The sequence below is a fragment of the Streptococcus parasanguinis genome (assembly GCF_031582885.1).
In the GTDB taxonomy this organism is placed as follows: domain Bacteria; phylum Bacillota; class Bacilli; order Lactobacillales; family Streptococcaceae; genus Streptococcus; species Streptococcus parasanguinis_M.
Window position 1 is genome coordinate 1,989,975 of the sequence record NZ_CP133988.1, and the last position, 56,262, is coordinate 2,046,236.

The 56,262-nt window shown below is 42.7% G+C and carries 58 protein-coding genes, 11 tRNA genes, 3 rRNA genes and 1 other annotated feature (1 of these 73 cut by a window edge); of the genes, 10 read left to right on the forward strand and 62 right to left on the reverse strand.

The features are described 5' to 3' along the window. Positions 1 to 28: 28 nt before the first annotated feature. The 12 genes from RDV49_RS09595 to typA all read right to left on the reverse strand — a co-directional run bounded on the left by RDV49_RS09595 (position 29) and on the right by typA (position 11,901). Positions 29 to 856, reverse strand: a complete 828-nt coding sequence (locus tag RDV49_RS09595) for a DivIVA domain-containing protein (RefSeq protein WP_003005971.1) — start codon at positions 854 to 856, stop codon at positions 29 to 31. Between the two features lie 9 nt (positions 857 to 865). Continuing rightward, positions 866 to 1,657, reverse strand: a complete 792-nt coding sequence (locus RDV49_RS09600) for a YlmH family RNA-binding protein (protein WP_003005968.1) — start codon at positions 1,655 to 1,657, stop codon at positions 866 to 868. Between the two features lie 6 nt (positions 1,658 to 1,663). Continuing rightward, positions 1,664 to 1,927, reverse strand: coding sequence for a YggT family protein (locus RDV49_RS09605; RefSeq protein ID WP_003005966.1), 264 nt, complete (start codon positions 1,925 to 1,927; stop codon positions 1,664 to 1,666). A 1-nt stretch (position 1,928) separates the two neighbouring features. Then, positions 1,929 to 2,558, reverse strand: a complete 630-nt coding sequence (locus tag RDV49_RS09610) for a cell division protein SepF (protein ID WP_003005962.1) — start codon at positions 2,556 to 2,558, stop codon at positions 1,929 to 1,931. Between the two features lie 9 nt (positions 2,559 to 2,567). Then, positions 2,568 to 3,236: a YggS family pyridoxal phosphate-dependent enzyme gene (locus RDV49_RS09615; RefSeq protein WP_003005959.1), complete on the reverse strand. Its 669-nt coding sequence runs from the start codon at positions 3,234 to 3,236 to the stop codon at positions 2,568 to 2,570. A gap of 2 nt (positions 3,237 to 3,238) precedes the next feature. Further along, on the reverse strand, positions 3,239 to 4,504 hold the full coding sequence (gene ftsZ / locus RDV49_RS09620; protein ID WP_003005955.1) for a cell division protein FtsZ: 1,266 nt from the start codon (positions 4,502 to 4,504) through the stop codon (positions 3,239 to 3,241). 15 nt (positions 4,505 to 4,519) lie between these two features. Beyond that, positions 4,520 to 5,908, reverse strand: coding sequence for a cell division protein FtsA (gene ftsA, locus RDV49_RS09625; protein ID WP_003005953.1), 1,389 nt, complete (start codon positions 5,906 to 5,908; stop codon positions 4,520 to 4,522). Between the two features lie 142 nt (positions 5,909 to 6,050). Further along, positions 6,051 to 7,274: a cell division protein FtsQ/DivIB gene (locus tag RDV49_RS09630; protein WP_003005950.1), complete on the reverse strand. Its 1,224-nt coding sequence runs from the start codon at positions 7,272 to 7,274 to the stop codon at positions 6,051 to 6,053. Then, positions 7,258 to 8,340, reverse strand: a complete 1,083-nt coding sequence (locus RDV49_RS09635) for a UDP-N-acetylglucosamine--N-acetylmuramyl-(pentapeptide) pyrophosphoryl-undecaprenol N-acetylglucosamine transferase (protein ID WP_310744354.1) — start codon at positions 8,338 to 8,340, stop codon at positions 7,258 to 7,260. The genes RDV49_RS09630 and RDV49_RS09635 overlap by 17 nt, the downstream gene beginning before the upstream one ends. Position 8,341: 1 nt before the next feature. Continuing rightward, on the reverse strand, positions 8,342 to 9,691 hold the full coding sequence (murD, locus tag RDV49_RS09640) for a UDP-N-acetylmuramoyl-L-alanine--D-glutamate ligase (protein WP_003005944.1): 1,350 nt from the start codon (positions 9,689 to 9,691) through the stop codon (positions 8,342 to 8,344). Between the two features lie 90 nt (positions 9,692 to 9,781). Further along, a complete protein-coding gene (locus RDV49_RS09645) occupies positions 9,782 to 10,030 on the reverse strand; it encodes a DUF3165 family protein (protein WP_004219693.1) in 249 nt (82 codons plus the stop codon). A gap of 23 nt (positions 10,031 to 10,053) precedes the next feature. Then, positions 10,054 to 11,901, reverse strand: a complete 1,848-nt coding sequence (typA, locus tag RDV49_RS09650) for a translational GTPase TypA (RefSeq protein ID WP_003005937.1) — start codon at positions 11,899 to 11,901, stop codon at positions 10,054 to 10,056. Positions 11,902 to 12,079: 178 nt separating this feature from the next. Here typA and RDV49_RS09655 point away from each other — a divergent pair, with 178 nt between their 5' ends. After that, the gene (locus RDV49_RS09655; RefSeq protein ID WP_037607786.1) at positions 12,080 to 12,805 is read left to right on the forward strand and encodes a 16S rRNA pseudouridine(516) synthase; all 726 of its coding nucleotides are present in this window, start codon (positions 12,080 to 12,082) and stop codon (positions 12,803 to 12,805) included. A gap of 43 nt (positions 12,806 to 12,848) precedes the next feature. Here RDV49_RS09655 and RDV49_RS09660 read toward each other — a convergent pair whose 3' ends face one another. Beyond that, positions 12,849 to 13,232, reverse strand: coding sequence for a rhodanese-like domain-containing protein (locus tag RDV49_RS09660; protein WP_003005932.1), 384 nt, complete (start codon positions 13,230 to 13,232; stop codon positions 12,849 to 12,851). Next, positions 13,232 to 13,450, reverse strand: a complete 219-nt coding sequence (locus RDV49_RS09665; protein WP_003017930.1) for a YqgQ family protein — start codon at positions 13,448 to 13,450, stop codon at positions 13,232 to 13,234. The genes RDV49_RS09660 and RDV49_RS09665 overlap by 1 nt, the downstream gene beginning before the upstream one ends. Before the next feature lie 87 nt (positions 13,451 to 13,537). Between RDV49_RS09665 and RDV49_RS09670 the strand changes: the two genes are divergently transcribed. Beyond that, entirely contained in the window at positions 13,538 to 14,197 is a 660-nt protein-coding gene (locus RDV49_RS09670; protein ID WP_003005926.1) for a prepilin peptidase, read from the forward strand. Between the two features lie 7 nt (positions 14,198 to 14,204). Here the strand turns inward: RDV49_RS09670 and trpB are convergent, their stop codons facing one another. The 14 genes from trpB to asnA all read right to left on the reverse strand — a co-directional run bounded on the left by trpB (position 14,205) and on the right by asnA (position 26,960). Then, entirely contained in the window at positions 14,205 to 15,392 is a 1,188-nt protein-coding gene (trpB, locus tag RDV49_RS09675) for a tryptophan synthase subunit beta (RefSeq protein WP_003005924.1), read from the reverse strand. 121 nt (positions 15,393 to 15,513) lie between these two features. After that, positions 15,514 to 15,754, reverse strand: a binding site (T-box leader). A gap of 62 nt (positions 15,755 to 15,816) precedes the next feature. Further along, positions 15,817 to 16,344: a VanZ family protein gene (locus RDV49_RS09680; protein ID WP_003005921.1), complete on the reverse strand. Its 528-nt coding sequence runs from the start codon at positions 16,342 to 16,344 to the stop codon at positions 15,817 to 15,819. Beyond that, a complete protein-coding gene (gene rlmN / locus RDV49_RS09685; RefSeq protein ID WP_003005918.1) occupies positions 16,331 to 17,419 on the reverse strand; it encodes a dual-specificity RNA methyltransferase RlmN in 1,089 nt (362 codons plus the stop codon). The genes RDV49_RS09680 and rlmN overlap by 14 nt, the downstream gene beginning before the upstream one ends. Positions 17,420 to 17,425: 6 nt before the next feature. Further along, positions 17,426 to 18,001: a YutD family protein gene (locus RDV49_RS09690; protein WP_003005915.1), complete on the reverse strand. Its 576-nt coding sequence runs from the start codon at positions 17,999 to 18,001 to the stop codon at positions 17,426 to 17,428. A 145-nt stretch (positions 18,002 to 18,146) separates the two neighbouring features. Continuing rightward, positions 18,147 to 19,859, reverse strand: coding sequence for a cache domain-containing sensor histidine kinase (locus RDV49_RS09695; protein ID WP_003005913.1), 1,713 nt, complete (start codon positions 19,857 to 19,859; stop codon positions 18,147 to 18,149). Beyond that, a complete protein-coding gene (locus RDV49_RS09700; protein WP_003005910.1) occupies positions 19,856 to 20,590 on the reverse strand; it encodes a response regulator transcription factor in 735 nt (244 codons plus the stop codon). The genes RDV49_RS09695 and RDV49_RS09700 overlap by 4 nt, the downstream gene beginning before the upstream one ends. A gap of 58 nt (positions 20,591 to 20,648) precedes the next feature. Next, entirely contained in the window at positions 20,649 to 21,770 is a 1,122-nt protein-coding gene (gene msrB / locus RDV49_RS09705) for a peptide-methionine (R)-S-oxide reductase MsrB (protein WP_003005907.1), read from the reverse strand. Between the two features lie 11 nt (positions 21,771 to 21,781). Continuing rightward, positions 21,782 to 22,342, reverse strand: a complete 561-nt coding sequence (locus RDV49_RS09710) for a redoxin family protein (protein WP_037608329.1) — start codon at positions 22,340 to 22,342, stop codon at positions 21,782 to 21,784. 56 nt (positions 22,343 to 22,398) lie between these two features. After that, positions 22,399 to 22,737 (reverse strand): hypothetical protein, encoded by a 339-nt coding sequence (locus RDV49_RS09715; RefSeq protein ID WP_003005903.1) that lies wholly within the window; start codon positions 22,735 to 22,737, stop codon positions 22,399 to 22,401. Positions 22,738 to 22,763: 26 nt separating this feature from the next. After that, positions 22,764 to 23,474 (reverse strand): thiol-disulfide oxidoreductase-associated membrane protein CcdA2, encoded by a 711-nt coding sequence (gene ccdA2 / locus RDV49_RS09720; protein WP_003005901.1) that lies wholly within the window; start codon positions 23,472 to 23,474, stop codon positions 22,764 to 22,766. Between the two features lie 162 nt (positions 23,475 to 23,636). Beyond that, positions 23,637 to 24,719: a SepM family pheromone-processing serine protease gene (locus RDV49_RS09725; protein WP_003005896.1), complete on the reverse strand. Its 1,083-nt coding sequence runs from the start codon at positions 24,717 to 24,719 to the stop codon at positions 23,637 to 23,639. Beyond that, a complete protein-coding gene (gene coaD / locus RDV49_RS09730; protein WP_003005894.1) occupies positions 24,703 to 25,191 on the reverse strand; it encodes a pantetheine-phosphate adenylyltransferase in 489 nt (162 codons plus the stop codon). Before coaD ends, RDV49_RS09725 begins: the two co-directional genes overlap by 17 nt. Next, positions 25,181 to 25,720, reverse strand: a complete 540-nt coding sequence (gene rsmD, locus RDV49_RS09735; protein ID WP_037607783.1) for a 16S rRNA (guanine(966)-N(2))-methyltransferase RsmD — start codon at positions 25,718 to 25,720, stop codon at positions 25,181 to 25,183. The genes coaD and rsmD overlap by 11 nt, the downstream gene beginning before the upstream one ends. A gap of 247 nt (positions 25,721 to 25,967) precedes the next feature. Next, positions 25,968 to 26,960: an aspartate--ammonia ligase gene (gene asnA / locus RDV49_RS09740; RefSeq protein WP_003005888.1), complete on the reverse strand. Its 993-nt coding sequence runs from the start codon at positions 26,958 to 26,960 to the stop codon at positions 25,968 to 25,970. 160 nt (positions 26,961 to 27,120) lie between these two features. Here asnA and RDV49_RS09745 point away from each other — a divergent pair, with 160 nt between their 5' ends. From RDV49_RS09745 to RDV49_RS09760, 4 genes are read left to right on the forward strand one after another with little or no spacing between them, the layout of a single operon-like run. Beyond that, a complete protein-coding gene (locus RDV49_RS09745) occupies positions 27,121 to 27,798 on the forward strand; it encodes a helix-turn-helix domain-containing protein (protein ID WP_037607780.1) in 678 nt (225 codons plus the stop codon). Between the two features lie 2 nt (positions 27,799 to 27,800). Further along, the gene (locus RDV49_RS09750) at positions 27,801 to 29,213 is read left to right on the forward strand and encodes a Y-family DNA polymerase (protein ID WP_003005881.1); all 1,413 of its coding nucleotides are present in this window, start codon (positions 27,801 to 27,803) and stop codon (positions 29,211 to 29,213) included. Next, positions 29,210 to 29,581, forward strand: a complete 372-nt coding sequence (locus tag RDV49_RS09755; protein WP_003005879.1) for a hypothetical protein — start codon at positions 29,210 to 29,212, stop codon at positions 29,579 to 29,581. The genes RDV49_RS09750 and RDV49_RS09755 overlap by 4 nt, the downstream gene beginning before the upstream one ends. Further along, positions 29,562 to 29,888, forward strand: coding sequence for a DUF5960 family protein (locus RDV49_RS09760; protein WP_003005875.1), 327 nt, complete (start codon positions 29,562 to 29,564; stop codon positions 29,886 to 29,888). Before RDV49_RS09755 ends, RDV49_RS09760 begins: the two co-directional genes overlap by 20 nt. A gap of 52 nt (positions 29,889 to 29,940) precedes the next feature. Here RDV49_RS09760 and RDV49_RS09765 read toward each other — a convergent pair whose 3' ends face one another. From RDV49_RS09765 to RDV49_RS09810, 10 genes are all read right to left on the reverse strand, one after another. Further along, the gene (locus RDV49_RS09765; RefSeq protein WP_003005873.1) at positions 29,941 to 30,657 is read right to left on the reverse strand and encodes a YebC/PmpR family DNA-binding transcriptional regulator; all 717 of its coding nucleotides are present in this window, start codon (positions 30,655 to 30,657) and stop codon (positions 29,941 to 29,943) included. A 120-nt stretch (positions 30,658 to 30,777) separates the two neighbouring features. Next, complete coding sequence (locus RDV49_RS09770; RefSeq protein ID WP_003005870.1) at positions 30,778 to 31,875, reverse strand: nucleotidyltransferase; 1,098 nt, start codon at positions 31,873 to 31,875, stop codon at positions 30,778 to 30,780. A 6-nt stretch (positions 31,876 to 31,881) separates the two neighbouring features. Then, positions 31,882 to 32,622, reverse strand: coding sequence for a class I SAM-dependent DNA methyltransferase (locus tag RDV49_RS09775; RefSeq protein WP_310744368.1), 741 nt, complete (start codon positions 32,620 to 32,622; stop codon positions 31,882 to 31,884). A gap of 323 nt (positions 32,623 to 32,945) precedes the next feature. After that, entirely contained in the window at positions 32,946 to 33,299 is a 354-nt protein-coding gene (gene rsfS / locus RDV49_RS09780) for a ribosome silencing factor (RefSeq protein ID WP_003005865.1), read from the reverse strand. Positions 33,300 to 33,313: 14 nt separating this feature from the next. Beyond that, complete coding sequence (locus tag RDV49_RS09785) at positions 33,314 to 33,814, reverse strand: cysteine hydrolase family protein (protein WP_003005863.1); 501 nt, start codon at positions 33,812 to 33,814, stop codon at positions 33,314 to 33,316. Next, positions 33,815 to 34,411 carry a bis(5'-nucleosyl)-tetraphosphatase (symmetrical) YqeK gene (yqeK, locus tag RDV49_RS09790; protein WP_003005860.1) on the reverse strand — a complete coding sequence of 199 codons (597 nt, stop codon included), beginning with the start codon at positions 34,409 to 34,411 and terminating at the stop codon, positions 33,815 to 33,817. Continuing rightward, the gene (locus RDV49_RS09795; protein WP_003005857.1) at positions 34,408 to 35,040 is read right to left on the reverse strand and encodes a nicotinate-nucleotide adenylyltransferase; all 633 of its coding nucleotides are present in this window, start codon (positions 35,038 to 35,040) and stop codon (positions 34,408 to 34,410) included. The genes yqeK and RDV49_RS09795 overlap by 4 nt, the downstream gene beginning before the upstream one ends. Before the next feature lie 21 nt (positions 35,041 to 35,061). Next, positions 35,062 to 35,373 carry a ribosome assembly RNA-binding protein YhbY gene (gene yhbY / locus RDV49_RS09800; protein WP_003005853.1) on the reverse strand — a complete coding sequence of 104 codons (312 nt, stop codon included), beginning with the start codon at positions 35,371 to 35,373 and terminating at the stop codon, positions 35,062 to 35,064. Positions 35,374 to 35,595: 222 nt separating this feature from the next. Continuing rightward, a complete protein-coding gene (gene yqeH / locus RDV49_RS09805; RefSeq protein ID WP_003005850.1) occupies positions 35,596 to 36,702 on the reverse strand; it encodes a ribosome biogenesis GTPase YqeH in 1,107 nt (368 codons plus the stop codon). Positions 36,703 to 36,704: 2 nt separating this feature from the next. Further along, entirely contained in the window at positions 36,705 to 37,232 is a 528-nt protein-coding gene (locus RDV49_RS09810; protein ID WP_118095844.1) for a YqeG family HAD IIIA-type phosphatase, read from the reverse strand. Positions 37,233 to 37,414: 182 nt separating this feature from the next. Here RDV49_RS09810 and RDV49_RS09815 point away from each other — a divergent pair, with 182 nt between their 5' ends. Together RDV49_RS09815 and RDV49_RS09820 are read left to right on the forward strand one after the other, a co-directional pair. Next, positions 37,415 to 38,029 (forward strand): TVP38/TMEM64 family protein, encoded by a 615-nt coding sequence (locus RDV49_RS09815; protein WP_003005843.1) that lies wholly within the window; start codon positions 37,415 to 37,417, stop codon positions 38,027 to 38,029. 218 nt (positions 38,030 to 38,247) lie between these two features. Next, positions 38,248 to 38,640 (forward strand): (deoxy)nucleoside triphosphate pyrophosphohydrolase, encoded by a 393-nt coding sequence (locus RDV49_RS09820; RefSeq protein WP_118228464.1) that lies wholly within the window; start codon positions 38,248 to 38,250, stop codon positions 38,638 to 38,640. Positions 38,641 to 38,652: 12 nt separating this feature from the next. On the opposite strand, the gene RDV49_RS09825 is transcribed toward RDV49_RS09820, so the two are convergent. The 10 genes from RDV49_RS09825 to rlmD all read right to left on the reverse strand — a co-directional run bounded on the left by RDV49_RS09825 (position 38,653) and on the right by rlmD (position 50,345). Beyond that, positions 38,653 to 41,517 carry a DEAD/DEAH box helicase gene (locus tag RDV49_RS09825; protein WP_118228465.1) on the reverse strand — a complete coding sequence of 955 codons (2,865 nt, stop codon included), beginning with the start codon at positions 41,515 to 41,517 and terminating at the stop codon, positions 38,653 to 38,655. A gap of 76 nt (positions 41,518 to 41,593) precedes the next feature. Next, complete coding sequence (locus tag RDV49_RS09830; RefSeq protein ID WP_037607776.1) at positions 41,594 to 44,245, reverse strand: valine--tRNA ligase; 2,652 nt, start codon at positions 44,243 to 44,245, stop codon at positions 41,594 to 41,596. Positions 44,246 to 44,256: 11 nt separating this feature from the next. Further along, positions 44,257 to 45,252: a lantibiotic ABC transporter permease gene (locus RDV49_RS09835; protein WP_310744355.1), complete on the reverse strand. Its 996-nt coding sequence runs from the start codon at positions 45,250 to 45,252 to the stop codon at positions 44,257 to 44,259. A gap of 61 nt (positions 45,253 to 45,313) precedes the next feature. Further along, positions 45,314 to 45,880, reverse strand: a complete 567-nt coding sequence (locus RDV49_RS09840) for a GNAT family N-acetyltransferase (RefSeq protein ID WP_003005822.1) — start codon at positions 45,878 to 45,880, stop codon at positions 45,314 to 45,316. Positions 45,881 to 46,161: 281 nt separating this feature from the next. After that, entirely contained in the window at positions 46,162 to 46,509 is a 348-nt protein-coding gene (locus RDV49_RS09845) for a helix-hairpin-helix domain-containing protein (protein ID WP_003005820.1), read from the reverse strand. Between the two features lie 179 nt (positions 46,510 to 46,688). Further along, positions 46,689 to 46,943 carry a DUF1912 family protein gene (locus RDV49_RS09850; RefSeq protein ID WP_003005817.1) on the reverse strand — a complete coding sequence of 85 codons (255 nt, stop codon included), beginning with the start codon at positions 46,941 to 46,943 and terminating at the stop codon, positions 46,689 to 46,691. A 2-nt stretch (positions 46,944 to 46,945) separates the two neighbouring features. Beyond that, complete coding sequence (locus RDV49_RS09855; protein ID WP_003005813.1) at positions 46,946 to 48,292, reverse strand: DUF438 domain-containing protein; 1,347 nt, start codon at positions 48,290 to 48,292, stop codon at positions 46,946 to 46,948. Next, a complete protein-coding gene (locus RDV49_RS09860; protein WP_003005810.1) occupies positions 48,292 to 48,525 on the reverse strand; it encodes a DUF1858 domain-containing protein in 234 nt (77 codons plus the stop codon). The genes RDV49_RS09855 and RDV49_RS09860 overlap by 1 nt, the downstream gene beginning before the upstream one ends. Positions 48,526 to 48,538: 13 nt before the next feature. Next, positions 48,539 to 48,982 carry a cytidine deaminase family protein gene (locus tag RDV49_RS09865; protein ID WP_003005807.1) on the reverse strand — a complete coding sequence of 148 codons (444 nt, stop codon included), beginning with the start codon at positions 48,980 to 48,982 and terminating at the stop codon, positions 48,539 to 48,541. Between the two features lie 10 nt (positions 48,983 to 48,992). Continuing rightward, positions 48,993 to 50,345, reverse strand: a complete 1,353-nt coding sequence (rlmD, locus tag RDV49_RS09870; RefSeq protein WP_003005804.1) for a 23S rRNA (uracil(1939)-C(5))-methyltransferase RlmD — start codon at positions 50,343 to 50,345, stop codon at positions 48,993 to 48,995. Positions 50,346 to 50,382: 37 nt separating this feature from the next. On the opposite strand from rlmD, the gene recX reads away from it, so the two are divergent. Further along, on the forward strand, positions 50,383 to 51,165 hold the full coding sequence (gene recX, locus RDV49_RS09875; protein WP_049498316.1) for a recombination regulator RecX: 783 nt from the start codon (positions 50,383 to 50,385) through the stop codon (positions 51,163 to 51,165). Between the two features lie 109 nt (positions 51,166 to 51,274). Next, a complete protein-coding gene (gene ntdP, locus RDV49_RS09880; protein ID WP_003005798.1) occupies positions 51,275 to 51,808 on the forward strand; it encodes a nucleoside tri-diphosphate phosphatase in 534 nt (177 codons plus the stop codon). Positions 51,809 to 51,903: 95 nt separating this feature from the next. Here the strand turns inward: ntdP and RDV49_RS09885 are convergent. The 14 genes from RDV49_RS09885 to RDV49_RS09950 all read right to left on the reverse strand — a co-directional run. After that, a tRNA-Pro gene (locus tag RDV49_RS09885) sits at positions 51,904 to 51,977 on the reverse strand. Between the two features lie 19 nt (positions 51,978 to 51,996). Beyond that, positions 51,997 to 52,070, reverse strand: a tRNA-Arg gene (locus tag RDV49_RS09890). Between the two features lie 36 nt (positions 52,071 to 52,106). Beyond that, positions 52,107 to 52,180, reverse strand: a tRNA-Arg gene (locus RDV49_RS09895). Between the two features lie 19 nt (positions 52,181 to 52,199). Continuing rightward, a tRNA-Leu gene (locus tag RDV49_RS09900) sits at positions 52,200 to 52,285 on the reverse strand. Positions 52,286 to 52,292: 7 nt separating this feature from the next. Then, positions 52,293 to 52,364 (reverse strand) — tRNA-Gly (locus RDV49_RS09905). A 23-nt stretch (positions 52,365 to 52,387) separates the two neighbouring features. Further along, positions 52,388 to 52,460 (reverse strand) — tRNA-Thr (locus tag RDV49_RS09910). 17 nt (positions 52,461 to 52,477) lie between these two features. Continuing rightward, positions 52,478 to 52,559, reverse strand: a tRNA-Leu gene (locus RDV49_RS09915). 6 nt (positions 52,560 to 52,565) lie between these two features. Beyond that, a tRNA-Lys gene (locus tag RDV49_RS09920) sits at positions 52,566 to 52,638 on the reverse strand. 24 nt (positions 52,639 to 52,662) lie between these two features. Then, a tRNA-Asp gene (locus RDV49_RS09925) sits at positions 52,663 to 52,735 on the reverse strand. Between the two features lie 2 nt (positions 52,736 to 52,737). Continuing rightward, positions 52,738 to 52,810, reverse strand: a tRNA-Val gene (locus tag RDV49_RS09930). Positions 52,811 to 52,844: 34 nt separating this feature from the next. After that, positions 52,845 to 52,960 (reverse strand): 5S ribosomal RNA (gene rrf, locus RDV49_RS09935). Positions 52,961 to 53,039: 79 nt separating this feature from the next. Next, positions 53,040 to 55,941: ribosomal RNA gene (locus tag RDV49_RS09940) — 23S ribosomal RNA — on the reverse strand. A gap of 123 nt (positions 55,942 to 56,064) precedes the next feature. Further along, positions 56,065 to 56,137, reverse strand: a tRNA-Ala gene (locus tag RDV49_RS09945). Between the two features lie 53 nt (positions 56,138 to 56,190). After that, positions 56,191 to 56,262: ribosomal RNA gene (locus tag RDV49_RS09950) — 16S ribosomal RNA — on the reverse strand (it continues 1,476 nt past the right edge of the window). Together the 16S, 23S and 5S rRNA genes with 11 tRNA genes alongside form the textbook arrangement of a ribosomal RNA operon.

A 56,262-nucleotide genomic window follows, 5' to 3' on the forward strand; every position in this document is an offset into this window, starting at 1 on the left:
TATCATTAATGGACCTGTTTTTACAAAATTATAAAATATTGACAGATTCACGATTTGCATCATCTTCTGGTTGAACAGTTTCTTCAACCGCAACGACTTCCTCATTTTCATGACGAGCGTGTTCTGCTTCTTCTAAAGCGGATTGAACTTTTTCATTCAAACCTTCAAACGCTTGTGTTGCACCTAATTCTAAATTAGCAGCTTCGATGCGTTTTTGTAATTCTTCGATTTCAGCTGGAGAGAATTGACGAGTCAAATCAATGTTATCATCTTCTGCATGATGATGGTGAACAGATTCACCCAAAGCTTTCTCCACAATTTCACGGAAAGCTTCATCACTTGTTTGAATGTACATAGCTGTTGGACGAAGAATTTCATCCCATTCAGGTGTATCGATAATGCTCAATTGGCTTTCGATGGTTGATTTCAAACGTTGATGGAAGACGCGTGTCTTGTTCTTCAATTCCTCTGTTTCAACGGCAACCTTCTTGGCATTATCCGTTGCATGACGAAGGATTTCATTTGCTTTTTGTTTTGCTTCATCTACTAAGTGTTGTGCATCTTGTTCAGCTTGACGAACAATATTTTCAGAACGTTCGTTAGCTGCTTGTTTCACACGTTCAGCAGTATCTTGTGCAATCAAAACAGATTGACTCAATGAATCTTTCATTTCATCAAAATAGTTTAAGCGTTCTTCAAGAGCTTGAATTTTTGCTTCTTGATCATGATTTAAACGAACAAGATCTTCATAATCGCGAACAACGATATCTAGAAATTCTTCTACTTCGTTCGCATCATACCCTCTAAATTTAACGCCAAAAGTTTTATCTTTAATTTCTAAAGCAGTAAGAGCCATAACTCCTCCTCATTTTTTACTTAAGAGTACTTCAACAGTTACTTTATATTTTCCACTCTTTGAAATACCATTTTCAGAAACAATTTTAAGACGCCCAAAGCGTCGAACACTGACTAAATCATTCAGACCTACAGCATAGCTAACATTGGAAGTCGTCGCATAGTTAACTTTCACTAGACCAGAACTAATCAACTGACTAGCTTGTGAGCGCGAAAGCTTGAAGGTCCCAGCAATCACCTTGTCTAACCGATAACTCGACACGAGAATATCTCGCTGCTGGCTTTCTTCCTCTACGATCATTTGTTCAGAGAGAGGAACTTCCCTCAGCTTAACAGGTACCCGAGAAATTTTCTGGATGTGATCCATGAAATAGGCAACAAAGCGCTGTTCAACAAACACTTGGATCTTTCCTTCACTCGTCAGAATATCTCCAAAGGACTTGCGCTCCACACCTAATTGGTGAACAATGGTCCCCAGTACCTGGGAATGGGTCAAGTGATGAAATTTTGAAGCATAGACCATTTCCAATAAGGCCAGATCAAAGTCACTTGGATCCAATTGGTAATAATCCGGAGCAACAATAACCTTGGCATACTCCATTTTCTGCTCATCACTGGAAGCAAAGACCTGTAATTGGTAGCTTGCCGCGACATTTCGTAAAATAGTGACCTGATGAGGGTTTAAAAAACCTGTCACCTCAACAGAATAGCGTTCCACCACTCTTTCAGACAATTCAATACAACGATCAATGAATTCGTGATCTTCGCGATTGAAATGTTGGTAAATCTCTGTCTGTCCCATCGTATTCTATCCAATCAAAAATAGGAACAAGCGGGCTAATAACTGATTCATCAAGTTCAAGACCAAAAGTGCTACTAGAACTGTAAAATCCAAGCCCCCAAACTGCAATGGTAACTTTCTAAAAAGGCTCAAAAATGGTTCAACTAGGCGGTGAACCATTTGTCCAAGAGTACTCTGAGGTGCCCCAGGGAACCAAGATAGTAAGGCATAGATGACAAGAATGATGGAATAGATTTGAATGATATTTGATAAGTATTGAAAGATAACCATCTTAACGATTACGTTTCATATCATAGTCAAATTCTGTCACTTCCACATCATTTGGAAGGCGGATATCTTCAATGTTAACGACTACATTAATTGGAGTCAACAAGTACATGGTACTTGCAACACGACGAAGATTTCCTGCTAAAACATAACGAGCCCCATCCAAATAATCTAAACAACGACGTGCTTGTACTTCAGTCATATATTGGAAGTCAATCAAGATACTCTCATTAGATAGTAATAGATCAACAATTTCAGTCGCTTCCTCGTATTTGCGGGGATAGCGTACATCAATGGTAATCTTTTCATCTGTATTCGCACGATTAGCAGCCAATTCACGTTGACGTTCATGCAAGCGAGTAATATTTTCAGATGTATTTTTCGTTGTTGAAACAGGTTCCTTCACTGCCGCTGTAGACACTGGAGTCGTAACAGGTGCGACAGGAGTCGGTTTTGGTTTTACTGGTTCTCTTTGACTAATCTGTGGACGTGGAGAAGTCACTTGAGGAGTCGGCTGTGGCTGTGGAACTGGTTGTGTTTCCGCCCCAGCTGCTTTTGCCTCGCGAACTTCTACTTCTTCACCGTCTTCTGTGAAGTAGTCAATAAAGTTGTTAAATTTATCTTTTAATGACATAGTTCTTTCCTATTTAAAAAATGATGTCCCAATTCTTACATAAGTCGCTCCGTTCGCAATGGCTACTTCAAAGTCACGACTCATACCCATACTTAGTTCTGAAAAAGGCATATTTTTTAATTGTTTCTTTTCTAGTTGTTTCTGAAGTTGGTGAGTTTTTGAAAAAATATCCTGCAACTCTTCTTGACTAGCCTCAAAAGGAGCCATCGTCATTAAACCAACAATTTCAATTTTGTCCAGCTGTGCGATTTCCGCTAAAACATCATCCAGTTCATCGGGTGCAAATCCATGCTTACTTTCTTCACCAGAAATGTTCACTTGGAGGAAACACTTGATTGGGTGTTCTGCTCGCTTTTGAATTTCTTGAGCCAGCTTCACCGAATCCAAGGCATGAAAGTAATCGACGAGATTGATCACGTCTTTTACTTTCCGCCGTTGGAGGCTCCCAATCAAGTGCCAAGTGAGGTCATACCCGTTTAGAGCTTGATACTTTTCTAGAAATTTATCGACACGATTTTCACCGATATGTTGGATACCTGTTTTTACCAGTGCTTCTGTTGTAGCAACATCCACATACTTGGTGACAGCTATCACATTAACTTGATCTTGACGGTTAGCTTTGTTTCTTGCTGTTTCTACTTGTTGCCGAACAAGATCAGCATTCTCTACCAGATTCATGATTAACGATTCCGGAAGAATGGTGGTGTTTCTAATTCATCATCATCTGAAGATGAATCTACGTAACGATCAACTTGATGTGTTGATGTTGGTTCAGTTTGGCGAACGATATTCTCACGACGAATATCCCAATCACCAAAGGCTGAGCCACGGTTTGGTTCTACCGCTGGACGACTTGGAGTTGTTGGCAATTCAACATCTTGTTTCAAATCAAATTCACGGTCAAATGGTGCAGCTTGTGGGCGTTGTTCACGTGGTCCTGTTTTATAAGGACGTTGTGAGGAAGCAATTCCGCTAACACGTTCTACCTTGTCTTGACGGACACCAGTTGCAACAACCGTCACGCGGATCTCATCTTTAAGAGATTCATCAATAGATGTACCCAACCAGATGTTTACTCCGTGACCTGCAGCTTGGTTCACAATTTCTGAAGCTTCTTCAGCTTCGATCAATGTCATATCCAAACCACCTGTTACGTTGACGATCACGTCTTCTGCACCATCAATTGTAGTTTCAAGAAGTGGAGAGTAAATAGCTTTACGAGCCGCTTCGATAACGCGTTCTTCACCGCTACCAACACCAATACCCATGAGGGCATTCCCTTTGTTTTCCATAACAGTCTTCACGTCGGCAAAGTCAAGGTTGATCAATCCAGGACTTGTGATCAAGTCGGTGATCCCTTGAACACCTTGACGAAGAACGTTATCTGCTTCACTCAAAGCTTCAAGAAGCGGTGTCTTCTTGTCTACAATTTCAAGCAAGTTGTTATTAGAAATAATCAACAATGTATCTACATGTTCGCGAAGTTCGTTGATCCCTTCAATAGCGAAGTTGCCACGTTTTGAACCTTCAAACCCGAATGGACGAGTTACAACTGCTACTGTCAAAGCACCTACAGCTTTGGCAATACGAGCGATGACTGGTGCAGCACCTGTACCAGATCCTCCACCCATCCCTGCAGTGATGAAGACCATGTCTGCACCTTGCAAAGCTTCTGTTAACACTTCTTCGCTTTCTTCAGCTGCCTTACGACCAACTTCAGGTTGACCTCCAGCACCCAATCCACGAGTCAATTTTGGACCCAATTGGATAACTGTTTCAGCTTTTGCACTTGAAAGTGCTTGAACATCTGTATTAGCTGCGATGAATTCTACACCGGCAACGCCTTCGTCAATCATACGATTGATGGCGTTACCGCCACCGCCACCGACACCGATTACTTTAATTACTGCACCTTGTGCCGCTGCTGTGTCAAATGAAAATGTCATAAATACTTACACTCCTTAATCAAACATATTACCGATCAAATTTTTCATTCGGTCTGTGAATGTAGTTTTTGGTTCTTGTTTGCTATCATTGCTTGCTGCTGGAATTTCTTGAGCATCTACTGGAGATTCAATCTTCTCAGCATTGTATGCAGGTACTACCGGTTGTGCTGGAGCAGCAGGTTGTGGTTGTACTTGTGGTTGCACTGGACGATCAAATTGAATCGGTTGTTGACGCAAGACTTCGTCTCCATGAACCGCAGCTTGAGCAATAATATCCACATCTGTCAAATTGCCTGCATATTCAGACAAGCTAATCACATGGGCAAAAGCTGGATTGCGAATTCCAATTTGATTTGGAACAAACAATTTCACATTTACACCAAAGACTTCTTGAGCCAATTCTTCAACACCAGGAAGGATCGCACCTCCACCGATAATCACAATACCACCAGGAAGATCCAACAAATGTCTTCTCTCAAGGTCTTGTTTGATTTGCTCAAAGATGTGTTTGATACGTGCTGAAATGATTTCAGCTAAGTACTTCTCAGTCACTTCAACTGGCTCTACTTCACCGATGACTTCTACATGGAAGACTTCGTTTCCAGCAGATGGTACATAGGCTTCACCATAGTTGAACTTCAAGCCTTCCGCCAATTTTTGAGAAGTTTTCAATACTTTAGAAATATCTTTGGTAACATAATCGCCACCTTCTTGATAGATATTTGTAAATTGAAGTTCTTGGCTACGAACAGATGCCACCGTTGTTTGGCCACCACCCATATCGATCACTGTAGCTCCGAATTCACGTTCGCCTTCATTCAAGACTGTTTTGATCATCGCAAGCGGTGAAATGATGATGTTTTCAACTTGTAAGCCTGCACGTTCAACGGTTTTACGCAAATTGTGCAAGATTGTACGAGGTCCTGTATAAAGAAGGCCACGCATTTCAAGTCGGATCCCCATCATTCCGCGTGGATCGCGGATTCCTTGGAAACCATCAACTGTGAATTCCTCAGGAATGAAGGTGATTACTTCACGATCCGGTGTCATACTTTTTGTGAGTGCAGATTTGACAACATTTTCAACATCTGCATCTGTGATTTCTTTTGAATCACTTGTGACTGGAATCATTCCTTGAGTTGCTTCGATTTGTAGTAAATTTGCAGGCAACCCAACATTGACTAGATTGATTGAAATCCCTGCTTTTTCTTCAGCTTGGCTGATTGCATTTTTAATTGCATTTGAAGCAGCTTCGATATCTACTATAATTCCATCTTTGACGCCAGCACTTTTTGCATTGCTGACTCCAATTACATTCATTTCTCCATTGACATGTTCTGCCACCAATACTTTTATTGAACTAGTACCGATATCTAAACCTGTAAAAAAGCCGTCTCTAGCCATTACACCAGTCCTCTCTCTTTATTTGTTTTCACTTTACATCTATTTATAGCCCTTTTAGTTGGAACTATCCAAACTTCATTATATCACAAAGAAGCCTAAAATGGACATTTTTTCTTCAATTATTTGAGATAATTTATGGGCTTTACTCATTCCCAGAAGAATTCTCCCCTTCTGGATTCTGTTCTTGATTCTGTTCTTGGCTTGCTTCCTCAGAATGTTCATTCTGATTTTCTGTACTTTCAGCCTTTTCTTTCTCAGCTTGCTCTTTGGCATCTGCGATGGATTGTTCACTATAACTGAAGACTCCAGCCTCCATATCGATAGTCGAATCATCGTCTAATTTCTTACTGATCGCCTTATAGTAAGGAAGCTTGCGGGTAATTTGGGAAACAGGCACCAAGATTTTATTATCGTTTTTCATGGTGATGGTCACCAGATCCTTGGTGACCTTGCTCGGTGTCAGATCAACCGAAACAATTTTATCCGTAATGGAAGAAGAAATAGACTTCATTTCTTGGACAAATTGTCTAACTAATTCTCGATCTGAGAATTTTAAACTAATATAGGAGGACGGCAATTCCGAAGCTGGAGTTACTGTCTCAACGACTTCTCCATTTTCCAATACTGGATAGTGGTCTTCTCCGGTCACATAATAGGCAACCACTTTGTGTTCCACGATATTGACTTTAAAGGTCACCGGGAATTGATAATGCATGTGAACCTCTTTGATCCATGGACTAGCCGTTTTCATATTTTGTTCATAGACCGATTTATGAAGGAAAGTCGTCAGAGTATAATCTTCTTCTTTGATGCGACTTTTTTCATACAAGAGTTGCTGGTCAACCGCCTTGTTCCCTGAAAATTCAATCACTTTCTGTGTGGACAAGGGACTTAAAAAATAGATGGAGAGAAGGGCGACAAGCGAGCTGATTCCGATAACCGGAAGGGCACGATAGATATGGCGTTTTGCCACTGTCGGTTCCTTCTTTGGCTTTTTCGTCTTTAAGCCTTTAAAGAATGAAGGCTTTTTCTCTTGTTTCTCTGAAGGATCTAGCTCCTCTTTAGCCGGATCAACTTCTTCTCCTTCTGAACTTTCTCCATCCGCATCTGGATCCTCTTCGGCCTCAGATTCATCTTCCTCTTCAGACTCTTCTATTTCTTCAGATTCTTCCTCTGAGACGGAAGCTGTCTCTTTTTCTGAAAGGTCTTCGTCTTCTTTTGCTTCTTCGCTTTCAGTTTCCTCTGTTTCAGCTTCTTCCGCTTTTTCAAGCGCTTTTTTTTCTAAATATTCTTTGTTTCTTTTTTGCCAGGCTGACAATTCTGTAATTTTGTCATCCGTTGGCGTTTTTTTATTGTCGTCCGTCATCTTTTCCCTTACTGATATCTTTTTGAAGCAGGCCATAAAAATCGTCTAGTGAAAGGAGTTCTGTCGATTTTTCCATTGCTTGGTGGTAGACTTGGCTTTGCTTCAACATTTCTTGAATGGTTTCATTAAAGGTTTCGAGGGTCAATTGATCTTCCTGCAATTGCTCTGCATAACCTTTATCCACAAAATATTGGGCATTTTCAATCTGATCGCCACGGCTAGCTTCTTTTCCTAGCGGTACGATCAGGTGGAGTTTGTTCATGGCCAAGAGTTCAAACAAGGTATTGGCCCCACCTCTAGTCACCACTAAATCAGCCTTCTGGAGCATTGGCAAATACTGATCGGTTACATAATCCACTCGATACAAACCACCCTCAGCCTGATTCAATGTTGAATCGCCCGTCAAATTGATGATATTGTAGTGCTGCAAGAGCTCTGCTTGATGCTCTGTCACAAATTCATTAAAGACACGCGCACCAGCAGATCCTCCGACAAAGAGAAGGATCGGCAAATCTTTTCGGAAACCTTTTGTTTTTTCGTCTAATTCTTCAGAAGTTGTCGGAATATGATCTGTAACCTTGGTTACCGCACCGATATGCGCACTCTTTGTTAAACCATGAGCTTGCTCAAAAGTCGTGTACATCTTGGTAGCGAATTTATAAGCAATTTTATTGGCCAATCCCATCGAGAGATCGGACTCATGGATATAGACAGGAACACGCGTGAGTCGGGCCGCAATCACTGGTGGCACAGAGACAAATCCCCCTTTTGAGAAGAGAACTTGTGGGCGCACACGGAGCAGGATCGCTATGGATTGGAGTGTTCCCCAAGCTACCTTGAAAACATCCATCATATTTTGGAAAGAGAAATAGCGACGCAATTTCCCCGTTGCAATCGAATGGAATCGTACCTCTAATCCAGACTTTTTGATCTCTTGGTATTCGATTCCTTTTTTGTCCCCAATATAATGAACTTCCCATCCATCTTCGATAAATTTTGGAATCAAGAGGAGATTAAGGGTCACATGTCCCACGGTTCCCCCACCAGTAAACATTATTTTTTTCATCTTATTTCAACCCTTTTACTGTAGCAAGGAATTCATCCCCACGCACTTCAAAATTCGGATACATATCCCAGCTGGCATTGGCAGGACTTAAGAGCACAACATCTCCAGGACTAGCTAAGTCGAAAGCTTTCTTTGCAGCATCTGCCACATCTGTCGCATCGACATATGAAACACCCGCTTTATCTGCTGCACGTTTCACTCGAGGAGCTGATTCCCCGAGAATCACCATTTCCTTTAGACCTGCAATGTGAGGTACCAATTCATCAAATTCATTGCCACGATCGAGCCCCCCTGCAATCAAGATAACCTTGCTGTTATCAAAACCAGAAAGAGCTTTTTGTGTCGCTAAAATATTGGTCGATTTACTGTCATTGTAGAATTTGACACCTTGAATCTCATCTACATATTGTAGACGGTGTTTAACGCCCCCAAAGGCTGACAAGGTTTCTTTAATGACCTCATTCTCTACTCCCCGGACTTTTGCAACAGCAATCGTTGCCAAGGCATTTTCTACATTGTGGCTTCCTGGAACACCCAGTTCATCGGCACGCATGACAGCTTCTCCCTTAAACTTGAGAAGTCCATCTTCCAAATAAGCACCGTCCACTTTTTCGATTGTAGAAAATGGAAGGACCCTTGCCTTGGTTTTTGTAGCCAGTTCCTTAGCCAGGTCTTGGTTGAAGTTTAATACAATGACATCTTTTTCTGTCATATTCTTTTGAAGATTCCATTTGGCAGCTACATAATTTTCAAAAGAACCATGGTAGTCGATATGGGTTGGCATGAGGTTGGTAATCACTGCAATCTCTGGATGGAAGGCTTCAATTCCCATCAATTGGAAAGAAGACAATTCCATGACCAAAACATCCTTTTCTGTTGCTGTTTGTGCAACTTGACTAGCTGGAAAACCGATATTCCCAGACAATAGACCACCTTGGCCGGCAGCCGTCAAGACTTCCCCGATCATGGTTGTCGTCGTCGTTTTTCCGTTTGATCCTGTAATCCCAATAATTGGCGCATCCGAAATCAGATAGGCCAATTCCACTTCAGTGAGGACTGGAATGCCTTTTTCAAGCGCTTTTTCAACCATTGGATTAGAATAAGGGATTCCTGGATTTTTGACCATGACTGCAAAGTCTTCATCCAACAATTCCAGAGGGTGACCTCCTGTCACAACTTTAATCCCTTCTTCCAGTAAACTTTGTGCTGCTGGATTTTCTTCAAAAGGTTTGCCATCATTGACGGTCACAATCGCTCCTAAGCGATCCAACAAACGGGCAGCTGACTCGCCTGACTTCGCCAAACCTAATACAAGAACCTTTTTATTTTCAAATTGTTTCACAAATTTCATGATTTCTTCGCTCCATTTTTATCACTCTCTATTTTACCTTTTTTTAGCAAAATTAAAAAGCCCAAAGGGCTTTAAAAATCACGTCAGCGTTTATTTTTTCTGTTTGGTCGTCATTTTGGAAATATCCACCAAAGCCAGGTAGCCAACAAAGGCGAGAAAGGCACCGACAAAAAACTCAGACGGTAGTTGGAATATCTGAAAAATGGCCAGACAAGTCAGTACGATAATGGAGACGATCAAGACCACCATTGTGACACTGTTTAAGGTACCACGAATACTTTTGGGGGTCATAAAAAGGTAAAAAAGGAGAATCAAAATCCCTAAGATAAAATAGACCATTTTGTTTCTCCTTTCTCTCCATATTATTCAGCAGCTGCTGATTTTTTCTTTTTATTTGCTTTTTCGCGTTCTGCTTTGTTCAAGATTTGTTTCCGCAAACGGATAGATTCCGGTGTTACTTCCATGTACTCATCGTCGTTCAAGAACTCAAGAGATTCTTCCAAGGTCAAGATACGAGGAGTCTTGATAACCGCTGTTTGGTCCTTAGTAGCGGAACGAACGTTGGTCATTTGTTTTGCTTTCGTAATGTTTACGGTCAAGTCGTTCTCACGAGAGTTTTCACCAATGATCATTCCTTCGTAAACTTCTGTACCTGGATTGACAAAGATCGTACCACGTTCTTCGATAGACATAATAGAGTAAGTGGTTGCTTTTCCGTTATCGATTGAAACAAGAGCACCACGGTGACGTCCACCGATTTCTCCTGGAATCACTGGCAAGTATTGATCAAAGGTGTGGTTCATGATTCCGTAACCACGTGTCATTGACAAGAACTCTGTTGAGTATCCAATCAACCCACGCGCTGGAACAAGGAAGACCAAACGAGTTTGACCGTTACCAGTTGAGATCATATCCAACATTTCACCCTTACGTTCAGAAAGGCTTTGGATAACAGATCCTTGGTATTCTTCTGGTGTGTCGATTTGCACGCGCTCAAATGGTTCACATTGGACACCATCAATTTCCTTGATAATAACTTCTGGACGAGATACTTGCAATTCGTATCCTTCACGACGCATGGTTTCGATCAAGATAGACAAGTGCAATTCCCCACGTCCTGAAACTGTCCATTTATCAGGTGAGTCAGTTGGGTCAACACGAAGAGAGACGTCTGTTTGCAATTCCGCTTGCAAGCGTTCTTCGACTTTACGTGAGGTTACCCATTTCCCTTCGCGACCAGCAAATGGTGAGTTGTTGACCAAGAAGGTCATTTGAAGCGTTGGCTCATCGATGTGAAGGATTGGAAGAGCTTCAACTGCGTCTGTCGGTGTGATGGTTTCTCCAACGAAGATATCTTCCATACCAGAGATAGCAATCAAGTCACCCGCTTTAGCCTCTTGAATTTCACGACGTTCTAAACCAAAGAAACCAAAGAGTTTGGTAACACGGAAGTTCTTAGTCGTTCCATCCAATTTAGAAAGGGTTACTTGGTCCCCAACTTTTACAGTACCACGGAAGACACGTCCGATACCGATACGTCCAACGAAGTCGTTGTAATCAAGCAGGGATACTTGGAATTGAAGAGGCTCATCTGAGTTATCAACTGGAGCTGGGATGTGATCAATGATGGTATCAAAGATCGGTGCCATTGTGTGCTCTTGATCAGCTGGATCATCTGAAAGTGAAGAGGTTCCGTTGATCGCTGATGCATAAACAACTGGGAATTCCAATTGGTCATCATCCGCACCTAATTCGATGAACAGTTCAAGAACTTCGTCTACAACTTCTTCTGGACGAGCAGATGGTTTATCGATTTTATTGACAACAACGATCGGAACAAGATCTTGTTCCAAGGCTTTTTTCAATACGAAACGCGTCTGAGGCATGGTTCCTTCGTAGGCATCTACGACCAGTACAACCCCATCGACCATTTTCATGATCCGTTCCACTTCTCCACCAAAGTCCGCGTGTCCTGGTGTGTCCATGATATTGATTCGAGTTCCGTTATAAGCAACGGCTGTATTTTTAGCAAGGATCGTGATCCCACGTTCTTTTTCAAGATCGTTTGAGTCCATTGCACGTTCTTGCAATTCTTTACGTTCATCCAAGGTGTGCGATTGTTTCAACAATTCGTCTACCAAGGTTGTTTTACCATGGTCAACGTGGGCAATGATCGCAACGTTACGAATATCTTCTCTTAATTTTGTCATGATTTCCTCTATAAAATTTTAAATAATATTTCTAACTGAACAATTATACCACAGTCCTATCTAAAAAACACAGTTCAGCTAGTTGTAAATGTTTTCATCCTCATTTCTTTTCTCCGACTCGATTTCCTTTTCTTTTCATGATACACTGATGATAAGAATTTCAGAAAAAGAGCCTTCCATGAGATTAGATCAATTGATGGCAAACCATCAGTACACTCGCAAAGACATCAAACAACTTCTGGCCCGAAGGCAAATCTTGGTCGATCACCTACCAGCTCAAAAGCTATCCCAAAACATCGACCCTGGACTCCAACAGATTCAAATCGGGGAACGAATCATTCAAGAACCGCGTCACCACTACTACATGCTCCATAAACCAATCGGGGCTGTGACCGCTAAAAGAGACGCCCACCATCCAACGGTGATCGATCTAGTGGACCCTCAGCAAGAGTACCCAGATCTCTATCCGCTTGGTCGCCTCGATCGCGATACCAGTGGTTTGCTCCTCCTCACAGATAATGGTCCCTTAGGCTTTCAACTGCTCCATCCTCAATACCATGTGGAGAAGGTCTATGAGGTAGAAGTCAATGGCCCGCTTTATGCAGCCCACATCGAGCAATTTCAGAATGGGATTTCATTCACGGACGGCCCTATCTGTAAGCCTGCCTCCTTGACCATTCTAGAAAGTACCCCCAGCTACAGCAAGGCCCAGGTCCGAATCTCAGAAGGAAAATACCACCAAGTGAAAAAGATGTTTTTGGCCATCGGAGTCAAAGTAATGACCTTAAAACGCTTGTCTTTTGGTCCCTTCACCTTGGATCCTCAGTTAGCACCTGGCGAAAGCCGGCCTTTGAATGAGGTAGAGCTCACATGGGTCAAAGATTTCCTTGAAAAAACAAGATAAAAAAGCTCTAACCACACATTTGCTGCAGTTAGAGCTCTTTTTATTAAGCGTCTTTTTTCACTTTCCCATTCCAAGAATCAAGACCATAAGACAAGACATAAATGTCTGTATAACCTTTTTTCTTGAGAAAGAGAGCCGCATTGGTTACTCGAGAACTACGGCTATTCTCATAGAGCAAAATTGGTTTGTCTTTGCGCAAGGCTGCAAGACTCAATTTCAACTGAGTAGAAGGAATGTTGCGTGCTCCTAAAATATGCTTGGCATGAAACTCAGCTGGCTCTCGCAAGTCAATCAACTGCCCTTGACGAATCAGCTCTTCAAAAGTAGCATTATCCACAAATTTAGCAGCTTTACGGATGCGGAAATAATTAAACGCCATCCATCCAAATGCTCCTAAAATAGCCAACCAAACAATGATATTTCCCATCACTCTACCTCACTCTTTTTCAAAAATTCTAATTCTTGCTTGTGTTCTCTTCTTAAAACGGTATCGGCTTCTAAATAATCGAGCCGCTCCATCAGGCCTGCATCATAAAGACGTTGAAGCTCAATTTTCATCAATTCGATGTCATAGAGGCGCTTCCCTACGTAAATGATGATTCCAAAACGTTTTAAAAATTGTTGAACATCATACAGGTTTTTCATGTTCATTATTGTATCAAATTTAGAAAGGCTTTACAAGATTTTCAAGCAAATGATGAAATTTTCCGCTTGCTTTACGAATAAATAAGTATGATCAACTTTTATTTTTTTACCATCGGTACTTGTATCGCCTCTTTTTTGGGACTAGTTGTCGACCGTTTCCCAAACCAATTCATTCTCGCTCCTCGCAGTCATTGTGATCACTGCCAGCACATCCTTGGAGTTTGGGACCTCATCCCCATTATCTCGCAACTACTGCATCGCTTTCGCTGTCGCTATTGTCATCAGCCCTACCCATTTTGGTACTGCCTTTTTGAGGTCTGGAGTGGCCTGCTCTTTTTAGCCTGCGCCAATGGTTACCTTTCCCTGCCTCAACTTCTAACACTACTGGGAGCTGCCGTTTTAGCCATCTATGACCTTCGCTTTATGGAATACCCCTTGGTCATCTGGTGCTGTCTCCATGCCCTAGTCCTCTTTTTATCCGGTAGTAATCTCCTCATGCTGGTCTTTTTACTCCTTGCAATCGGAGCTCACTTTTTCTTTATCGGAATGGGAGCAGGAGATTTTCTCTTACTAGCTACCTTTTCGCTAAGCTTTTCTTCTACCCAGATCCTCATTCTCATTCAGATCGCATCCATCTTAGGCATTCTCTTCTTTGCTCTCAAAAAAGAAAGAGACCGGATTCCCTTTGTTCCCTGTCTCTTTCTCAGTTATCACGCTTTACTGCTTTATACGATGTTTTGCAGATAAGTTCTTCTTATTTTGCAGCCTTCGCTTCTAGATAATCGGCGATGGCAGCCACATCCTTGTCCCCACGTCCGGAAACATTGATGATGATGATCTTGTCTTTATCCAATTGTGGAGCACGTTTGACTGCTTCTGCAATCGCGTGTGAGCTTTCAATAGCTGGGAGGATCCCTTCTGTCTTACTGAGAAGAAGAAGAGCTTCTACTGCTTCATCATCTGTCGCTGCTACATATTCGACACGACCAGAATCTTTAAAGAAAGCATGCTCTGGACCAACCCCTGGGTAGTCCAAACCAGCAGAGATCGAGTACACTGGCGCTACTTTTCCATCTTCGCCAAAGACTGCATAGGTCTTCATACCATCAACCACTCCGATAGTCCCTTTGGTCATGGTCGCTGCGTGTTGATCGGTGTCCAAGCCATGTCCAGCTGCTTCTACCCCAACCAAGCCGACTTCCTCTTCTGCAACATACTCAGAAAAGGCACCGATGGCATTAGAGCCACCACCGACACAGGCAATCACATAATCCGGCAAACGGCCTTCTTTTTCCAAGATTTGACGTTTAGATTCTTCACTAATCACTTTTTGGAATTCATGCACAATGGTTGGGTAAGGGTGAGGGCCAACAGCAGAACCCAAAACGTAAAAGGCATCCAGATCCGCCATCCATGCTCCAAAGGCAGCATCAACGGCGTCTTTCAAGGTCTTAGTCCCGGTTTCAACCGCATGGACGGTTGCCCCCATCATTTCCATGCGGAAGACATTGAGACGTTGACGTTCAACGTCTTCTGCTCCCATGTAAACATCACAGGCCATACCGAACTTAGCTGCCGCAGCTGCTGTAGCTACACCGTGTTGACCAGCCCCTGTTTCAGCAATCACGCGCGTTTTGCCCATGCGTTTGGCCAAGAGGATTTGCCCCAAAACGTTATTCAATTTATGCGAACCTAGGTGATTCAAGTCTTCGCGCTTCAAATAAATTTTTGCCCCACCTAAATGTTCTGTCAAACTTTCCGCAAAGTAGAGCGGTGTTTCCCGACCAGAATAATCTTTCAAATAATGTTTGTATTCTGCAATAAATTCTGGATCATTTTTATACTGTTCAAAGGTTTCCTCTAATTGATTGAGCAAGTTTTGAATCGGTTCTGGTACGAAAGATCCACCAAATTGTCCGAAATAGCCTTTTGTTTCTGTCATGATTGTGTCCTCTTTTCCATATCTTTAATCCTGTTTATGATCTTTTTCTCTCGCAGGCCCTTTGAGCTGCAGTCTCACTGGGTTCCTTTGAGATACAAAAAACCTCACACAGAAAAATCTGTGTGAGGACGATTCGATACCGCGGTGCCACCTCAATTGTAGGAAGATATTCTTTCTCCTACATCTCTGACCTGTCTAACAACAGGGTGCACGATAAGGTGTGCTCACCGAATTTTTATTGTTTCAAATTCATTATCATAAACGCATCAGCCCATTTCAAGATTCACCACTGCTTGTTCGCAATCACCACAAGCTCCCTGGAAGTGAGAAAAATCTCTACTTTTCTGATGTCTTGAAGTTATTATAGCTCCCGCTTCTGACTTTGTCAACAAAAATTTTAAAAAGCGGCTGAAATGTTCGGATTTTACATTTTCCCATTTTTTGCTAGCAACCGTGCTCTGAAATACTGAAAGCCTAAATAAGCCAGATAAGCTCCTAAGGTATTGGTCCACAAATCATCTAGCTCGAAGACACGATTGGCATCAAACAAGAGATCTAACAGAACTTGACTGCATTCAATCCACAAACTCATCGCAAAGCCGAAGCACAAGACCCGTTTGCGACTCCTTAACCAGGGCCATAGCCAGAGAAGTTGAAAGACCAGCGGGCTTAATAAAAAGATATTGGCTATGTTTTGGAGAATGACCTTAATGAGTTGGAGGGCACTGGTGATCTGACCAAGATTCATCACCGAATTAAAAGGAACCAGCAGGACGACGATGCGACCGAAATGTTGAATACCCGGTGTTTCCATACCTGGCTCTGGCTGTTGGGGCAAAAAACACATCAGACACAAGAGGATAAAATAGAAGAAGCTGCCACTCCGTAACAGCCTTCTTCCTCTTTTTGTTAGCTCTGTATGATCCATCAGCCCTCGTTTAAGGTTGCGCATGTTCAACAATCGCTTTCTCCCGATCCCGTTTCATGGTATTTGAACGCAATTGCCCACAGGCAGCATCAATATCTGTACCGTGCTCTTGACGCACTACACAGTTAACACCTTGTTTTTTCAAGGTATCATAGAAGGCCATAACCCGTTCTTTTGGACTCCGGCTGTATTGGTCATGCTCACTGACAGGATTGTAAGGAATCAAGTTAACATAAGACAATTTCTTGATATTCTTGAGCAATTCTGCCAACTCTAAGGCTTGCTCGACCCCATCATTGACTTCATTGAGCATGATGTACTCAAAGGTCACCCGACGGTTCGTAGTCTCAATATAGTATTCAATCGCCGCAAACAATTTTTCAATTGGAAAGGCCCGGTTGATCTTCATGATGCTAGAGCGCAAGTCATTGTTTGGAGCATGAAGAGACACTGCCAAATTGACCTGCACACCTTCATTTGCAAAGTCACGAATTTTATGAGCCAAACCAGAAGTTGACACGGTAATATGACGAGCACCAATCGCTAATCCCTTGTCATCATTGACTGTCCGGATAAATTTCAAGACATTGTTATAGTTGTCAAATGGTTCTCCGATCCCCATGACAACGATATGGCTGACCCGTTCATCTTGGCCACGTTCGTCAAAGTATTTTTGGACCAACATGATTTGAGACACGATTTCTCCATTGTTCAAATCGCGTTGTTTTTTAATCAAACCAGAAGCACAGAAGGTACAACCGATATTGCATCCTACCTGAGTTGTTACACAGACAGATAAACCATAGTGCTGACGCATCAAGACGGTTTCAATCAACATGCCGTCTGGCAATTCAAAAAGATACTTAACCGTTCCATCTGCTGACTCTTGCACGATGCGTTGCTTGAGTGGGTTGACAACAAACTGATCATTCAACTTCGCAATTAAGTCCTTAGAAAGGTTGGTCATTTCTTCGAAAGACTGGACACGTTTACGATAGAGCCATTCCCAGATTTGGGCTGCACGGAATTTCTTTTCGCCGTTTTCTTCCGCCCAATCAATCATATCTTGGCGTGTTAAACTATAAATGGATGGTTTCATTCTTTCTTACTCCTCTTTTTGACGAATCACAAAATGACGTTTGTTGTTCGTCTTCGTTGTTTTTTTAGTTTCAGCAGACGGTCTTGTTTTTTTCGAGTTATTCGTTGACTGTCCCTTGTCGCGTTCTCGTTTTTGGAAACGATCTTTTTGTTTGCGATTGCGCGAACGCTTCTTAGGCTCTCTTTCTTCTGATTGAGCTTTTTTGACCGGTGATTTCTTATCAAAGGAAGCACGATGGGGCTCCTTATTTTCAAGGACAAAATAAGCACAACCATAGCTACAATATTCTAACAAATAATCGTCTAAGCGACTTAATTTATCCATCGTTGCAACATCGCGCTCTTCCTTATAAAAGCCACGCAAGCGCAACTGCTCATTGCTCCAATCACCAACAATGTAATCAAACTTGGTTAAAATCTCAGAAAATCTCTGACCAAAAACAGTCGCATCAAATGCTTCTTTTTCATTTTTTAACAACTCAAAGGAGAGGTTTTCTGAAAGGATCTGGTCTCCTACCTGACGAAACACAGGTCCAGGAAATTTATTGTAATTATATAATTCAGGGTCAATCTCTTTTCGCATAGTGTTCCTTCATCAAAATCTATTTACTGTAACACTTTATTTTATCATAAATTTGATGACTTGCGTCAGATTTGACTAGAAAAGAGTTGAAATTCCTTTGAGAGCTTCCAAAAGGAAAAAGAGACAAAGAAGGCAATCTTTGTCTCTATACATGTTCATCAGATGATGAAAGTGGCAAATAAAGAGTGATTTTCGTATAGCTATTGGCCTTAGAATCAATCTCCATATGATAGGCTTCGCCAAATTGAAGATGCAATCGTTGGTCCACATTTTTCAAGCCAACACCTCCTAAACGAAGAAGGGTTTGGACTGTTGATTCTGATCGGTCAAACCCTCGTCCATTGTCAAAAATCGATACGCAGGCGTAGTCTCCACTGACTTCAGTTGTCACTCGAATGAGACCTGGCCGATCGATCTCTTTAATGCCATGGTAAATCGCATTTTCCACTAAGGGTTGAAGCACTAATTTGGGGATCTGATAGTCGCCCAACCGTTCATCTTCTAGAATTTCATAATTGAGCTTTTCACCATAACGTTGCTTTTGAATGAAAAGATACTGCCGGACATGGTCGATTTCATCTCTCAGTAGGATTTGCTCCTGGCCTTGGTTGAGAGCCAGTCGAAAATATTGAGCCAGAGACTTGGTGATGTCGACCACGCGCCGACTATCATTAAACTCTGCCATCCAGACAATCGTATCCAAGGTATTGTAGAGGAAATGCGGATTTATCTGAGCCGAAAGTGCCCGCAACTCGTACCGCCGCGCGTTTTGCTCCTCTTCCTTAACCTGTTGCATGAGGTTATCGATTTGGTCCAACATAGCATTAAAAGCTTGAGCGAGGTCCACTAATTCTGGAGATCCTTTGGCTACAGCCCTCACGTGAGCTTCTCCTGCTCCAATCCTCAAAATGATAGTCTGAAGGTCTCGTAAGGGTTTGATCCACAAACGAAGAACAAAACCAATCCCTATTAAACACATGATCAAAGCTAGTAATCCAAGACCAATGAAAGAGTACAGGAGTTGTGACTGAAGCATCTGAAGTCCTTCAAGTGAAGCCACTCCAATCAAGGTCCAATCGCTATCTGGAATTGGAACCTGATAGATAAAATTCTGCCCTCCTTTTGCATAACCATCTTTCACAGCAATATAGGGCTGCATGGCCTGCATTTCTTGGCTGGAGGAATAGACCGCCTTTTTAGGATGGTAGACAAACTCATGCTTTTGATTAATGATAAAACTAAAGCCTTGTTTCCCCAGTTGAAGGTGATCCAAATAAGCCTGAAGGCTATCGTAGCCAATATCCAAGCGTACTACTCCGAGATTTTGGCCAGTCTGATCGACCACTTCTTGGGTAATAGAAACCACCCATTTTTCTTTTTCCGAGGTCAAGGATTCCTTTCGAGCTGGCGTCAAGACCGGCATGGCTCTTTCCTTAATCGCCTCTTGATACCAGCTTTCATTCATCATATCTGAAGAAGTCTGCATGCTGATTTTGGAATCTGTCGCTACCAGACGTCCATCCTTGGTCACCAAGACCGCTGAGACCAAGTCCGGATCCGTTTCAATCATCGTTCGCATCAGGTGTTGAACCGTTTCTTGATTCTCACTCTTGTCTTGTGCAAATTGGCGAACAGCCTGCTCTTTGCTAAGAACCGTGGTGGTCTGCTTTAATTTTTTTAGATAGGAGGTGATGAACTGACTGCTTTGATCGATACTATTTCTTGTCGTCCGCTCTGTTTGCTGGCGGATTGTCCCTGAACTCGTTTGATAGTAAAGGCTACCGATAAGACCAAAAAGTAAGAGAATGAAGAGAAAAAAGTAGAGGACCAGCTGAATCAGCAAGGGATATCGTTTCATTCATGCTCTCCTTTTTTGTACTGCCTTGGTGTCACCCCAACAACCTGCTTAAAGCGTTGAGAAAAATAGTTCATATCTTCAAAACCCACCTGATCGGCGATCTCATAAATCTTTAAATCCGTCGTGAGAAGCAAGAGTTGAGCCTTCTTCATTCGCTCTTGAATGAGGTAGTCTTGGAAGGGGAGTCCCAATTTTTTCTTGATCAATACACTTAGATAAGAGGCACTAAAACCAAGTTGATAGGCCAAATCCTTTAGGGTTAACTGGGAATCTGCTAAACGAGCATGAATGGCTTCTTCCAAGTCTGTCGAATAACCATGACTGACCAAATCTTCGACTTGCGCCTTTTTTCGCTCTTGATCGAGTTTTCCCTTCACCTTTGCTAACATCTCTTCAATATCATCTTTTGAAAAAGGCTTCAGCAAATAATCATCTGCACCTAACTTGATGGCTTTTCTCGCAAACTCAAAGTCATCATAACCTGTCAAAAAAATGATATGACAAGACGGAGACTGCTCTTTGACGAGATGGGCCAGATCCAAGCCGTTCATTTGTGGCATATTGATATCAGTTAGAAGGATATCGGCTGGTTGATCTTGAAACTTCTCCCAGGCCTCACGGCCATTTTCTGCCTGGTTGATGACGATCATTCCAAACTGTTCATAATCTACTAAGGAAGTCAGACCCTGCCGGATAAGCTCTTCATCTTCCACAATCATGATCGCATACATGTCTTTCACCTACTTGTCTTTGCTATGCTTATTATAGCAAACTATAGATCGAATTGTCTCAGACATAGTCCAATAAATAACCGTAGCCCTTTTCTTTCATTTCTGCTTTGGGAATGAAGGTAATAGACAAACTATTGATGCAATAGCGAAGGCCACCTTTTTCCTTAGGACCATCGGTAAAAACATGGCCCAGATGAGAATTTCCTACACGGCTCCGAACTTCTGTCCGAGTCATATTGAAACTCTTATCCTCCTTATAGATGGCCACATCAGGACTAATAGGCCGACTGAAACTTGGCCAACCACAACCCGAATCAAATTTATCCTTAGAGGAAAAGAGAGGTTCACCGGTCACGACATCTACATAAATACCGGCATCAAACTGATCCCAGTAACGATTGGAGAAGGCCCGTTCGGTATCATTTTTTTGTGTCACCGCATACTCTTCAGGAGATAACTTCTTTTTGATCTCCTCATCGCTTGGCTTGGAGTAGCGACTAGCATCTATAACAGGATAAGATGCCTGATTGACATCGATATGGCAGTACCCATTCGGATGTTTCTTTAGATAATCCTGGTGGTAGTCCTCAGCCTTGATGAAATTGGTCAGTGGCTCTTTTTCCACTGCTAACGGTTTGTCGTATTTTTTTGCTTCTTCTTCAAAGACTTGGTTAATAGTTGGAAGGTCTTCTTGAGAGACATAATAGACACCTGTTCGGTATTGTGTTCCTTGATCATTTCCTTGTCGATTCTTCGACGTTGGGTCGATAATCCGGAAATAATGCAGGAGCAATTCTTTCAGAGATACCTTCTTGACATTGTAGGTGATGTGAACTGTTTCGGCATGCCCTGTTTGAGGGACTAATTCATACTTGGTCGTTTCTCCCTTTCCATTGGCATATCCTGATACGGCATCAATCACACCTGGAACACGGGAGAAATATTCCTCTACGCCCCAGAAGCAACCACCAGCCAAATAAATTTCACGCTGATCCTTTGGATCAACCGTTTCCTTTGTTTCCTTTTTGGCTACTGGAGTCTGACTCATGGACGCTTTTTTGATCATCTCAGTGCTTGTTTCTGATTGATCCATTCCGTTTGATCCCTTACTAAAGAAAAAGAAACCAATAGATAATAAGCCAATGAGAAGGATAGCAAACACTTTCCACTTTGTTTCCATTGTCTATCTCCTTACTGCATGTTCTCTAGGGTCTTGAGGATATCCTCTTTATTCATATAGCCAATATGACTCTTTGCTAAAGTCCCATCGCTATTGATAAAGAGCGCCGATGGATATGAACGAATCCCATACTCTTTTAGCAGTTCCCCTTTACTATCCAGTAAGACCGGGAAATCCTTGTAATCCAAAGACTGGTACCAATTTTTGAAATCTGCTGCTGATTTTTCGCCATTAAAGGTTGGAGCTACAACGGATAAGACCACATAATCCTTACCTGACTCTTCTTTTGCCAACTCATTGGTATCCTCTAATGTCGACAGGCAAATAGAGCACCAGGAAGCCCAAAATTTGAGGTAAACTTTCTTTCCTTTGTAATCGGATAAGCGGTAGGTCTTGCCATCCACTCCTTGCAGGCTAAACTCCTTCACTTTCTTTCCAGATGGTTGCCTATCCCCAGCTTTGGCTGTTTGTTGGCTCATATCTTTGGTGGAAGTAGCCATTCCTTGGCTTGAACAAGCGCCCAGAAGTCCAGCACATACGAACCCAGTAGCTACTAAAGCTAATTTTTTCATCATTATCACCTCTTTAAACAAGGAGAAAGTCATCCTCAGATGACCTCTCCCTTCTTTTATTCCTTGTCTGATTTCATATCCGATGATGCACTCTTTTCGTCTTTCATTTCTGAATCGCTAGATTTCATCTCATCTTTTTTCATATCGTCCTTCATTTCAGAACTGCTGTCAGACATCATAGATGAATCTTTCATGTCTTCTTTTTTCATTTTATCATCGGACATGGACGAATCCTTCATGTCATCCTTCTTCATGTCATCCTTCTTCATATCGTCCTTCTTCATCATACTACTATCGTCCGTTTTTTTCATGTCTGAATCTGATTTCTGTCCAGAACAAGCTGCTAAAGTGACAATGCTAAGTGTAGCAATAGAAAGTGTAAGAAATTTTTTCATGATTTTTCTCCTTTAATCCTTTAAGATTAGTGAAACAGGGATGCGAGGCTATTAAGATTTCCTAGCATCAGCAAGATACCCATCAAGATGATGAGGGCACCACCAATTTTTTTCAAGGTTCCCATGTGGGGCTTGAGTTTAGCAAAATGTTGTAGAACCCAGCTAGAAGCCAGTGCCAAGACTAAGAAGGGGAGCGCCAAGCCTAATGTATAGACCAGCATCAGGAGAGCGCCTTGTAAAGCACCATTTCCTCCAGAAGCGGCAATGGCTAGAACCGAACTCAAAACTGGTCCGACACAAGGGGTCCAACCAAAACTGAAGGTGACCCCTATCAGAAAAGCATTGAAGAATTCATTGCGCTCCCGATTCTTTTTGAGTTGGATGGTCTTTTGCTTTTGGAGTTGTCTCAGATTGATCACTTCCATTTGGTGAATCCCTAATAGGATCACAATCCCTCCTAGCAGATAGCGAAACCATGGAGCATAAAGCACCTGGCCAAGGGCCCCTGCACCGTATCCTAGAATTAGGAAAACAGTTGATAGACCTGCGATAAAACAAAGAGTCTTCACCAAGCCGTACCAAGAAATATCTCTTCCAAAAATCCGAACAGTTTTCACACGTTCAGAATCCAATAGAATCCCTACATAGACTGGCATCAGTGGCAAAATACATGGGGAGAAAAAGGATAGAACTCCCGCTAAGAATACTGAAATGGAAAACAAACTGGTTTGAATCATTTCACTACCTCCCTTTCTTTCTGATACCAGTATAAAGAAAAAATCCCTCTAAAAATAGAGAGATTGATAAGCAAAAACTTGAATTTGATTAGAAGGTGAATCTTCCTATCTGCCAACTCGACCTCGTACTTTCAAGTACGAGACTGATCTAACAAGATACTTCTAATTCTTTTTCAAATAATCGATGGCATCCTGCAAGGTTTTGACGGGTACAATTTTCATCTTCGAATGAATTTGTTTCGCTGCTTCTTTAGCTGTTTCATAGTTTGATTTGGCCTTGGGATTGGCTTTCTTTTCTTCTTTGGAAACAGGGTTATTAGGGGCAAAGAAAATTTCTGCTCCTTCTTTATCGGCTGCGACGACTTTCTTGTCAATCCCACCGATATCGCCAACCGTTCCATCTTGGTTAATGGTTCCTGTCCCTGCAATATGGCGTCCCTGACGAAGATCTGGATCAGCCACTTGGGTGTAGATAGCTAGGCTAAACATCATGCCGGCACTTGGTCCACCAATCCCTTGAGTCGCAAATTGGACAGGAACATCGCCTTTGGCTTCAGTCCGGTCGATCAGGCTAATTCCGATTCCGTTTTTCCCGTTGGACAATTTGATGATCTTCCCATCTGCTGTCTTGGTTTGTCCATCCTCAATATAGGTCACTGAAACGGGATCGCCAATTTTTTGAGAACCAACATAATCAATCAATTCTTTGGAACTCTTAAAGGTCTTGCCATTCACACCGGTGACGGTATCCGCAATGTTCAAGATTCCCTTAAAGGTCGAATCATCTGCCACTTGCATGACATAAACACCAAGAAAGTCCATCTGGGTTTCTTTTCCAGCTGTCTTTAACCCTTGGTAGATAGCCATATTTTGCGAGGTTTCCATATAGAATTGGTTAATCCGCGTAAATTCTTGGCTCGAACTACCACCTGTCATATCCTTGGCAGAGTAGATATCTGTAAAAGGTGTCGCCCAAGCATAGATCAAATCAGCCGGGGTCGCTTCTTTCACTGCCACGGTTACAAAGTCATAGGATCCTGACTTGGTATCCGCTTTTCCATCGACTGTCATGACCGATCGAATGTCTTCTGCCGTTCCTGGCATCTCAATATAATAGGGAAGGCGAATCACAAAGGCAGCTAGCAAGAGGAGCAAGAAAAGAACGCCTGCAATCGGCCATCGGTATTCTTTCAATCGTCCTTTTTTCTTTTTTGTAGGCAAGCTTGGTTTATTCGCTTGTGTCATCTTTGATTTCCTCCATTACACTCTCTGGGACATAAGGTGAGATATCCTGCTGAAAAGCCAGCAACTCTCGAATACGGGTTGAACTAATGGCCTGGTAAGGAGGCTGGGCGTAGAGATAAACCGTCTCCAATTCAGGCGCCAACTGGTGGTTAAAATAATCCATATTGGCTTCGTATACCAGATCCTGTGCATTGCGCAAGCCCCGGATCAAGGTAATGACCCCAAGATTGCGCGCCACTGTCACAGCCAACTCTTGAGTTGACGTCACAATTTCAACATTTTCCAAATGAGCCAAGGCCCCTTCTACCATGCGCACGCGCTGCTCAATAGAAAAGAGTCCGACTTTTTCCGAATTATAAAAAATTCCTACATAGACACGGTCAAACAAGCGACTAGCTCGCTCGATCAATTGCACATGCCCAATGGTAATCGGATCAAACGATCCTGTAAACAATCCACTTCTATCTGACATATACTGTTACCTTACTAATTCCATAGATTTTTTCTTTCCAGATTCCCACTTGTCCGATTTCCTCAGGAAGTTCTACGTGTTTATCAGTTTCGCACACAATCATGATGTCCTCTGACAAGAGTTGGCGCTCGCACAAGGTTTCGATATCGCGGACAATCTCTTCCTTGGCATAAGGAGGGTCCAAGAACACCAAGTCAAAGGTGCCTGTTAAAAGCCCTAAGGCCTGCTTGGCCTCCATTTTTAGCAGTTGAAACCGTTCCTTTTCCTTGGTCATGGCAATATTGGCTGCTACAATCTCCTGTGCTCTGCGGTCTCTTTCCACTAAAACGGCCTCTGACATGCCTCGAGAAACGGCTTCGATAGAGAGCCCACCGCTTCCTGCATAGAGATCCAGCACTCTTCCACCATCAAAGTAAGGACCAATCATATTGAACATGGCCCCTCTGACCTTATCAGAAGTTGGCCTGGTTGTTTTTCCTTCAAGTGTTTTGAGGGGACGTCCCCCATAGGTTCCAGATACTATTTTCATAGGGACCATTATACCAAAAAAAATCAGAAAATTGCGATTTGATATGGTCAAGCGACAATTAAAAGAGGCTGGGACAAAAGTCCTAGCCTCTCAATTATTTTTGGATTGTCGAGCAAGACGCAGTGGTTGAGTGGGCTCTACTACGCTGATTTCATCAGCTTTTACAGCCCTACTCAACTGTGCGGAGGTGGGACGACGAAATCGAATTCTAACGAATTACCGATTTCTGTCCCACTCTCTTTCTTCCTTATAGAATATTTTCATATTCATCGCGGACAGATTGAGGCCAGACACTGGTTTGGACTTCACCGATATGTTTCTTACGAAGCAAGAACATAGCCAAACGAGATTGCCCGATCCCTCCACCAATCGTGAGTGGGAAAAGACCATTTAATAAAGCTTTGTGCCACTCTAATTGGAGACGATCCTCGTCCCCTGTAATCGCAACTTGACGGCGAAGCGTATCTTCATCGACACGGATCCCCATTGAAGACAACTCAAAGGCTGAACCTAGAACGTCATTCCAGACGAGGATATCACCATTCAAGCCCTTGTAGCCATTTTCAGACTCTGTTGTCCAGTCATCGTAGTCAGGTGCACGGCCATCGTGTGGTTTGCCATCTGCAAGCTCTCCACCAATCCCGATCAAGAAAACGGCTCCGAATTCTTTGGCAATGGCATTTTCACGCTCTTTTGGAGTTAAATCTGGATAGCGTTCCACCAACTCTTCTGTGTGAACGAAGGTAATTTGTTTTGGAAGAACTGACTCAATGTCATAGCGCGCTTCTACTGCTAGTTCTGTTAAACGAATCGCCTTGTAGATTTTTTCAACCGTTTCTTTGAGGTAGGCGATATTGCGTTGACCATTTGGGATGACTTTTTCCCAGTCCCATTGGTCTACATAAACAGAGTGGATAGCGTCTAGCGAATCTTCATCTGGACGAAGAGCCTTCATATGGACAAAGAGACCTTCTCCTTCGCCAAAACCAAAACGTGCCAAGGTATGGCGTTTCCATTTTGCGAGTGAATGCACGACTTCATAAGTCTCATCAGGAATTTGAAGGACCTTTACAGATACCGGATGTTCAATCCCAGAAAGGTTATCCTGCATCCCGTCTCCTACCTTACTCAAAATTGGCCCTTGGACTTCAATGATATCCAATTTATCTTTTAAATACTGCGTAAACGTCGTTTTAACAAACGAAATTTCTTTTTGTTGATGTATAAAACTTTTTTTCATATAATTCCTCGTTGTTAGAAGTTGTAAAACTGATTATACTCTTTTTTCATTCAAATTCCAAGCCTTTCCGTCACCTTATAACTGAATTTTTCTCTTGCAAAAGGATTTTATTTTTGATAAACTATACGTAACTTTTAAAACGTTACATAGGAGAACTGACATGTTTGATGCAAAAAAACTAAAAGAAAGACGCCTGGAAAAAGGCTTGACCCAAGCAGATGTCTACGAGGATCTCAAGATTTCTCGCAAGACATACTCCAGTTGGGAGAATGGCTTAGCGGAGCCACACGAAAAAAATCTCAGGAGGTTGGCCAAGCGCCTCTCCGTTAAAGAGGACTACTTTATTAACAAAGACTCCGCACTCTACACCTACCCTTTATTAACCCCACCTCATCAAAAGAAAGTCGACCAGTTGGCCAGCCAGTTATTCGAACAGCAGCAAAAAGTTGTTTCCTTGACAGCTTATAAGGTTCTTTCGGTTGAGCTTGCAGCTGGTTTGGGACACACCTTTTATGACAACGAAACGGACTATGAAACTGTCTATTTTGACCAAGAGATCCAGCACGATTTCGCTTCTTGGGTATCAGGTGATTCGATGGAACCTCTCTATCCCAACGGCTCTGTTGCCCTCATGAAGCAGACTGGCTTTGACTATGATGGGGCTGTCTACGCCCTCATCTGGAATGGAAAAACCTACATCAAGAAAGTCTATCGGGAAGCGGAAGGTTTGCGCTTAGAATCCATCAACCCTGATTACGACGATTTATTTGCTCCCTATGAAGACGAGCCCAAAATCGTCGGCATTGTGGTCGGGCATTTTCTTCCACTAGAGGTTTAAATATGCTATTTGATTATTCACGTGAGCCTCATTCTGATATTGCTTTTGTGGATATGAAAAGTTTTTATGCCAGTTGTGAATGTGTCCGTCTAGGGCTCAATCCCTTGACGACTTCTCTTTGCGTCATGAGTCGGAGCGACAATTCAGCTGGCCTAATTTTGGCGAGCTCTCCCGTTTTCAAACAAGTCTTTGGCAAGAAAAATGTCAGCCGTAGCTACGACCTACCTTTTGACCTCAAAACCAGAAAATTTAATAGCTACGTCGCTAAAAAACAAGGATTGCCAACAGATCCAGCCTTTATTGCATCCATTGAATCCTGGGCCAAGAGGACCCTAATTGTGCCTCCACGGATGAATGCCTACATTCAGGTCAATATGGAGATTCAAAAAGTCTTTCAGGAATTTGCAGCACCAGATGATATTTTCCCTTACTCGATTGACGAAGGCTTTATCGATCTGACTTCTTCCTTAAATTATTTTATTCCAGATCCCTCCCTCTCTCGAAAGGAAAAACTGGATCTCCTTTCTGCCAGAATCCAAAAAAGGATCTGGCAGGAAACTGGAATCTACTCTACCATCGGCCTCAGCAATGCCAATCCCCTTCTTGCCAAGCTAGCCTTGGACAATGAAGCTAAGCATTGCCGAAATATGCGCTCCAATTGGTCTTATGAAGATGTAGAAAGTAAGGTCTGGAAACTGCCCCAGCTCACTGATTTTTGGGGCATTGGACGTCGCACTGAAAAACGATTGCAAAAGATCGGGATCACGTCTATTGCCGAACTGGCTCAAGCTCACCCCGATCTCTTAAAGAAAGAATTTGGAGTCATGGGCCTTCAACTGTGGTTCCATGCTCATGGCATTGATGAAAGCAATGTCCACAAGCCTTATCATCCGAAGTCACGAGGTATTGGTAACTCTCAAATCTTGCCCTATGACTACCATCTACAACCTGATATTGAACTGGTGTTTCGGGAGATGGCTGAACAGGTGGCTATTCGCTTGCGACGGAAAAAAAAGAAGACCCAACTGGTCTCCATTCATGCCTCCTACTCCAAAATCGAGGGGCTTCCGTCCATTCACTGCCAGCAAAAGATTGAGCCTACCCAATCCACCAAGGTTTTATCCGATACGGTTCTGCGGCTCTTTCGCTCCAAGTACGAAGGAGGCGCCATTCGGCAGATTGGTGTTTTTTATGGAGAACTTGTCGAGGAGTCTCTTCAACTCCTTTCTCTCTTCGATGACCCAGTAGCCTTGGAAAAAGAGGAGAAACTCCAGCAGACCATTGACCGCATTCGGGACCAATTTGGCTTTACCTCTCTTCAGAAAGGCTCCTCATTACTAGAAAACTCACGCGCCATTGCACGCAGTAAACTAACAGGCGGACATTCCGCAGGAGGCTTAGATGGATTAACATGATCGACCGTTCTTATCTCCCTTATCAATCCGCCCGAGAATTTCAAGATCGTGGCATGGCCAAATGGGCTGGCTTCTTTTTATCCGAGCACACAACCGCCCTGCATACAAAAGAAATTGACCGCAGTCAGCTCACGGTTCTTCCACTTGCTGAACAGATCCAGCTCCTGGAGCAGGCCTTTCAACAACAAACGACGATCTCGATCACAATTCTAGAGGGGAATCAATTTGCAACCTACACAGGTTCGATTCACACCTTATCTGCTTCTGAGCTTCTTCTCAAAAGCGATGGCCACTACCACCGTCTCCTCGTAGACTCTATCATTTTTATTGAATCTGAGGAAACACCCTATGAAACCTATTCAGACTAAACACGAATTACAATTTGATTATTTTTCGGAGAATTACCACCAATTTGAGATGGACTTTTACAAGTGGGCCGCTACTTCTACGCCGCTCGTCTTTTTAGAAGATGATATTCTCCACTCTATGGCAGCAGGCCAGCGAAACTACTTTCGTCTTCACCACACCAAAAGTCGGGATCATCGAGACCATTATTTCTATTTTAAGGTTTCCACACTCTCCCAATCACCCCTGACCCGTATTTACGCTTATACAGGACATCACTTACAAAAGATAGATCCTCATCAGACAGAGAAAAAGGATAGCTTGATCTGAGAAGCTATCCTTTTTCTTGATTTATGGGATTCACTACAGTCCTTACGAGTGATTAGAATCCATCTACGTTTGTGTAGATTTTTTGTACGTCCTCGTCGTCTTCAAGAACGCTGTAAAGTTTTTCAAATGTTTCCAAATCTTCACCTGACAACTCAACTTCTGATTGAGGAATCATTTCCAATTCAGTTACTTGGAATTCTTCGACACCTGATTCACGCAAAGCAACGATCGCTTTGTGAAGATCAGTTGGTGCAGTGTAGACTGTGATCGTTCCTTCTTCTGCTTCGACATCATCTACATCAACATCTGCTTCAAGCAAAAGTTCAAAGATTGCATCCGCATCATCACCAGCAAAGACGATAACTCCCTTGTTGTCAAAGAGGTAAGATACAGAACCTGAAGCTCCCATGTTCCCACCGTTTTTACCAAAAGCAGCACGGACATTGGCAGCTGTACGGTTAACGTTTGACGTCAAAGTATCAACGATCAACATCGAACCATTTGGTCCAAATCCTTCGTAACGTCCTTCTGTAAAGGTTTCGTCAGTGTTTCCTTTTGCCTTATCGATCGCTTTATCAATTACGTGTTTTGGCACTTGCGCTTGTTTGGCACGGTCAATAACGAATCTCAAAGCAGTATTTAGTTCTGGATCTGGTTCACCCTTTTTAGCAGCTACATAGATCTCCACACCAAATTTAGCATACACTTTTGAGTTGGCACCATCTTTGGCAGTTTTTTTGGCAACAATATTGGCCCATTTACGTCCCATGAGGATTCTCCTTAAATTTTTTCAAATTATTTTCAATCTTTTATATTATATCACAAATCACAAGACTTGGAAGAGTTTTTTGCGTATCCTTCCAATTGTAGTTGCTCGACTATTCACCCTTTATTGATCTTCCACTCTCACTGGCACCCGACCCCAGATTTGTTCTGGCAATTGGGGATGGCCTAGTTGATACACCTGATCCGCTTGCTGGCTCAAACCATCCCAAGGTTCCTTACCAATTCGCGTCACCAAGTCCACTTGACCTTTTAGTGATTTGAGGTGAGCTTGGCCATTTTCAGTGAAGCCTAAGACGTGGATAGCGGTCGGCAAGATTTCCTCTCTCGCCCCTACCAAGATGTAGGTCAAGATGCGGCGAACGCGCGCCTTGGTATAGCGCTTGGTTGCGACTTTCTCCACCAGGTCTTCCACAGAGCTAGCACTTCGAACCGCATCCTTTATCCGATGGGCTAGTTCTTCATTGACCTGAAATATCTGTGTCAAATCCGGACGGGTTAGGATTTGATAACGGAGCAGTTGATCATAATTCTCCCAAGATACCTGTGGAGCCGACTGAAAGAGTTGGCTATTGGGCATGAATCTAGCAACAAAGTCCTGATCTTCCTTGTGTAGGCGTAGACTAGTGGCAGAAGCATAGGCCACCTCTTTTTCTTCTGAATGGTAGCCCGCACCCTGGCGCTGGACGGGCTTAAGCGCAATCCCCTTCCCAGCACAAGCCTTGGCATAGGCCAAGCCCAGAATATGGTTGGGAGTATCTCCTGTGAACTCCACTCCAGCAAAGGTTTCCCACATTTTTTGGTTTTTTTGTGGATAGGATAAATCTTCTGGAAGGCTTCGCAGGAAAGCTTCCATTTCCGCTTCTTTCTCCGAATAAACAGTCGCAATCGCTTGGTAATCTAAGACCGCTTCTGTCCCAAAAGTCAATTGGTCAATTCCCAGACGGGACAAGATTTCTACCGCTCCCTTGGCAAAATGATCAGCCGACTGAACAGCCACGAGAAAGGGGAGCTCGACCACCAGATCCGCTCCATTATCCAAAGCCATCTGCGTGCGAATCCACTTGTCTACAATGGCAGGTTCGCCACGTTGAACAAAATTCCCAGACATGGCAACAATCTTCAGCCCTTCTGCCTGTTTGAGCAGGTACTTGTGACCATTGTGAAAGGGATTAAATTCTGCAATAATACCTGTAACTGTCATGTTTTCCTACTTCTGTGCTACAAAAAACCAACGTTTGCTGGTCTTTGTTGGCTCTTTGTCTTCAAAATCTGCATACAATTTGAAAGATTTAAAGCCAGCCTGCTCCAATAAGATGTCATAGGTTAAAACTTCATAAGTGCGTTCCTCATGAACTTCATCGTGGCGACTAAAGCTGCCATCCTCTTCTTGGACAAAGAAGGTCAGCTCATGGACGATCGAGTGAGGTGCCGCATCCTCATAGGTATCCCAGAGCATGGCAAAGTCTTCGGCATTTTCGTGGTAGGAATAGCCTGGGAAAACCTCATCTGTCTGGTAGGTCGAATGGACATCAAAGATAAAGACCCCATCTTCATTAAGGGCATTGTAGACTTCTTTAAAGACGTCTCCTACTTCCACCTCGTCCTTCATGTAGCAGATAGAATCCGAGTAGCAAGTCACGAAATCATAAGTGCCTGCTTGCGACAGGTCCAGCATATTGCCCTCGATAAAATCAATTTTCTGCTTGGCTGAAGCAGCTCTTTTTTCAGCAATTTTCAGCATGTCAGCACTCAGGTCTAATCCTGTCACATCAAAACCAGCTTGAGAAAAGCGGACAGACTGAATCCCTGTCCCACAAGCCAATTCCAGTAATTTTCTCCGATCCTTACTTTTAGGAAGATGCCGGAGGGAAAAATCCGTCCATAAGTCATACAGACTATCATCCATGACCGCATCGTAGACCGCCGCAAACGTTTCATAAGTCGCCATATTCATGATACCAAGTCCGCCCGTAATCCGTTAGAAAATTAGGAGCACGACGATGGAGCTAAGCTCCAAGGAGAGCTATCTATTTTCCGAGGAGTACAGGACGGGTTCAAATCCTTTCTAAGATACAAAGAGCCTTAAAAGCATAGAGAAAATAGGAAACTTTCTGCCCTATCGTCAGATACAAGGGAAGTTACTCTTTTTCTCACAGCTTTTAGCTCGTGTTCAATTATCAAACCAACTAAACACGAGGCTCCATCCTTTCTTTCCGTAGAATTTTCAATTTAACCAACAAAACTCAGTTGCTACCAACTGAGTTTACCTGCTTATGCTAGGGCTGCTGAAAGATCGACAGCACTTGCTTCGTGCCATAGCTTTTCTAGGTTATAGTGGGCACGCATTTCTTCTGAGAAGACATGGACCACCACACTACCTAAGTCAAGAAGGACCCAACCTCCAGCTGAATCACCTTCGACGTGGCTGGCATTGCCACCAGCTTCAACGACCTTCTCGCGAATATTTTCAGCGATAGCCTCCAATTGACGGCTATTCATAGAGCTTGCGATGACAAAGTAGTCTGTCACGCTGGTTAAGCTTTGAACATCCAAAGCTACAATGTCTTCTGCACGCTTTTCATCTGCTGCTTTGACAACTAGTTCAAGTAGTTCTTTTTCTTTCATGTAATCCTCTTTCCTTAAAAAATTGATTTGTAATCTAAGACATCCGCAAAACGTTCTGCCCAAATATTTTCATAAAATTCATTAAGCGTTTCTGCTGGAATATCCTCTCCATCAAAGGTTGTGACAGCTCCTTCTGGAATGACCAGCTTGTAGCCATATTCAAATCCCACTTTGACGGATGTATCGACACAATATTCTGTCTGCATACCACACAGGACCAGTTGTTCAATCCCTTGTTGATCCAAGTATTCTTTTAATCCTGTCTCTTTAAATATGCTATTGTATCGCTTCTGAAACACCTTCTCATCTGCCTGCCTCTTCAACAAGGGCGATAATTGCCAATCTTCCGAAGTTAAAGCCTCTGGCGTTTCAATATGCTGCATGTAGATAATTTCAATCTGCTGTTTTCTAGCCTGATCTTGCAAATAAGCGATCTTCTCTAAGAGCTTTTCTGCCTCAAAACCTGTTTCCACTAAGATATTTTGTACATCAATAATGATAAAAGCTGTCTTCACTCACTGCTCCTCTTTCAAATACTTCACAAAGGCGTTATAGGTTTCAAGGGTTTGGGGATAAATGGGCAATCCTTGGTGGGCCAGGTGTTCGACTGTGCGAGCCGTCTCATAGGCCACGGCACGATCCAAGGAGACTTGGGCGATGTCGCGTGCTTGATCTACCCCCGGAAAGGCCCGGTTGTGCTCAATGTAATCTGCCACATAGACAACCTTGTCTAAGGTTGACATCTGATCACTCCCCACGGTGTGAATCTCAATACTGCGAAGAATGGCTAGATCTGTCAGTCCGAGGTCTTCTTGGATCTTGTAAATCCCGACCATCCCATGCCAGACATTGTTGCCCCAGTTTTTTAATGCTGGATCCAGCTCATAGCGATCAATCAAGTCCAGAAATTCCTGATCTGATAGTTTCTTGGCGTAGTCATGTAACAAACCTGCTAGGCCAGCCTGCTCTTCGTCAGCCCCATAGCGTTTGGCCAAGTCACGCGCAGCCTTCTCAACCCCTAAACAGTGAGTAAGGCGCTTTTCTGGCAGGATTTGGCGCATTTTTTCAAGCAAGACCTCACGAGAAAAGCCTAGATAGTTTTCATAGGTCATTGATACAATCCTTCTTTCTTGATGTAGTCCAAGACTGGTTTTGGCAACATAAAATTCGGCGTCCGGCCTTTGGCCACAAAATCACGCACCATACTAGAGGAGATGTCCATTAAAGGAACATCCACCCAGATCACCGGATAAGAAGTCCCTGCCTTATAGCGTGGTCGCTGTACCCCGACAAATTGTACAATCTCCACCAATTCATCGATGCGGTGCCATTTTGGTAAATAATCTACCATATCTGCACCAATAATGAAGTAATAATCTGTGTCTGGATCCCGTTCATTGAGCAAGAGCATGGTGTCGTAGGTATAGGAAATCCCTTTCCGCTCGAGCTCAATCGTCTCGATCTCCAGACCTTCAATGCCTTCAATGGCTAATTCCAGCATCTCAAGGCGATGGTGCTCTGCAATCGTCCCCTTGGCATCGACATGCGGTGGCTCATACTCAGGCATCAAGAGCACCTTATCTAACCCTAATTGTTGGCGCACTTGATCCGCAACGACCAAATGGGCATTGTGGACCGGATTGAAATTTCCACCCAAAATACCAACTTGTTTGCGTTTCTTGTCTTTGATCTCTGGCTCTAACTCTACCTTGGTAAAGGGAGTCAATAGTTCAATTGCCATAGGTTTGCTCTCCTCGATGTCCTAAATTTCTTTTACCTTCGCTGAAATTTTACGATTTTCTTTTTTGCTCGATTGTTTGAACAAGATGAGAATCCGACCAATCTTTTGGACCGTTTCCACACCGATTTCTTCTTCCAAGATTTCTGCTACTTCATGGATGTTCTCATCCGTATTTTGAAGAAGAGTCACCTTGATCAGTTCGCGCGCATCTAGCGCTTGGCGCACACTGGTTTTGATTTGGTCGTTGAGCCCATTCTTCCCGATTTGGATAATGGGTTTGAGGCTGTGGGCTTGGCTGTTGAGGAAAGCCCGTTGTTTAGATGTTAATGTCATATTTTTACTTCCTTTTTTTGATCGTTATTTTAAGTGGTGGGGACAGCCGGAACTAATTTTTCAAAGATCTCATCTTTGAAAAATGGATTTCCTCACCTCAAAATGGAGCCTTGGTCTCCATTTTGCCCTTGCCAATCTATCGATTGGCAACTACACCACGGCAATAACGATCTCTTTATGAGCTCACTTTGTTCGCTCTTCAGATATATTTTTTCCTATTTTTTAAATGATAGCTTTGCGGGTAACGACGGCGACGCCTTCTGGTGCCCAGACAGCTACTTTGGCTTCTCCATTGACACGGATCCAGCCCAGTCCTGAGATGACCAGGTCTGTCTTGTCCTTGATGGTAAACTCATGAGAAACCAAGGGCGGGAATTCTTCTTTTTCCTTGCTATTAGGGGGAGTTAATAAGCTACCTACATGCTTATCATAAAAGGCCGTCGCTCCTTCGAGCTTGGTCCGATGAAGCTTGAGTTCGTTATCAAAGAAGGCGGTGAAACCTTGCTTTTCTCCCTTGATAAAGTCAAAGCGTCCCAAACCACCCAAGAAGAGGGTTTGCTCTGGATTGAGCTGGTAGGTCTTGGGCTTGATTTCTTTTTTAGGGCTGACATACTTGAGGTTTTTCGCCGTCAAGTAGTGAGCCATCTGGTGGCGATGGATAATCCCTGGTGTATCATAGATGTAGGATCCATCGTCCAGAGGGATTTCGATCTTGTCCAGTGTCGTCCCTGGGAAGCGAGAGGTCGTAATAATATCCTTGTCACCTGTGATTTCTTGGATAATCGCATTGATGAGGGTCGATTTCCCAACGTTGGTCACACCCACCACATAGACATCACGTCCTTTGCGGTGTTGCTCAATCTTTTCCATCAAGTCCTTAATGGCACTCTTGTTTTGGGCAGAGGTGAGGACCACATCGACAGGTCGCATGCCTTCTTCGTGGGCTCGCTCCATCAACCAATGGGTCACCTTGCTATCCTTGACAGACTTGGGCAAGATATCCTTTTTATTTCCGACCAAAAGCACATCATTTCCTGCTACAAAACGGGGTAAGCCAGGAATGACGGAGCCATTAAAGTCAAAAATATCGACTACATTGACCACAAGAGCATCACTATCTCCTACCTCGTGTAGCAATTTCAGGAAATCATCATCTGTCAGATGTACATCTGTGATTTCATTGTAGTGACGGAGACGGAAACAGCGTTGGCAATAAACTTCTCCTGTTTCTAAGCCCTTTTCAAGAGCTGATTGGGGAGTATAGCCTAGCCCCTCTTTGTTTTCTGTCTGAATGGGGGCTCCACAGCCAATACAGAATAATTCTTCCATTCTTAAATTCCTTTTTTGTATACAATCGGACCATATTTTTCGGCCATTTGCTTCATAACACGGCGTTCACGCGCCCGGTTGATCTGCGTCTTGATCGAGTCATGCTCGACCAAAGGCTTGACCAAAATCGAACGAATGCCCGCCCGATGGGCAGCCCGGATATCCGTCATCAGTTGATCCCCGACCATGACCACTTCATTTTTCTCATAGTGGAAACGTTTGAGAGCCCGATCAATCCCAAAGGTAAAGGGCTTGAGCGACCAGGCTTCATAGTCAATATCAAATTTCTCAACAGCGCGCTTGACCCGTTTGGGGCTATTATTAGACACTACGATAACCCGAATCCCTCCATCACGAAGGTCATGCAACCACTGGCGCATCTCAGGAGTTCCATCCGGATTATTCCAAGCAATCAAGGTATTATCCAAATCCACAAGGACCGCCTTAATACCTTGTTTTTTCAAGTCTGTAACGGTGAGATCATAGGCTGCTTCCACCGCAAAATCTGGTTTGTAATTTTCGATTGACACGTTTTTCTCCATTTTTTATACTCCTTTCATTGTAGCATAAAAAGGCCCATTTTGCACCCGCTTCACGACTAAAACAGCGACAGGCTCCAATCAGGTCGCTTTCACTACTCAAAAAATAGACAAAATCCTTACAAAGTTCCAAAAACATGGTATAGTAGAAGAAAAAGAACTCGGAATTATTTATGAAACAAACAAGCTCAAAAGAGGTCTCTCCTCTTCTCCAGCGTATCATTAATTGGTCGTCCATCATTGGGGCTCTTGGGACCTTAGCCTTTTGTATCTGGGCCTACTTTTCTGGCATCCTTCAATCCAAGGAAACCTTGTCAGCTTTCATTTTGCAAGCTGGAATCTTTGGTCCACCTCTCTTTATCTTTCTTCAGATCCTTCAAACAGTGGTCCCTATTATTCCCGGCGCCCTGACATCTGTCGCTGGTGTCTTTATCTATGGCCACATCATTGGGACCATCTACAACTACATCGGCATCGTCATTGGCTGTGCCATTATTTTCCACCTCGCGAGAATGTACGGGCCTAAGTTTGTCCAATCCATGGTCAGCCAGAAGACCTACGACAAGTACATTGGCTGGCTCAATGAAGGCAAGCGGTTCGATCGCTTCTTTATCTTCATGATGATCTGGCCCATTAGTCCCGCTGACTTCATCTGTATGCTGGCAGGTCTGACGAAGATGACCTTCAAACGCTACATGACCATCATCATCCTCTGCAAGCCTATCACCCTCGTTATCTACACCTACGGACTGACCTATATCATCGATTATTTCTGGAAAATGGTCTAAAGCATAACACCACCCCTAAGACTAGGAGGTGGTGTTTTTGTAGTCCTATGAATAGTTTATTACTCTCTATTTCACAACCCAACCAATCGCATCTGCAGGAGGATTGTCCACATCAATCCAGATGAAGTCAATGCCAATTTCACCGTTTTTGAATTTAGGTTTATTCATCAATTGATTCTTTCAACCTATTTCTGTTACAATGAGAGAGGAGGAAAATCATGTCAAAAAAAATTATTCACGTTGTTGCAGCTGCCATTGAAAAAGATGGAAAAATATTTTGTGCTCAGAGACCCGAAGGAAAAAGTTTGGGAGGTTTTTGGGAATTCCCAGGTGGAAAATTAGAGGCAGGGGAATCTCCTGAACAAGCGCTCATTCGTGAAATACAGGAAGAACTAAATTCAGAAATTGAAATTATCTCCTTTGTGAATGAAGCCTCCTATGATTATGATTTCGGAACTGTCGTTATGAAAACCTATCACGCCAAGCTACTTTCAGGAAAACTAGAGTTGTTAGAACACCAAAATTCGACTTGGTTAGCACCGCATGAATTAAAATCACTTAACTGGGCACCTGTCGATCGTCCAGCTGTAGAATTATTAACAAAAAAATAAGAGGTATACCTCTTATTTTTTTGTTAAATAATCATAAAGTGTTGTAGGAACTTCATTGATCAGTTCAAAATTCATGGTCACTACAGGCGTTTTGCCATCTGGCATTATAGTTTCAAGAGCACTATCCTCAATATAACAGACTGGTCCAAGATAATAGAAATCACTTCCTTCACCATCCTCTTTTTTTATAAACAGGTGAAGGCTCAATCCAGTATCATTAGACTGCATAATCTCGGCTACTTCTTTTGACTTGAAACTCCTGTTGCTCCTAGAATACCAGTGAAAGACTTTATTTGATAAAAAACCATCTTGATACTGAGTTGTTTCAGTAATATCATCCTCTTTGTGATAAGTGACAAAAATCGGACAAGTTCCATGTTTAACCTTATAACCATAAACAGTCGAGCTCTCATCCTTATCCCAGTTGAGTAGTCTCACAGCGTCTTTACGAGAATACTTTTCCCCGATTGTCAACGGATTCTGTGGATACTTTTCAGAACGATAAAGACCCGTCTGAATGATATCTAATATAAAATCTTTATACTCCTTTGTCAGAAATTGAGCAAAATATGGTGAAAGTTGATAAATATTATTCTTGATAGCCAAAGCTGATACACCATACTTTTCCTGATCTCTTTTAACAAAAAAGCTATAGGTCAAGAAATTCTCAATAGACTTCAACAACTCATTAGAAGCTCCTAAATTCTCTTCTTTTAGGAATTTTTCAAAATCCGAACGCGAAATCTTTTCTTTTTCCAGAAAGAATTTTAAAAGATAAAGATCTGCTTTCCTCTTTCCATTTGATAACTCTTTACAAAGAAAAGTTAGAAATCCATTTAGCTCAGAAATTTTAACAAATGAATCATCCTTGTCAAAAGAATCGATAACTTCTCCATAATGATTAAAGCTATCAAAAAAGATGTATGGATCCAAAGTATCTAATTTCCAAAAATCACTTAATTTTGGAATACAACCTAGCCGGTTCTTCGTCTCCATATAAGCTTCTTTCAACAAAACTTTATTAGATAAATTAGTATTAGTGATGGACTTAAAGATTTGTTCCTTAGCTACTTCTTCAAAATTGATGGTCGTCAATCCTTTTAGAATGTTTGGTTCTCGAAGCTCTCGACGATAATTATCTTTATTCATCGATTTATCACCAAACAAAGCAATAGGAATTAAATAGTTATTCTTATAGTTTCCAATAAAGTCGATAATGGTAACATATTCTTTACTCTCATGCTTCCGTAGTCCTCGACCTAACTGTTGTACGAAAACAATGCTAGATTGAGTATTCCGCAACATCACAACCTGATTGACCGATGGAATATCAATCCCTTCGTTAAAGATATCTACTGTTAAAATGTAGTCAAGCTCTCCCTTTTCTAGTTGGGCAACGACTTCATTCCGGGTCTCCATGTTATCTTCACCTGTTAAGGCTCGACAATGTTTCCCCTTTTGATTCAGTTTGGATGCTAAGTCATGGGCTTCTTGCTTAGAAGAACAGAACATCAAGCCCTTCACTTTCTCTCCACTAACTCCATAAAAATCAATCTTCTTAATAATATGCTTCACGCGCTCTTCGGAAGTTAAGTTCGCAATCGTAGTTTTCTCATTGATTAACTGTCCTTCGATTTCGATATCCTTTACCCCAAAATAAATGAATGGGCAAAGCATATCATTGTCAAGGGCATTTTGTAGACGAATCTCATAAGCAATATTGTAGTCAAACAATTCATAAATATTCTGACCATCTGTCCGCTCTGGAGTAGCCGTCATCCCCAAAAAGAATTCTGGTTGAAAATACGCCATCACTTTTTTATAAGAATTTGCACCAGCTTTATGAACCTCGTCAATCAGAATATAGTCAAAATAATCTCTTGAAAATAGGCCTAAATGCTGTTCACGTGAAAGGGTTTGGATAGTAGCAAACACATATTTTTTGCCCGTCAAATCAGCCCCAGAGTGATAAATAAGACCTTCTTCATCAGAAAACTGCAAGACCTTTTGAAAATCCGTTAATGACTTCTGAAGAATCTGCTCTCGATGAACAATAAAAAGCATTCTTTCTGGCTTAAACTGTTGGACATCAAAAGCTGATAGAAAGGTTTTTCCTGTCCCAGTGGCACTGATGACCAAAGCCTTCTTTTTCCCAGAATCACGAATTGCTTGTAATCCTTTTAAAGCATCCTTTTGCATTTCATTAGGACTAATTGTTTCACTCTGATACTGAGCCGTCTTCTCTTCGCGAATCTGATCCACTCGAATGACATTCTGACGTTTTCGCGCATAAGAAGCAATCTTGTCATATGTCAAAAGATCCGACTTCTCCCAAATCTTGTCAAATTCAGCTTTAGTAGCTCGAATAAGCTCGCCATTATGAGTAGATGTCAATTTAATATTCCACTCATAATTTATTTTGAGAGCATTATGGGTCAGATTCGAACTTCCCGAAATCAATACCTGCCTTCCCTCATGCTCAAAGAGATAAAACTTGGCATGCATCTGCAAACTCTCGGGAGTCAAACGGACTTCTACATTCTCTAACTTGAGTAATTCTTGCATTGCAATTGGATCATTGAAATCGAGATAAGGAGATATAAGAATTTTACCTTTTATTCCTTTATCCATCAGATCAGACAATTGCGACTTAATTAAGGCAATTCCAGACTGTGTAATAAAGGCCACTGATATGTAGAAAGCCTTGCACTTACTCAACTCCTCTTGCAAATCCGTCAAAACATACCGCTTCATTTCATGATCATTGATCAAAATCTGCGGTGAATATCCTCCCTCTTGATACTGTACATTATCCACAAAACCATATTTTAATGATTTAATAAGAGTGTCTTGAAATAAAGTTACGCCTTCTGGCATAGATCGTCTCTTTTCTACCGTTATTTAATAGTTTCATTATACCAAAAAAACACGGCATACCGCCGTGTTTCTGTGTTTATTTCACGAGTTTCTTCATCTCATCAATACGTGCGACGGTCGCATCGTACTTCGCTTGGTAGTCGGCTTGTTTGTCGCGTTCTTTTTGGACGACTTCTGGTTTGGCATTGGCTACGAAGCGTTCGTTAGAGAGTTTCTTACCAACCATATCCAGTTCTTTTTGCCATTTGGCCAATTCTTTTTCAAGACGGGCCAATTCTTCTTCAACATTGAGAAGGTCAGCCAGTGGCAAGTAGATTTCTGCACCTGTGATGATGCTTGACATAACCAAGTCAGGTACTTCGACATCTGCTGCAATTTCCAAGTGTTCTGGATTTGTGAAACGTTTGATATAGTTGACATTGCTATTAAAGAAGGCTTCCAAGTCGCTGTCGCTTGTCTTGATCAAAATAGTGATTGGTTTGCTTGGCGCTACGTTCACTTCTGCACGTGAGTTACGAACAGAGCGAATCACATCTTTAAGAGCTTCAACGCCGGCTGCTGCTTCTTCGTTTTCAAACTCTGGACGAACCACTGGGTATTCCGCAGTCACGATCGTTCCTTCAGAGATTTGACCATAGATTTCTTCGGTTACGAATGGCATGATTGGGTGAAGGAGTCGCAAAATTTGATCCAAGGTGTAAAGAAGAACAGATCGAGTGATAACTTTTTCTTCCTCATTGTCGCTATAAAGCACTTCCTTAGTCAACTCAACATACCAGTCTGCAAACTCATCCCAGATGAAGTTGTAGAGGATGTGACCAGCCACACCGAATTCAAACTTATCAAAGTTTTCAGTGACTTTTCCAATCGTTTCGTTAAGGTTATGGAGAATCCAGCGGTCTGTCACGTTACCTGCTTGACCAGCAGCCACTTTAGCCACATTTTCACGCGCCACATCCAGGGTCAAACCTTCATTGTTCATGAGGATGTAACGAGAGATGTTCCAAATCTTGTTAATGAAGTTCCAAGACGCATCCATTTTCTCATAAGAGAAACGTACGTCTTGCCCTGGTGCAGAACCGTTTGAAAGGAACCAACGAAGGGCATCGGCACCGTATTTCTCGATAACATCCATTGGGTCAATCCCGTTACCGAGTGACTTAGACATCTTACGTCCTTGCTCGTCACGGATAAGACCGTGGATAAGGACATTTTGGAATGGCTGACGACCAGTGAATTCCAATGATTGGAAAATCATACGAGACACCCAGAAGAAGATGATGTCGTAACCTGTTACCAAGGTTGAAGTTGGGAAGTAACGTTTGAAGTCTTCTGAGTCGACATCAGGCCAGCCCATAGTTGAGAATGGCCAAAGGGCTGAACTAAACCAAGTATCCAAGACATCTTCGTCTTGTTTCCATCCGTCACCTTCTGGCGCTTCTTCGCCAACGTACATTTCACCCTCAGCATTGTACCAAGCTGGGATTTGGTGACCCCACCAGAGCTGACGAGAGATCACCCAGTCGTGGACATTTTCCATCCATTGAAGGAAGGTATCGTTGAAACGAGGTGGGTAAAATTCAACCTTATCATCTGTGTCTTGGTTGGCAATGGCATTTTTCGCCAATTGATCCATCTTCACAAACCATTGTGTAGACAAACGTGGCTCAACCATAACCCCTGTACGCTCTGAGTGACCAACTGAATGGGTCATCTTCTCAATCTTAACAAGGGCACCAATTTCTTCTAACTTCTTGATAACAGCCTTACGAGCTTCAAAGCGGTCCATGCCATTGAATTCACCCGCCAATTCATTCATGGTACCATCATCGTTCATAACGTTGACTTGTGGCAAGTTATGACGTTGACCAACCAAGAAGTCATTAGGGTCGTGGGCAGGAGTGATCTTCACCACACCAGTACCAAACTCAGGGTCTGCGTGTTTGTCCCCTACGATTGGGATGAGTTTATTAGCGATTGGAAGGATGACGTTTTTACCAATCAGGTCCTTGTAGCGTGGGTCTTCGGGATTGACCGCAACGGCAACGTCCCCAAACATAGTCTCAGGACGAGTGGTCGCCACTTCAAGGGCGCGTGAGCCATCTTCTAGCATGTAGTTCATGTGGTAGAAGGCACCTTCCACGTCCTTATGGATCACCTCGATATCAGAAAGGGCTGTGCGAGCTGCTGGGTCCCAGTTGATGATAAATTCACCACGGTAGATCCAGCCTTTCTTGTAAAGGTCCACAAAGACCTTGCGAACCGCTTTAGACAAGCCTTCGTCAAGCGTGAAACGCTCGCGAGAGTAGTCTACAGAGAGGCCCATCTTGCCCCATTGTTCCTTGATGGTAGTGGCATATTCGTCTTTCCATTCCCAAACTTTGTCAAGGAATTTCTCACGGCCAAGGTCATAACGGCTGATGCCCTCACCACGCAAGCGCTCCTCAACCTTAGCTTGAGTCGCAATCCCTGCGTGGTCCATACCAGGAAGCCAAAGGGTGTCAAAACCTTGCATGCGTTTTTGACGGATGATGATATCTTGCAAAGTAGTATCCCAAGCGTGACCAAGGTGGAGTTTCCCAGTTACGTTTGGTGGTGGAATAACGATAGAATAAGGCTTAGCCTTTTTATCGCCTGAAGGCTTGAAAACATCCTCATCAAGCCATTTTTGGTAACGACCAGCCTCAACCTCGGCTGGATTGTATTTAGGTGAAAGTTCTTTAGACATGTGTGTTCTCCTTAATTTCTTTTTTTAATTTTTTTATATACTAATCTTCTAGTTTCCTTTTTTTGATGTTTAGTTAAAGTCTCATTATATAAATCAACAAAATTGTCAAGTTTATATAGACAGAGGAAATCTCCAATTTTGATAAATAATTTTCCTATAAAATTATGGCTTAGAGAATTATTTCTTGAAAAGTAAGATTTAGAAAAGACATATAATAAAATAATTACAACAGCTGTACCAAAAAATGTATAGAATCTCATCGTTCCTCTTTCAAAAAACGTTGAGTTAGATTTTTCAATTAAAACACTAGAAAGAAGAAGTGAAAAATATATGATAAAAGTGACGATATAAGAAATTATTTTATTTACTTGCCATCTATATTCCAACTTAGCAGGAATATTTATCTTTGTATCCCCCTTATTCAAGAATATTAGAAACTCTCTAGAGTTTATATAATTCCACAATACCAAAAGACTTGTAGCTAACGCCCACCATTTAATATCAAAAATCCCGATTATAAATAAACTCACATAAATTGTAACAAATAATAACATTAGTGATATAAAGCTTAGTTCGGTAAGAATCATCGTTATAGAAATCATCAAACGTAATAACCCTAACGTTGTAATTATGCTAATAATTTCACTACTTGTTTTAGTATCAAAAAATAGACTTAGTAAAATCGAACTAAACATGATTAAACTAATTGAGAAAAATATTTCTCTGAAAAAAGAAACATATTGTTTATAAATACTACTTTTAGCTAAATCATTTATTCTTTTATCCCTTGGTCTATAACAAACAAGGTAATATAATAATATTATTACGAACACCCAAGAATAAATATTTAAGCTAAACAGTTTTATACTCTTCATTAATGAAGTCTTATCTACTGCAACTATTATCACAAGTAGTATTAGGGACAATAACGGTTTAATTCCAATATCGTTTAAAAAATCAATTACATTCTTTTTGCCTGCCTTGATTATTTTATACTCTCCCTTCAAAAATTACATTTCCAAATTAAATTGGTAAATATTAACTATTCGTAAATTCCAAATAGTTCAACTAGCAACTTCTAGCTTCCCATTCACTCCTCAGCAAGCCATATCTCAAATCATCACAGCGGTTGCCTTGGGCATCTTTGCGGTCTCTTATGCGAGCTTCAAGAGTGAAACCAAGTTTCTCAGCGACTCGTTGACTTTGGACATTGTAACTAAAGCAAGACAATTCTATCTTATGAAGTCCCAATTCTTTAAAAGCCAGATCAATCAAGGCATGTGCCGCTTCAGGCACATAGACTCGCCCCCAATAGTCTGGGTGCAAGGTATAGCCAATCTCCAAAACATCGTCTTCGTGGCGATGGTTGAAGTCAACAGAGCCGATGATGGTATCGGTCCCTTTGACCACGATTCCATAGCCTGCTGGAAGATCGTCCTTTTCATTACGCTCAGGAAGGATATGTTCCAGATAATAAATCTCATCTTCCAAGGTCTGGACGGGTGGAAAACCAGCTGGATAGGCGACTTCTGGAAGACTCGCGTAAGCATGAATATCCTCAGCATCCGCCACGGTACGAACTCGTAAGACTAGACGCTCGGTTGCGATTCGCTCTGGTAGTGCTGCTCTTGTCATCCTTCTCCCTCGCTTTCTACAAAAGAATCGCCCCTGCCATCAATCTGACAGGGACGAATGTGTTGATCCGCGGTACCACCCAATTTCGGGCAGATGCCCGCATCTCTCGTCTTTAAAATAAAAAGACAATTTTATTTCATTTTCATCCATTAGCAACCAGTTTTGACACATTTGTGGACTTCTCAGCACCGCCACTTTCTGTAAAATGTGGGACTCAAAACACCTCTAATAAGTTCATTTTAGCAAGTTTTCCTGGAAATAGCAAGAAATCACAAAAGCGATTATTTAAATTTAACGCCTAGTTCTTTCAATTTCTTGATTGTAGCTGGGCCGATTCCTTTAAGGGCCAACAACTCTTTTTCTGTCCAGTTTGCGAAGTCCGCAACAGAGCGAATACCTTCATCATAGAATGTTTGCGCACGATCAAGTGCCACACATTCCAAACTTGCAGCAAATTCTTCCACTGAAGAAGCCGCTTGTTTCACTTCTTTCGCCACTGCTTTTGTAGCTTTCTCAACCTTTTTAGGTGCTTCTTTCACAGCTGCAGTTACAGTTGCGACAGCTTTTTTCAAAAGATGTCTATTTTGATGCTTGTATTGTTTCGCACGGTTTACGTTCTTCTTTGCCATTTTTCCTCCTAAATTCAGTGATCAATTCCTAAGGCAACAAGGTTTCATCACTATCATTCCATTCAAAAATCCGTTGATGTCATTTCAACTTTTTTATTGTATCACAATCCCCTAAAAAATCAAGTCATTGCTTAATTTTCAGGTAAATCTAGCTAGTAAAACGCCTTCAATAAGGCCATTTAATATTTTCTTTCACCAAAGAGGCCATCTGGTAAATCATGAAATCCTTTTCCAGCATGGAAATTTTCAAACTTCCTTTGCAAGAACTGATAAGCGTCCAAACGGCTTTCATAGCGAATCATGGCTATTTTAGCTCGCTCATCCTGGTCTTCATCAAAAACCTTCTTACTTTCTTCGAGAGCCATTTCATTGATCATGACTTGGGTCTTGATCCACTCCTCAAACTCCTTCATAAACTCTGTTTCGTAACTCATCTTTACTCCATTCCTCTATAAAAATCCGTATCGATCTCTCGATAAGGTTGAATGTCCTGAACATATTCCAAGACCCCTTGAAACTCTCCAGCTTCATCACGCACGGCTGCATAGGTGACATGGACAAATTTCCCACGCGATTCTGATTTGAACCACATTTCATACTTGTCTTTTTTCCCTTCACGAAGCCCTTGCATAATCGCTTTGACCTTCTCCAAGTATTTCGGAGGGTGACACAGCTCAACATTGCGTCCTACCTGTGATGGCGTCCTCTTAAAAATCATTTCTTCAAAAGGTGCAGCATCATTGTAATATTGGAAAATATCATCCTTATTGACAAAGGTGATCTCCATCGGCAAATGATTCAAGATTAAATTCGCTTGCTCCACAGATAGAAAGCCATGGCCAAAAGCTTGTGGCTGCTTGCGATCGAAGCTCTCTTCTTTTTTCTTAGGCGTGAAGGTAATCGTCAATTGTCCCTCAGGAGTCTCAATGACCTGACGGTGCTCATCTCCTTTTGAAGAAGGAAGCGGTTCAGTTGAACTCTCTGACTCTCTTGCTCCTTCTTCCTTGAAGTCCACACGTTTCGGCACCCATTTCTCACTTGGGAGAATAATGGCATAACCATAAGCATCACTTTCTTCTGCAATAGAGAGCCAGTCATCCTGGGTAAAGGACTCCAGCAAAATCATCAAGAGGATCGACTCTTCCTTGAAGATCATGCCCTCAAACTCTTGCGCAAAGGCTTCAAAGAGCTCATTGACTTCAGAAATACTAGATTCCGGTAATTTCTTGGCCGCATCTGAAACTTTCGCAAAGAGTTCCCGAATCTGGTCATCCACTCCCCACATCACTTTTGGCGGGGAATCATGCCCATATTTTTCCATAATCGGAAACATCAACTCTTCCTTACGACGGTAATGCCGGTCAAATTGACCCACCAAGCCCAGCTGACGTAACAAGCCCTTATGAATCTCCTGAATCATCTCAGGATCCTCCGTCGTCTCATAATTGTCTAGCAAGCGGCGGACCCGCATCATAGCTGCACGAAGAGCTAAGTTCTCCTGTTTAAAGATTTGAACAGGATGACCAGGGTGGTCGGTATCTGCTACTTCGACCCCTTGAACCGCATTCTTAAAGAGATTGGCATGGACATCACAAAGCTCCATCACATCTTCAAAAGTAACACCTGCATCGGAGTTCATCAGTTCATGCTCCATAAGAGAGATCTCAATCGCAGACACCCCTGCAAAGGTCGCATCAAACCGTTCTTGAACCGACTCAGGGGAAGCTCCATGATGAAGCTCTAATAAGATATCTCTTAAGACATGAATTCGTTCATCACTCATTAGTCTAGCCCCACTACTTCATAGCCATTAGCCTCTAGCGTTCGCACAATCTTCTCCATAGGCGTACCTTCTAATTTTGATCCTTGTTTCAAAGAAACCTTGCGCCCAACTGTATTGCGCATGATCGGATTGGCTAAGGGTTTAAAGCCCAACTCCACCAACAAATCCAATACTTCCGGATGTTGATCAATGACTTGAGCAACTGGAATCGATACATCAATAACATTGTCCATTTATTTATTTCCTCTACTCATTCCCTTTATTCTCTCTCTGACGAGCCCGTTCTTCTCCCCACCAAAGAGGCATCAGCTCTCCTAAAGTAATGGTCTTACGACTTTCATAATCCACCATAAACTCTAGATGACGATTCTCTGCATCTAGCTCAAGGAGAAATTCACGACAGGCCCCACAAGGCATCCCTGAGCCTTCTCCATAAGGAGGCTTGTCTCGAAAAGCAATAATGCGCTTGACCTTGGTCTGTCCTGATTGTTGATACATGTTGAAGAGTGCCGCTCGTTCGGCACATAAATGAAAGACACCACAGGTTCCTTCCATACAAAAGCCCGTAAAAATCTGACCATCTGCAGCCTCAACAGCAGCAACCACATGTCGAGCATAGACAAAATCTGAAACCTCTTGAGGCGCATAGAGAGCTTTCGCCTCATGATAAAGTTTTTCCCAAATATCCATTCTTCTACTTTCACTTCTTCACTAATTTCACAACTGCTTCCGTCCTTGCGGTATGGGGAAACATATCTACTGATTGAATGTATTCAACCTGATAAACCTTTGTCAAAGCCACTAGATCCCGTGCCAAAGTAGAGACATTACAAGAGACATAGACCATCTTTTCAGGCGCATAGTGCAACAAGGTCTCGATTAATTTTGTCCCCAAGCCCGTACGAGGTGGATCCACGATCACAGCATTAGCCCGATAGCCTTCTTGGTACCAGCGAGGAATGATCTCTTCTGCTGTACCAGCCTCATAGTGGGTATTCTCAAATCCCATCCGTTTAGCGTTGTATTTGGCATCTTCAATCGCTTCAGGAATAATATCCATCCCCCGAACACTTTTCACTCTATTAGCAAAAGCAAACCCAATCGTTCCAACCCCACAATAAGCATCTATCAAGTGATCCTCTGAAGAAACATCTAGAGCCTTAACCGCCTCACTATACAATACTTCAGTTTGTTCCGGATTCAACTGGTAAAAGGCTCGAGGAGACAGGGAGAATTCATAATCCAAAACACCTTCCAAAATGGCATCTTCTCCCCAAATAATCTGCGTTTGTTCCCCATAAATTTCACTGGATCGAGACGTATTTTTGTTAACAGCAACTGTGACAATCTCTGGGTGTTTCGTGACCAAGTCTTGCACCAAATTGTTTACATTAATCTGACGACTAGTAACCACAATGATCTGAACCTGCCCAGACTTCCGAGCCCGTCGAACCATCATGGTTCTGACACCCAGTTCTTTACGCTCATCAGCAATCGGAATCTGATAATAGGTCAATAAATCCGCTAGATCGTTGGCGATAGCTTGAATAACTGGATCTTGAACCAAACAATCTTTTAATTCCACCAAATAATGTGAATTTTGAGCATAGAGTCCCGCCTTCACCTGGTCCTTGAATTTCCTTGTTTGAAATTGCAATTTTGCCCGATAGTAAAGAGGTTCCTGCATTCCAATTGTCGGCCGAATATCATACTGTTCAAATCCTTCAGGTGAGAACTTCTTTAAGGCCTGTTGCAATAAATCTGTCTTAAACTCCAGCTGCTTATCATACTTCAAATGCATGATTTGACAGCCCCCACAGGTCTCATAGATATCACACATGGGCGTCACACGAAACTTAGACGCCTTATTCACAGATAGGAGTTTGGCTTCCGCAAAATTTTTCTTGACACTTGTAATTTGGCAGAAGATATCTTCTCCCTTTAAAGCACCTGGCACAAAGACAAGTGTTTTTTTATAAAAGCCAATCCCTTCACCGTTAATTCCCATTCGTTTAATTTTCAAAGGAATTTTTTGTTTTACTTTAACGTTCATATCCCTATCTTAACACATTTTTCGGTATAATAAAAACATGAAAATTACAAAACTAGAAAAGAAAAAAAGACTCTACCTCCTGGAATTAGACAATGATCAAAAACTTTATATTACAGAAGACACCATCGTCAAATATTTCCTTTCCAAAGATAAAGAAATCAGTGAAGAAGAATTAAAAGAAATCCAAGAGTTTGCTCAATACTCCTATGGTAAAAACCTGGCCCTTTACCATCTTTCTTTTAAAGCTCGGACAACAAAAGAAGTCCGAGACTACCTAACAAAATATGAAATTGATAGTAGCATTATTGATAAAGTGGTCCAACACCTAAAAGAAGACAAGTGGTTAGATGATCGTCAATATGCAAGAAACCTGATAGAAGCCAACCTTCTCAGTGGCGATAAAGGACCTGCCTTATTACAACAAAAAATTCAACAAAAAGGGATCCCAAAATCTCTCCTACAAGAAATACTTGTAGACTATGATTTCTCAGAAGTGATCGACCGTACCGCAATAAAACTCCTAAAAAAATACCAAGGAAAATATCCGTTAAAAGCCATTGAAACTAAGATTATCCAAGCACTCATTTCAAAAGGCTTTGCGTACAACCAAGCTCAAATAGCTTTACAAAATCTCGAACTCGAAACAGATGAAGAAACAACACATGAGCTCATTCTAAAAGAGTTAGAAAAACAATACCGTAAATACAGTAAAAAATATGAAGGCTATGACCTCAAACAACGCTTGACTCAGGCACTAGCCAGAAAAGGCTACGATTATACTGACATAACATCAGCTATCAGAGACTTCTTAGATGAATAATTCATTCTCCAGTGTTCAAATTGAAAATATCATAGAAAAATAAGAAAAAATTTTAAAAAATATGTTACAATATAGAGGATATACTTAGATTGTAGAAAGTTGGTAAGTTATGAAACTACCTAAAGAAGGCGACTTTATTACAATTCAAAGTTATAAACATGATGGCAGTTTACACCGAACATGGCGTGACACCATGGTATTAAAGATAACCGAAAATGCAATTATTGGAGTAAATGATCATACACTTGTGACTGAAAGTGATGGTAGACGTTGGATCACACGTGAACCAGCGATCGTTTATTTCCATAAAAAATATTGGTTTAACATCATCGCCATGATCCGTGACAATGGTGTGTCTTACTACTGTAACCTAGCAAGTCCTTTTCACATTGACCAAGAAGCCTTAAAATATATCGACTATGATCTCGATGTCAAGGTCTTTACCAATGGTGAAAAAAAATTGTTAGATGTTGAAGAATACGAGCAGCATAAAGAAAAAATGCACTATTCAGATGACATCGACTTTATTTTAAAGGAAAATGTTAAGGTTCTAGTAGATTGGATAAACCAAAACAAAGGTCCTTTTTCTGAGGAATATATCAAAATTTGGTATAACCGTTATGTTGAACTGCGAAATAAATAAAGTTGGAAAGAGCGAAAGCTCTTTTTTCTTATAAATTAATAAAAAAAACTACAAAAAAAGTCTAATGACAACCATTAGACTTTTTCGATACACTATCGGGAAGACAGGATTCGAACCTGCGACACCTTGGTCCCAAACCAAGTACTCTACCAAGCTGAGCTACTTCCCGATCTAAAGCTACCGCTTTATGCACCCTAGAGGAGTCGAACCTCTAACCGCCTGATTCGTAGTCAGGTACTCTATCCAGTTGAGCTAAGGGTGCTCGTTCTTATTCAATTATTACATAGCCTTGCGACCATGCACCCTAGAGGAGTCGAACCTCTAACCGCCTGATTCGTAGTCAGGTACTCTATCCAGTTGAGCTAAGGGTGCTTCTTTCAACCTTTGTCTATGCCGAGGACCGGAATCGAACCGGTACGATCGTTACCAATCGCAGGATTTTAAGTCCTGTGCGTCTGCCAGTTCCGCCACCCCGGCCTCCTCAAGCGAACGACGGGATTCGAACCCGCGACCCCCACCTTGGCAAGGTGGTGTTCTACCACTGAACTACGTTCGCATTGCTTTCTTTATATAAAAAAATGCCGGCTACATGACTTGAACACGCGACCCTCTGATTACAAATCAGATGCTCTACCAACTGAGCTAAGCCGGCTCATTATTATTCTCTTATGCGGGTTAAGGGACTTGAACCCCCACGCCGTAAAGCGCCAGATCCTAAATCTGGTGCGTCTGCCAATTCCGCCAAACCCGCAAAATATGACCCGTACTGGGCTCGAACCAGTGACCCATTGATTAAAAGTCAATTGCTCTACCAACTGAGCTAACGAGTCTTAAAATAATTTTCATTATCTTAACGGTCCCGACGGGAATCGAACCCGCGATCTTCGCCGTGACAGGGCGACGTGATAACCGCTACACTACGGGACCTATGGGAGTTAACGGGATCGAACCGCTGACCCTCTGCTTGTAAGGCAGATGCTCTCCCAGCTGAGCTAAACTCCCAAATGAGCCTAGTATCTACTAGGCTCAATCTCTTGCTAAGCGACTACCTTATCTCACAGGGGGCAACCCCCAACTACTTCCGGCGTTCTAGGGCTTAACTGCTGTGTTCGGCATGGGTACAGGTGTATCTCCTAGGCTATCGTCACTTAACTCTGAATGATTAAACATTCAAAATTGAACATCTATATTCTAACAAGTTAACCTTACGTTGTCAATATCTTTTGACTCTTTGGATAAGTCCTCGAGCTATTAGTATTAGTCCGCTCCATTGCTCACACAACTTCCACTCCTAACCTATCTACCTGATCTTCTCTCAGGGCTCTTACTGATATAAAATCATGGGAAATCTCATCTTGAGGTGGGTTTCACACTTAGATGCTTTCAGCGTTTATCCCTTCCCTACATAGCTACCCAGCGATGCCTCTGGCGAGACAACTGGTACACCAGCGGTAAGTCCACTCTGGTCCTCTCGTACTAGGAGCAGATCCTCTCAAATTTCCTACGCCCGCGACGGATAGGGACCGAACTGTCTCACGACGTTCTGAACCCAGCTCGCGTGCCGCTTTAATGGGCGAACAGCCCAACCCTTGGGACCGACTACAGCCCCAGGATGCGACGAGCCGACATCGAGGTGCCAAACCTCCCCGTCGATGTGAACTCTTGGGGGAGATAAGCCTGTTATCCCCAGGGTAGCTTTTATCCGTTGAGCGATGGCCCTTCCATACGGAACCACCGGATCACTAAGCCCGACTTTCGTCCCTGCTCGAGTTGTAGCTCTCGCAGTCAAGCTCCCTTATACCTTTACACTCTGCGAATGATTTCCAACCATTCTGAGGGAACCTTTGGGCGCCTCCGTTACCTTTTAGGAGGCGACCGCCCCAGTCAAACTGCCCGTCAGACACTGTCTCCGTAGATGATGAACCTACCGGGTTAGAGTGGCCATAACACAAGGGTAGTATCCCAACAACGCCTCCATCGAAACTGGCGTCCCGATCTCTATGGCTCCTACCTATCCTGTACATGTGGCACAGACACTCAATATCAAACTGCAGTAAAGCTCCATGGGGTCTTTCCGTCCTGTCGCGGGTAACCTGCATCTTCACAGGTACTAAAATTTCACCGAGTCTCTCGTTGAGACAGTGCCCAAATCATTACGCCTTTCGTGCGGGTCGGAACTTACCCGACAAGGAATTTCGCTACCTTAGGACCGTTATAGTTACGGCCGCCGTTTACTGGGGCTTCAATTCATACCTTCGCGTTACCGCTAAGCACTCCTCTTAACCTTCCAGCACCGGGCAGGCGTCACCCCCTATACATCATCTTACGATTTAGCAGAGAGCTGTGTTTTTGATAAACAGTTGCTTGGGCCTATTCACTGCGGCTGACTGAAAGCCAGCACCCCTTCTCCCGAAGTTACGGGGTCATTTTGCCGAGTTCCTTAACGAGAGTTCTCTCGCTCACCTGAGGCTACTCGCCTCGACTACCTGTGTCGGTTTGCGGTACGGGTAGAGTATGATTAACGCTAGAAGCTTTTCTTGGCAGTGTGACGTCACTAACTTCGCTACTAAACTTCGCTCCCCATCACAGCTCAATGTTATAGAATTAAGCATTTAACTCAATTCACACCTCACTGCTTAGACGTGCACTTCCAGTCGCACGCTTTAGTTAGCCTACTGCGTCCCTCCTTCACTACATACTCTAGTACAGGAATATCAACCTGTTGTCCATCGGATACACCTTTCGGTCTCTCCTTAGGTCCCGACTAACCCAGGGCGGACGAGCCTTCCCCTGGAAACCTTAGTCTTACGGTGGACAGGATTCTCACCTGTCTTTCGCTACTCATACCGGCATTCTCACTTCTATGCGTTCCAGCACTCCTCACGGTACACCTTCTCCACACATAGAACGCTCTCCTACCATACCTATAAAGGTATCCACAGCTTCGGTAAATTGTTTTAGCCCCGGTACATTTTCGGCGCAGGGTCACTCGACTAGTGAGCTATTACGCACTCTTTGAATGAATAGCTGCTTCTAAGCTAACATCCTAGTTGTCTGTGCAACCCCACATCCTTTTCCACTTAACAATTATTTTGGGACCTTAGCTGGTGGTCTGGGCTGTTTCCCTTTCGACTACGGATCTTAGCACTCGCAGTCTGACTGCCGACCATAATTCATTGGCATTCGGAGTTTATCTGAGATTGGTAATCCGGGATGGACCCCTCACCCAAACAGTGCTCTACCTCCAAGAATCTTAATGTCGACGCTAGCCCTAAAGCTATTTCGGAGAGAACCAGCTATCTCCAAGTTCGTTTGGAATTTCTCCGCTACCCACAAGTCATCCAAGCACTTTTCAACGTGCCCTGGTTCGGTCCTCCAGTGAGTTTTACCTCACCTTCAACCTGCTCATGGGTAGGTCACATGGTTTCGGGTCTACGACATAATACTAATGCGCCCTATTCAGACTCGGTTTCCCTACGGCTCCGTCTCTTCAACTTAACCTCGCATCATATCGTAACTCGCCGGTTCATTCTACAAAAGGCACGCTCTCACCCATTAACGGGCTCGAACTTGTTGTAGGCACACGGTTTCAGGTTCTATTTCACTCCCCTCCCGGGGTGCTTTTCACCTTTCCCTCACGGTACTGGTTCACTATCGGTCACTAGAGAGTATTTAGGGTTGGGAGATGGTCCTCCCAGATTCCGACGGGATTTCTCGTGTCCCGCCGTACTCAGGATACTGCTAGGTATAAAGACTATTTCGAATACGAGGCTCTTACTCTCTTTGGCTGACCTTCCCATGTCATTCTTCTATAATCTTTAAGTCCATATTGCAGTCCTACAACCCCGAAGAGTAAACTCTTCGGTTTGCCCTCCTGCCGTTTCGCTCGCCGCTACTCAGGCAATCGCTTTTGCTTTCTCTTCCTGCAGCTACTTAGATGTTTCAGTTCACTGCGTCTTCCTCTACCTATCCTTAACAGATAGGAGTACTAGCCATTAGCTAGTGGGTTCCCCCATTCGGACATCTCTGGATCGTCGCTTACTTACAGCTCCCCAAAGCATTTCGTCGTTTGTCACGTCCTTCTTCGGCTTCTAGTGCCAAGGCATCCACCGTGCGCCCTTATTAACTTAACCTTATTTTTGGTCTTGCGACCTAAACTCTTTAAATATTTACAGCGTTTCGGTTTATTTTCTTGTTACTATTTGATATAGATATTCAATTTTCAATGTTCAATCTTAACACCCTTACAGTGTTAATGGAGCCTAGCGGGATCGAACCGCTGACCTCCTGCGTGCAAAGCAGGCGCTCTCCCAGCTGAGCTAAGGCCCCACAAGACCTCTCAAAACTAAACAAGACCAACGTACAGGTTTCCATTTCCTTAGAAAGGAGGTGATCCAGCCGCACCTTCCGATACGGCTACCTTGTTACGACTTCACCCCAATCATCTATCCCAC

Excerpts from the sequence above, each read along its gene's own strand:
- RDV49_RS09595 (WP_003005971.1), bottom strand. The coding sequence starts at position 856 with ATGGCTCTTACTGCTTTAGAAATTAAAGATAAAACTTTTGGCGTTAAA.
- RDV49_RS09600 (WP_003005968.1), bottom strand. The coding sequence starts at position 1,657 with ATGGGACAGACAGAGATTTACCAACATTTCAATCGCGAAGATCACGAA.
- RDV49_RS09605 (WP_003005966.1), bottom strand. The coding sequence starts at position 1,927 with ATGGTTATCTTTCAATACTTATCAAATATCATTCAAATCTATTCCATC.
- RDV49_RS09610 (WP_003005962.1), bottom strand. The coding sequence starts at position 2,558 with ATGTCATTAAAAGATAAATTTAACAACTTTATTGACTACTTCACAGAA.
- RDV49_RS09615 (WP_003005959.1), bottom strand. The coding sequence starts at position 3,236 with ATGAATCTGGTAGAGAATGCTGATCTTGTTCGGCAACAAGTAGAAACA.
- ftsZ (WP_003005955.1), bottom strand. The coding sequence starts at position 4,504 with ATGACATTTTCATTTGACACAGCAGCGGCACAAGGTGCAGTAATTAAA.
- ftsA (WP_003005953.1), bottom strand. The coding sequence starts at position 5,908 with ATGGCTAGAGACGGCTTTTTTACAGGTTTAGATATCGGTACTAGTTCA.
- RDV49_RS09630 (WP_003005950.1), bottom strand. The coding sequence starts at position 7,274 with ATGACGGACGACAATAAAAAAACGCCAACGGATGACAAAATTACAGAA.
- RDV49_RS09635 (WP_310744354.1), bottom strand. The coding sequence starts at position 8,340 with ATGAAAAAAATAATGTTTACTGGTGGGGGAACCGTGGGACATGTGACC.
- murD (WP_003005944.1), bottom strand. The coding sequence starts at position 9,691 with ATGAAATTTGTGAAACAATTTGAAAATAAAAAGGTTCTTGTATTAGGT.
- RDV49_RS09645 (WP_004219693.1), bottom strand. The coding sequence starts at position 10,030 with ATGGTCTATTTTATCTTAGGGATTTTGATTCTCCTTTTTTACCTTTTT.
- typA (WP_003005937.1), bottom strand. The coding sequence starts at position 11,901 with ATGACAAAATTAAGAGAAGATATTCGTAACGTTGCGATCATTGCCCAC.
- RDV49_RS09655 (WP_037607786.1), top strand. The coding sequence starts at position 12,080 with ATGAGATTAGATCAATTGATGGCAAACCATCAGTACACTCGCAAAGAC.
- RDV49_RS09660 (WP_003005932.1), bottom strand. The coding sequence starts at position 13,232 with ATGGGAAATATCATTGTTTGGTTGGCTATTTTAGGAGCATTTGGATGG.
- RDV49_RS09665 (WP_003017930.1), bottom strand. The coding sequence starts at position 13,450 with ATGAAAAACCTGTATGATGTTCAACAATTTTTAAAACGTTTTGGAATC.
- RDV49_RS09670 (WP_003005926.1), top strand. The coding sequence starts at position 13,538 with ATGATCAACTTTTATTTTTTTACCATCGGTACTTGTATCGCCTCTTTT.
- trpB (WP_003005924.1), bottom strand. The coding sequence starts at position 15,392 with ATGACAGAAACAAAAGGCTATTTCGGACAATTTGGTGGATCTTTCGTA.
- RDV49_RS09680 (WP_003005921.1), bottom strand. The coding sequence starts at position 16,344 with ATGCGCAACCTTAAACGAGGGCTGATGGATCATACAGAGCTAACAAAA.
- rlmN (WP_003005918.1), bottom strand. The coding sequence starts at position 17,419 with ATGAAACCATCCATTTATAGTTTAACACGCCAAGATATGATTGATTGG.
- RDV49_RS09690 (WP_003005915.1), bottom strand. The coding sequence starts at position 18,001 with ATGCGAAAAGAGATTGACCCTGAATTATATAATTACAATAAATTTCCT.
- RDV49_RS09695 (WP_003005913.1), bottom strand. The coding sequence starts at position 19,859 with ATGAAACGATATCCCTTGCTGATTCAGCTGGTCCTCTACTTTTTTCTC.
- RDV49_RS09700 (WP_003005910.1), bottom strand. The coding sequence starts at position 20,590 with ATGTATGCGATCATGATTGTGGAAGATGAAGAGCTTATCCGGCAGGGT.
- msrB (WP_003005907.1), bottom strand. The coding sequence starts at position 21,770 with ATGGAAACAAAGTGGAAAGTGTTTGCTATCCTTCTCATTGGCTTATTA.
- RDV49_RS09710 (WP_037608329.1), bottom strand. The coding sequence starts at position 22,342 with ATGAAAAAATTAGCTTTAGTAGCTACTGGGTTCGTATGTGCTGGACTT.
- RDV49_RS09715 (WP_003005903.1), bottom strand. The coding sequence starts at position 22,737 with ATGAAAAAATTTCTTACACTTTCTATTGCTACACTTAGCATTGTCACT.
- ccdA2 (WP_003005901.1), bottom strand. The coding sequence starts at position 23,474 with ATGATTCAAACCAGTTTGTTTTCCATTTCAGTATTCTTAGCGGGAGTT.
- RDV49_RS09725 (WP_003005896.1), bottom strand. The coding sequence starts at position 24,719 with ATGACACAAGCGAATAAACCAAGCTTGCCTACAAAAAAGAAAAAAGGA.
- coaD (WP_003005894.1), bottom strand. The coding sequence starts at position 25,191 with ATGTCAGATAGAAGTGGATTGTTTACAGGATCGTTTGATCCGATTACC.
- rsmD (WP_037607783.1), bottom strand. The coding sequence starts at position 25,720 with ATGAAAATAGTATCTGGAACCTATGGGGGACGTCCCCTCAAAACACTT.
- asnA (WP_003005888.1), bottom strand. The coding sequence starts at position 26,960 with ATGAAAAAAAGTTTTATACATCAACAAAAAGAAATTTCGTTTGTTAAA.
- RDV49_RS09745 (WP_037607780.1), top strand. The coding sequence starts at position 27,121 with ATGTTTGATGCAAAAAAACTAAAAGAAAGACGCCTGGAAAAAGGCTTG.
- RDV49_RS09750 (WP_003005881.1), top strand. The coding sequence starts at position 27,801 with ATGCTATTTGATTATTCACGTGAGCCTCATTCTGATATTGCTTTTGTG.
- RDV49_RS09755 (WP_003005879.1), top strand. The coding sequence starts at position 29,210 with ATGATCGACCGTTCTTATCTCCCTTATCAATCCGCCCGAGAATTTCAA.
- RDV49_RS09760 (WP_003005875.1), top strand. The coding sequence starts at position 29,562 with ATGAAACCTATTCAGACTAAACACGAATTACAATTTGATTATTTTTCG.
- RDV49_RS09765 (WP_003005873.1), bottom strand. The coding sequence starts at position 30,657 with ATGGGACGTAAATGGGCCAATATTGTTGCCAAAAAAACTGCCAAAGAT.
- RDV49_RS09770 (WP_003005870.1), bottom strand. The coding sequence starts at position 31,875 with ATGACAGTTACAGGTATTATTGCAGAATTTAATCCCTTTCACAATGGT.
- RDV49_RS09775 (WP_310744368.1), bottom strand. The coding sequence starts at position 32,622 with ATGGCGACTTATGAAACGTTTGCGGCGGTCTACGATGCGGTCATGGAT.
- rsfS (WP_003005865.1), bottom strand. The coding sequence starts at position 33,299 with ATGAAAGAAAAAGAACTACTTGAACTAGTTGTCAAAGCAGCAGATGAA.
- yqeK (WP_003005860.1), bottom strand. The coding sequence starts at position 34,411 with ATGACCTATGAAAACTATCTAGGCTTTTCTCGTGAGGTCTTGCTTGAA.
- RDV49_RS09795 (WP_003005857.1), bottom strand. The coding sequence starts at position 35,040 with ATGGCAATTGAACTATTGACTCCCTTTACCAAGGTAGAGTTAGAGCCA.
- yhbY (WP_003005853.1), bottom strand. The coding sequence starts at position 35,373 with ATGACATTAACATCTAAACAACGGGCTTTCCTCAACAGCCAAGCCCAC.
- yqeH (WP_003005850.1), bottom strand. The coding sequence starts at position 36,702 with ATGGAAGAATTATTCTGTATTGGCTGTGGAGCCCCCATTCAGACAGAA.
- RDV49_RS09815 (WP_003005843.1), top strand. The coding sequence starts at position 37,415 with ATGAAACAAACAAGCTCAAAAGAGGTCTCTCCTCTTCTCCAGCGTATC.
- RDV49_RS09820 (WP_118228464.1), top strand. The coding sequence starts at position 38,248 with ATGTCAAAAAAAATTATTCACGTTGTTGCAGCTGCCATTGAAAAAGAT.
- RDV49_RS09825 (WP_118228465.1), bottom strand. The coding sequence starts at position 41,517 with ATGCCAGAAGGCGTAACTTTATTTCAAGACACTCTTATTAAATCATTA.
- RDV49_RS09830 (WP_037607776.1), bottom strand. The coding sequence starts at position 44,245 with ATGTCTAAAGAACTTTCACCTAAATACAATCCAGCCGAGGTTGAGGCT.
- RDV49_RS09840 (WP_003005822.1), bottom strand. The coding sequence starts at position 45,880 with ATGACAAGAGCAGCACTACCAGAGCGAATCGCAACCGAGCGTCTAGTC.
- RDV49_RS09845 (WP_003005820.1), bottom strand. The coding sequence starts at position 46,509 with ATGGCAAAGAAGAACGTAAACCGTGCGAAACAATACAAGCATCAAAAT.
- RDV49_RS09850 (WP_003005817.1), bottom strand. The coding sequence starts at position 46,943 with ATGAGTTACGAAACAGAGTTTATGAAGGAGTTTGAGGAGTGGATCAAG.
- RDV49_RS09855 (WP_003005813.1), bottom strand. The coding sequence starts at position 48,292 with ATGAGTGATGAACGAATTCATGTCTTAAGAGATATCTTATTAGAGCTT.
- RDV49_RS09860 (WP_003005810.1), bottom strand. The coding sequence starts at position 48,525 with ATGGACAATGTTATTGATGTATCGATTCCAGTTGCTCAAGTCATTGAT.
- RDV49_RS09865 (WP_003005807.1), bottom strand. The coding sequence starts at position 48,982 with ATGGATATTTGGGAAAAACTTTATCATGAGGCGAAAGCTCTCTATGCG.
- rlmD (WP_003005804.1), bottom strand. The coding sequence starts at position 50,345 with ATGAACGTTAAAGTAAAACAAAAAATTCCTTTGAAAATTAAACGAATG.
- recX (WP_049498316.1), top strand. The coding sequence starts at position 50,383 with ATGAAAATTACAAAACTAGAAAAGAAAAAAAGACTCTACCTCCTGGAA.
- ntdP (WP_003005798.1), top strand. The coding sequence starts at position 51,275 with ATGAAACTACCTAAAGAAGGCGACTTTATTACAATTCAAAGTTATAAA.